The sequence below is a fragment of the Idiomarina piscisalsi genome, assembly GCF_002211765.1.
Classification (GTDB): Bacteria; Pseudomonadota; Gammaproteobacteria; order Enterobacterales; family Alteromonadaceae; genus Idiomarina; species Idiomarina piscisalsi_A.
Genome location: NZ_CP022133.1, coordinates 1,956,209 through 2,013,879, shown reverse-complemented (window position 1 = coordinate 2,013,879; position 57,671 = coordinate 1,956,209). Strand labels below are relative to the sequence as shown.

At 49.3% G+C, this 57,671-nt stretch carries 45 protein-coding genes and 1 tRNA gene (2 of these 46 running past the window's edge); 28 read left to right on the top strand and 18 right to left on the bottom strand.

Annotation, left to right across the window (positions count from 1 at the left end; translation table 11 throughout):
• On the top strand, positions 1-2,101 hold the 3' portion of the coding sequence (locus CEW91_RS09690; RefSeq protein ID WP_088768761.1) for an efflux RND transporter permease subunit. Its footprint begins 995 nt before the window's first position; the window shows 2,101 of its 3,096 coding nt (coding positions 996-3,096); the start codon falls outside the window, past its left edge; the stop codon is at positions 2,099-2,101.
• Positions 2,102-2,162: 61 nt separating this feature from the next.
• On the opposite strand, the gene CEW91_RS09685 is transcribed toward CEW91_RS09690, so the two are convergent.
• The 3 genes from CEW91_RS09685 to CEW91_RS09675 are packed head-to-tail and all read right to left on the bottom strand — an operon-like array spanning position 2,163 to position 4,723.
• Positions 2,163-2,891, bottom strand: a complete 729-nt coding sequence (locus CEW91_RS09685; protein ID WP_088768760.1) for a transporter substrate-binding domain-containing protein — start codon at positions 2,889-2,891, stop codon at positions 2,163-2,165.
• Entirely contained in the window at positions 2,892-3,347 is a 456-nt protein-coding gene (locus tag CEW91_RS09680; protein WP_088768759.1) for a tellurite resistance TerB family protein, read from the bottom strand.
• An 8-nt stretch (positions 3,348-3,355) separates the two neighbouring features.
• Entirely contained in the window at positions 3,356-4,723 is a 1,368-nt protein-coding gene (locus CEW91_RS09675; RefSeq protein ID WP_088768758.1) for a sensor histidine kinase, read from the bottom strand.
• 149 nt (positions 4,724-4,872) lie between these two features.
• Here CEW91_RS09675 and CEW91_RS09670 point away from each other — a divergent pair, with 149 nt between their 5' ends.
• A complete protein-coding gene (locus CEW91_RS09670; RefSeq protein ID WP_088768757.1) occupies positions 4,873-8,052 on the top strand; it encodes an amidohydrolase family protein in 3,180 nt (1,059 codons plus the stop codon).
• 13 nt (positions 8,053-8,065) lie between these two features.
• Here CEW91_RS09670 and CEW91_RS09665 read toward each other — a convergent pair whose 3' ends face one another.
• Positions 8,066-9,001: a LysR family transcriptional regulator gene (locus CEW91_RS09665; RefSeq protein ID WP_088768756.1), complete on the bottom strand. Its 936-nt coding sequence runs from the start codon at positions 8,999-9,001 to the stop codon at positions 8,066-8,068.
• Between the two features lie 116 nt (positions 9,002-9,117).
• On the opposite strand from CEW91_RS09665, the gene aceK reads away from it, so the two are divergent.
• Entirely contained in the window at positions 9,118-10,812 is a 1,695-nt protein-coding gene (gene aceK, locus CEW91_RS09660) for a bifunctional isocitrate dehydrogenase kinase/phosphatase (RefSeq protein WP_088768755.1), read from the top strand.
• Here aceK and aceA read toward each other — a convergent pair.
• The 4 genes from aceA to argE all read right to left on the bottom strand — a co-directional run bounded on the left by aceA (position 10,796) and on the right by argE (position 16,815).
• Positions 10,796-12,133 carry an isocitrate lyase gene (aceA, locus tag CEW91_RS09655; protein WP_088768754.1) on the bottom strand — a complete coding sequence of 446 codons (1,338 nt, stop codon included), beginning with the start codon at positions 12,131-12,133 and terminating at the stop codon, positions 10,796-10,798. The genes aceK and aceA overlap by 17 nt on opposite strands.
• Positions 12,134-12,176: 43 nt before the next feature.
• Positions 12,177-13,760: a malate synthase A gene (aceB, locus tag CEW91_RS09650; RefSeq protein ID WP_088768753.1), complete on the bottom strand. Its 1,584-nt coding sequence runs from the start codon at positions 13,758-13,760 to the stop codon at positions 12,177-12,179.
• Between the two features lie 192 nt (positions 13,761-13,952).
• Positions 13,953-15,578, bottom strand: coding sequence for a methyl-accepting chemotaxis protein (locus CEW91_RS09645; protein WP_088768752.1), 1,626 nt, complete (start codon positions 15,576-15,578; stop codon positions 13,953-13,955).
• Between the two features lie 76 nt (positions 15,579-15,654).
• Positions 15,655-16,815: an acetylornithine deacetylase gene (gene argE, locus CEW91_RS09640; protein WP_088768751.1), complete on the bottom strand. Its 1,161-nt coding sequence runs from the start codon at positions 16,813-16,815 to the stop codon at positions 15,655-15,657.
• 96 nt (positions 16,816-16,911) lie between these two features.
• Between argE and argC the strand changes: the two genes are divergently transcribed.
• From argC to argH, 5 genes are read left to right on the top strand one after another with little or no spacing between them, the layout of a single operon-like run.
• Positions 16,912-17,937, top strand: coding sequence for an N-acetyl-gamma-glutamyl-phosphate reductase (argC, locus tag CEW91_RS09635; protein WP_088768750.1), 1,026 nt, complete (start codon positions 16,912-16,914; stop codon positions 17,935-17,937).
• Entirely contained in the window at positions 17,934-18,677 is a 744-nt protein-coding gene (gene argB, locus CEW91_RS09630) for an acetylglutamate kinase (RefSeq protein ID WP_088768749.1), read from the top strand. Before argC ends, argB begins: the two co-directional genes overlap by 4 nt.
• 2 nt (positions 18,678-18,679) lie before the next feature.
• Entirely contained in the window at positions 18,680-19,630 is a 951-nt protein-coding gene (locus tag CEW91_RS09625) for an ornithine carbamoyltransferase (RefSeq protein WP_088768748.1), read from the top strand.
• The gene (locus CEW91_RS09620; protein ID WP_088768747.1) at positions 19,627-20,838 is read left to right on the top strand and encodes an argininosuccinate synthase; all 1,212 of its coding nucleotides are present in this window, start codon (positions 19,627-19,629) and stop codon (positions 20,836-20,838) included. Before CEW91_RS09625 ends, CEW91_RS09620 begins: the two co-directional genes overlap by 4 nt.
• A 3-nt stretch (positions 20,839-20,841) precedes the next feature.
• On the top strand, positions 20,842-22,704 hold the full coding sequence (gene argH / locus CEW91_RS09615) for an argininosuccinate lyase (protein WP_088768746.1): 1,863 nt from the start codon (positions 20,842-20,844) through the stop codon (positions 22,702-22,704).
• 22 nt (positions 22,705-22,726) lie between these two features.
• On the opposite strand, the gene CEW91_RS09610 is transcribed toward argH, so the two are convergent.
• Complete coding sequence (locus tag CEW91_RS09610; RefSeq protein WP_088768745.1) at positions 22,727-23,569, bottom strand: MBL fold metallo-hydrolase; 843 nt, start codon at positions 23,567-23,569, stop codon at positions 22,727-22,729.
• Positions 23,570-23,765: 196 nt separating this feature from the next.
• Here CEW91_RS09610 and CEW91_RS09605 point away from each other — a divergent pair, with 196 nt between their 5' ends.
• Positions 23,766-25,346, top strand: coding sequence for a hypothetical protein (locus CEW91_RS09605; RefSeq protein ID WP_088768744.1), 1,581 nt, complete (start codon positions 23,766-23,768; stop codon positions 25,344-25,346).
• Between the two features lie 72 nt (positions 25,347-25,418).
• Positions 25,419-28,124, top strand: a complete 2,706-nt coding sequence (locus CEW91_RS09600) for a TonB-dependent receptor domain-containing protein (RefSeq protein WP_088768743.1) — start codon at positions 25,419-25,421, stop codon at positions 28,122-28,124.
• 63 nt (positions 28,125-28,187) lie between these two features.
• Here the strand turns inward: CEW91_RS09600 and CEW91_RS09595 are convergent, their stop codons facing one another.
• Positions 28,188-29,081 carry a mechanosensitive ion channel family protein gene (locus CEW91_RS09595; RefSeq protein ID WP_232506955.1) on the bottom strand — a complete coding sequence of 298 codons (894 nt, stop codon included), beginning with the start codon at positions 29,079-29,081 and terminating at the stop codon, positions 28,188-28,190.
• A 104-nt stretch (positions 29,082-29,185) separates the two neighbouring features.
• On the opposite strand from CEW91_RS09595, the gene CEW91_RS09590 reads away from it, so the two are divergent.
• The gene (locus CEW91_RS09590) at positions 29,186-30,778 is read left to right on the top strand and encodes an ABC-F family ATPase (protein WP_088768741.1); all 1,593 of its coding nucleotides are present in this window, start codon (positions 29,186-29,188) and stop codon (positions 30,776-30,778) included.
• Here CEW91_RS09590 and CEW91_RS09585 read toward each other — a convergent pair.
• Positions 30,775-31,434: a DUF1707 SHOCT-like domain-containing protein gene (locus tag CEW91_RS09585; RefSeq protein ID WP_088768740.1), complete on the bottom strand. Its 660-nt coding sequence runs from the start codon at positions 31,432-31,434 to the stop codon at positions 30,775-30,777. The genes CEW91_RS09590 and CEW91_RS09585 overlap by 4 nt on opposite strands.
• A 193-nt stretch (positions 31,435-31,627) precedes the next feature.
• Here CEW91_RS09585 and CEW91_RS09580 point away from each other — a divergent pair, with 193 nt between their 5' ends.
• The 7 genes from CEW91_RS09580 (at position 31,628) to CEW91_RS09550 (ending at position 39,794) form a co-directional block, all read left to right on the top strand.
• Entirely contained in the window at positions 31,628-32,839 is a 1,212-nt protein-coding gene (locus tag CEW91_RS09580) for a M24 family metallopeptidase (protein ID WP_088768739.1), read from the top strand.
• Positions 32,840-33,132: 293 nt separating this feature from the next.
• Complete coding sequence (locus tag CEW91_RS09575) at positions 33,133-33,450, top strand: GreA/GreB family elongation factor (protein WP_232506954.1); 318 nt, start codon at positions 33,133-33,135, stop codon at positions 33,448-33,450.
• Between the two features lie 227 nt (positions 33,451-33,677).
• Positions 33,678-34,052, top strand: a complete 375-nt coding sequence (locus CEW91_RS09570) for a GreA/GreB family elongation factor (protein ID WP_088768737.1) — start codon at positions 33,678-33,680, stop codon at positions 34,050-34,052.
• Positions 34,053-34,134: 82 nt separating this feature from the next.
• Positions 34,135-34,458 (top strand): hypothetical protein, encoded by a 324-nt coding sequence (locus CEW91_RS09565; protein ID WP_232506953.1) that lies wholly within the window; start codon positions 34,135-34,137, stop codon positions 34,456-34,458.
• Positions 34,459-34,503: 45 nt separating this feature from the next.
• On the top strand, positions 34,504-35,751 hold the full coding sequence (locus CEW91_RS09560; protein WP_088768736.1) for a TolC family protein: 1,248 nt from the start codon (positions 34,504-34,506) through the stop codon (positions 35,749-35,751).
• On the top strand, positions 35,748-36,653 hold the full coding sequence (locus CEW91_RS09555) for an efflux RND transporter periplasmic adaptor subunit (RefSeq protein WP_088768735.1): 906 nt from the start codon (positions 35,748-35,750) through the stop codon (positions 36,651-36,653). The genes CEW91_RS09560 and CEW91_RS09555 overlap by 4 nt, the downstream gene beginning before the upstream one ends.
• Before the next feature lie 12 nt (positions 36,654-36,665).
• Positions 36,666-39,794 carry an efflux RND transporter permease subunit gene (locus CEW91_RS09550; protein WP_088768734.1) on the top strand — a complete coding sequence of 1,043 codons (3,129 nt, stop codon included), beginning with the start codon at positions 36,666-36,668 and terminating at the stop codon, positions 39,792-39,794.
• A gap of 183 nt (positions 39,795-39,977) precedes the next feature.
• Here CEW91_RS09550 and CEW91_RS09545 read toward each other — a convergent pair.
• The 4 genes from CEW91_RS09545 to CEW91_RS09530 form a co-directional block, all read right to left on the bottom strand.
• A tRNA-Phe gene (locus CEW91_RS09545) sits at positions 39,978-40,053 on the bottom strand.
• Between the two features lie 103 nt (positions 40,054-40,156).
• The gene (speA, locus tag CEW91_RS09540) at positions 40,157-42,067 is read right to left on the bottom strand and encodes a biosynthetic arginine decarboxylase (protein ID WP_088768733.1); all 1,911 of its coding nucleotides are present in this window, start codon (positions 42,065-42,067) and stop codon (positions 40,157-40,159) included.
• 3 nt (positions 42,068-42,070) lie between these two features.
• Positions 42,071-42,976, bottom strand: coding sequence for an agmatinase (gene speB, locus CEW91_RS09535; protein ID WP_232506952.1), 906 nt, complete (start codon positions 42,974-42,976; stop codon positions 42,071-42,073).
• 30 nt (positions 42,977-43,006) lie between these two features.
• Positions 43,007-44,050 (bottom strand): ATP-dependent 6-phosphofructokinase, encoded by a 1,044-nt coding sequence (locus CEW91_RS09530; RefSeq protein ID WP_088768731.1) that lies wholly within the window; start codon positions 44,048-44,050, stop codon positions 43,007-43,009.
• 71 nt (positions 44,051-44,121) lie between these two features.
• Between CEW91_RS09530 and CEW91_RS09525 the strand changes: the two genes are divergently transcribed.
• Complete coding sequence (locus tag CEW91_RS09525; RefSeq protein ID WP_088768730.1) at positions 44,122-45,192, top strand: Ldh family oxidoreductase; 1,071 nt, start codon at positions 44,122-44,124, stop codon at positions 45,190-45,192.
• On the opposite strand, the gene pdxH is transcribed toward CEW91_RS09525, so the two are convergent.
• From pdxH to CEW91_RS09510, 3 genes are read right to left on the bottom strand one after another with little or no spacing between them, the layout of a single operon-like run.
• Complete coding sequence (pdxH, locus tag CEW91_RS09520) at positions 45,173-45,811, bottom strand: pyridoxamine 5'-phosphate oxidase (protein WP_088768729.1); 639 nt, start codon at positions 45,809-45,811, stop codon at positions 45,173-45,175. The two genes, CEW91_RS09525 and pdxH, sit on opposite strands and share 20 nt — an antisense overlap.
• 31 nt (positions 45,812-45,842) lie before the next feature.
• The gene (locus tag CEW91_RS09515) at positions 45,843-47,390 is read right to left on the bottom strand and encodes a response regulator (protein WP_088768728.1); all 1,548 of its coding nucleotides are present in this window, start codon (positions 47,388-47,390) and stop codon (positions 45,843-45,845) included.
• On the bottom strand, positions 47,387-49,087 hold the full coding sequence (locus CEW91_RS09510) for an amidohydrolase (RefSeq protein ID WP_088768727.1): 1,701 nt from the start codon (positions 49,085-49,087) through the stop codon (positions 47,387-47,389). Before CEW91_RS09510 ends, CEW91_RS09515 begins: the two co-directional genes overlap by 4 nt.
• 204 nt (positions 49,088-49,291) lie before the next feature.
• Between CEW91_RS09510 and CEW91_RS09505 the strand changes: the two genes are divergently transcribed.
• The 9 genes from CEW91_RS09505 to fliH all read left to right on the top strand — a co-directional run.
• Complete coding sequence (locus tag CEW91_RS09505; RefSeq protein WP_088768726.1) at positions 49,292-49,915, top strand: LuxR C-terminal-related transcriptional regulator; 624 nt, start codon at positions 49,292-49,294, stop codon at positions 49,913-49,915.
• Between the two features lie 9 nt (positions 49,916-49,924).
• Entirely contained in the window at positions 49,925-50,452 is a 528-nt protein-coding gene (locus CEW91_RS09500; RefSeq protein ID WP_088768725.1) for a DUF1285 domain-containing protein, read from the top strand.
• Positions 50,453-50,472: 20 nt separating this feature from the next.
• Entirely contained in the window at positions 50,473-51,918 is a 1,446-nt protein-coding gene (locus tag CEW91_RS09495; RefSeq protein WP_088768724.1) for a sigma-54 dependent transcriptional regulator, read from the top strand.
• Positions 51,919-52,034: 116 nt separating this feature from the next.
• Entirely contained in the window at positions 52,035-53,042 is a 1,008-nt protein-coding gene (locus CEW91_RS09490; protein WP_088768723.1) for a sensor histidine kinase, read from the top strand.
• Positions 53,035-54,453, top strand: a complete 1,419-nt coding sequence (locus CEW91_RS09485; protein ID WP_232506951.1) for a sigma-54-dependent transcriptional regulator — start codon at positions 53,035-53,037, stop codon at positions 54,451-54,453. The genes CEW91_RS09490 and CEW91_RS09485 overlap by 8 nt, the downstream gene beginning before the upstream one ends.
• A 67-nt stretch (positions 54,454-54,520) precedes the next feature.
• The gene (fliE, locus tag CEW91_RS09480; RefSeq protein ID WP_053954033.1) at positions 54,521-54,853 is read left to right on the top strand and encodes a flagellar hook-basal body complex protein FliE; all 333 of its coding nucleotides are present in this window, start codon (positions 54,521-54,523) and stop codon (positions 54,851-54,853) included.
• A gap of 48 nt (positions 54,854-54,901) precedes the next feature.
• A complete protein-coding gene (gene fliF, locus CEW91_RS09475; RefSeq protein WP_198400905.1) occupies positions 54,902-56,599 on the top strand; it encodes a flagellar basal-body MS-ring/collar protein FliF in 1,698 nt (565 codons plus the stop codon).
• Positions 56,592-57,638: a flagellar motor switch protein FliG gene (gene fliG, locus CEW91_RS09470; protein ID WP_088768721.1), complete on the top strand. Its 1,047-nt coding sequence runs from the start codon at positions 56,592-56,594 to the stop codon at positions 57,636-57,638. The genes fliF and fliG overlap by 8 nt, the downstream gene beginning before the upstream one ends.
• Before the next feature lie 13 nt (positions 57,639-57,651).
• A protein-coding gene (gene fliH / locus CEW91_RS09465) for a flagellar assembly protein FliH (RefSeq protein ID WP_088768720.1) crosses the window boundary here: on the top strand, positions 57,652-57,671 show its 5' portion. The gene runs 739 nt beyond the window's last position; only the first 20 of its 759 coding nucleotides appear in the window; the start codon lies at positions 57,652-57,654; the stop codon falls past the right edge of the window.

Sequence of the window (57,671 nt, the reverse complement as noted above, 5' to 3'; positions counted from 1 at the left end):
CATCCGTAAGTCGGTTGCAGAAGTGGTCACGACTTTAGCGATAACCATTGCGTTGGTGGTTGGCACTTTGTGGGTGTTCATTGGTTCGTTCCGGGCCACCATTATTCCTGCTTTATCGATACCCGTGGCGTTATTTGGTGCCGTTGCCGCTATTTGGTTGATGGGCTTTTCCGTGAACATACTGACATTGCTGGCCTTGGTGTTAGCAACCGGCTTAATTGTCGATGATGCGATTGTTGTGACGGAAAACATTCAACGTCGACGTAATATGGGGCTTGGCAGCCGGGCCGCCGCAGTCATTGCAACACGTGAGGTATTTTTCGCGGTGGTTGCCACAACTGCAGTTTTGGTTGCGGTATTTGTGCCCATTGCGTTCTTGCCGTCAACCGCCGGGCGACTTTTCCGGGAGTTTGGTGGCGTGCTAGCGGCCGCAGTGGTGATTTCTTCATTCGTCGCTTTGTCATTAGTGCCGGCCTTTACCGCGCGTCTGCCAAAATCAGCAGGAAAAAGTAACGTTTTTGCCGGCATCGGTCACAAATTTAAAGGCTTTTACCGACGTACGCTGCATAAAGCATTAAATGCCAGCTGGGCCGTCGGTGTCGTGTCATTACTGGCCGCTGGCGGTGGTGTGGTGTTATTCGATCAAATTGACAGCGAGCTAATGCCTGACGAAGACCGTGGGGCTGTACGAGTCTTTGCTCGCGGACCAGACGGCGTTGGCGTCAAATTTATGGATCGACAAGCGCGTCAATTAGAAGAGATTTTATTGCAGTATAAAGAGACCGGCGACATAGAATCCATTTACACTGTCGTTGGGCAATGGGATCCAAACATTGTTTTCATCAGTGCCAACCTTAAGCCATGGGAAGAGCGCGACATTAGTCAGCAGGAAATTATTGAAAACTTGCGCGAGCCTCTGGGGCAGGTGCCTGGTGCGCCGGGTCGAGCCTTTGGCGACAACAGCTTAAACTTGCGTGGGCAAGGTGGTGGCATTGAAATGGCGATTACCGGTGAAAACTACGATGAGATTTTTAAAGTCGCGCGTGAGTTTACCGCAGAAGTTGAGCGGCGACTGCCGGAAATGGGAAACCTCAATGTCTCTTATCAGCCGACTCAGCCGCAGTTAAGGGTGAAGATTGACCGGCGCCGGGCTGCCGAGCTGGGTGTGTCCTTGAGCGACATTTCCTCAACCCTGCGAGCCGCGATAGACGGCGATGACGTAGCAGACCTAAATGTGGGGGACCAGCAGATTCCGGTGATGTTGCGCACCCGCAATAACATCATCCAGTCGCCGCAGGACATGCAGAACCTATACGTGTCCTCAAGTGACGGCGGCTTAGTGCCCATTTCCAGTGTTTCGGAAATTGTTGAAGAGGGTGTGTCTGCAGAGCTCGAACGGCAGGCGCAACGACGTGCCATAGAGATAGACGGTGATTTGCCTGAAGAGCTGCCCATGTCAGAAGCGGTAGAGAAGCTGCGCGCTGTCGCTCAGGACGTGTTGCCAGATGGTATGGGACTGGTGTTTCTTGGTGAAGCGTCAACCTTTGAGGATACTTCTCAGGAAGTGGCAATGACGTACATTCTCGCGTTCTTGATCGTTCTGTTGGTATTGGCGGCTCAGTTTGAATCGGTGAACAGTGCGGTAGTGGTGATGCTGACGGTACCTTTCGGTATTGCTGCTGCTATTTATGCGCTGTTCTTAACGGGCACGTCTATGAATATCTACTCACAGATTGGTCTGGTCATGTTGATAGGACTGCTTGCTAAAAACTCGGTATTGCTGGTGGAGTTTGCGGACCAATTGCGAGACCGTGGGCTTAGCGTTCGCAAGGCCATAGAGGAAGCTGCGCTGATACGCCTGCGCCCTATTATGATGACTCTGGTGTCGACCATTTTAGGTGGCTTGCCGTTGATACTGTCAGCTGGCGCCGGTGCCGAGGCTCGTAATTCCATTGGTTGGGTGGTATTTGGCGGTTTAGGTTTGGCAACGTTGTTTACCCTTTATCTAACACCGGTACTTTACCTTTGGTTAGCTCGCTTCACTAAGCCGCGCGCTGACGAAGCCTCACGGCTGGAAAAAGAGATGCAGGAAGCCCGGTAGCCGGCGCGTAGCCTGACGTTATTTACGTCAGGTACATCGCACCTGATGCAGCAGCATCAGGCTACTGTATGCCCCAACGGCGGCGAATGCGATCGAGTTCGCCGTTATTCTCTATTGCTTCCAGGCCTTCATTCAATTGCTCCAGTAACTCGTCATTCCCCGCTTTTACTGCAAAGCCGACAGGCACCTTAATTTCCGGCTGCCATAAAATACGTACATCAATGCCGAGCTGCTTTGCGAGATACCGGCCTACCGCTTCAGGCATAATAACAGCTTCCACTTCGCCAACGGCTAACTGACTCATGGCTTCCGTTTTTGAGGACGCTTGGTTAATGCGAATCGCTGTATGTAGGCCAATGTCCTGCAAATGCGACTCCAATACAGAGTGCCTGTCACCACTAATGCGTTTACCGACTAAGCCGCGTACCGACTCAGGGCTGCTTTCATTGTCTAAAACAAACATTGTGGTGACGCGGTTATAATAGGGAGAGGAGAAATCAAAATATTGCCGACGAATGGTGGTTTGCTCCATACCCATTGCGATATCGAGCTCACCGAAACGCAGCAAACTGACCACATTGTCCCAGTCGTATTGGTGCAGGGAGTAGTCTTTATCTAAATAGTGGAACACGGCTTTGGTGACATCCACATCAAACCCCACTATGTCGCCGTTCTCAGAGAACTGATACGGCGGGTAGCCGGTGGCTAAACCAACGTCTTCAGCGTGACTAAACGCTGAAAAGCTCAGGCTTACAATGGCCGTTAAGGTGAGTGTGGAAAGTCGTTTCATTCAGTGTCCTGTTACGGAAAGTTTCGCCTTTATGTAATCCGCATGATTGATATACAACAGGTCAGCAAGCTTGCGAAGCATTGCTTCCTCGTGCGGGTCAAGCTCATTGTCAGTGTAGGCAACGGCCCACAAAGTTTCCAATAATTGTACCTTTTCGGAATATTCCAACGCTTTTAAGGGGGCGGTAAAGTCATGCAATGAAGCCGCTTCTCTGACGGCCTCGACGGCCTTCTCAATAGCATTCTCAGCAGCGTCACCCTCTAGTTGATATTCGTTTTTCAAATCGGCTAATAAATAGTTGCGTTCTTCAGGTGACAACGTACCGTCTGCCAGGCTAATTTCAGTCATTAAAATCAGTGATAAAAAGGCGTCATCACTCAGCCCTTCAGCATGAAATTGCTTGGTTTGCTCTATTGTTGGTGCAACATTAAAAAAACTCTGTAAGGTTTTAAGCATACAACATCCTACTTCTGTAAATTGGGTAAATAAAAGGAAAACTGGGTGCCTTCCCCCGGTGTCGATTGGACGCTTATTTCGCCCTTAAGTTTCTGAGTCACTAGGTTATAAACAATAGACAGGCCCAGACCTGAGCCACCATTGTGTCGCGAGGTTGTGAAAAACGGCTCAAAAATGTCTTTCAATGTATCGCTATCAATACCTTTTCCGTTGTCGGAAAAGACAAACTGTACACCGTCTCTTTCCGGTTCTGCTGAAATCAGAATGCGATGCTCTTCGTCGGGCTCAACAAAAGCGTGCTCGTTAGTATTACTGATTAAATTCGTCACGATTTGCGCTAAAGCGCCTTGGTAAGTTCGTAAGGTGGTGGCTTCATCACAGCGAATATCAATACTGACTTTTTTCTTTTTTACCATCGGTTTCAAGCTTAAGGTGAGTGCATGCAAATAGTTTTTCAGCTCGCATTCCACCAGTTCAAAGCTGGACTGATCCACCGCTGTTTTCTTAAAGTTTTGAATGAGTGTGGCGGCGCGTTCCAGGTTATTATTGAGCAACGCGTAGGCTTCAAAGGTATCGTCAATAAACTGATTCAACTGTTTTTTCGAAATTGAACCTTCAGTAAAAGCCTGTTTAAGCTTTTTCAGCCGATGCTCACAATGCGTCACAGCTGTTACTGAAATACCCAAAGGCGTATTCACTTCATGTGCTACGCCGGCTACAAGCTTACCTAACGCGGCCATTTTTTCCGTTTCAATCAGCCGTTCTTGTGCCTGTTTGAAATTATCGAGCGCTTTGGTTAACGACTCGGTGCGCTCTTCAACCATACTTTCAAGCTGCTCGTTCTGACGAATCAGCAATTGTTCAAACTTTTCCCGCTCAGCAGCGCTCACGGCGCGCCCGTAAATATCAGCCAAAATACCGACAAAGGCGACCTCATCCGGTGTCCAGATACGATTTTGTTTGCGGGTTTCGCAGCACATGACCCCAATCATTTCCCCTTTGTGGCGCAGGGGGACATCAAGTAACCCGTAAATACCATACTCCGGCAAATATTCAGGTGCGAGCTCGGCAGTAATCGGGTTATTGCGCGCATCGTTGGCGATAATGGTGCGCTCTGTTTCAAGGACGTCAAAGTAAGACGGTAATTCAGCCTTTCTCAGTACCGGCGTTTCAGTGTCCTTACGTAACGTATCAATTAAAGCGGTCGCCACCATGCTTTGCTTGTCGGGCTGTAACTCCCAAATACTGACCCGGGTAATATCCAGACCTTTTAAGGCAGAATCGAGAATAAACTGGGAGGCACGTGCCAGGTTGCCGCCGTCTATTTCCGGCGAACGTGATACCTCCAGCAAGATATTTTCCAGTGATTCTTTCATTGTTTAGCCAGTTGTTGAACACCCGTTAACTATAACGTAATCAAACACGTTGTCTATTGAACGGAAAGAATGCGCATTTGGACGAGCTTAACTGGACTTTTTTTACAAAGGTTCATACAAAGGGGACACGTTTTAAAAGAGGCAATACCATGAAAAAGACAACACTAACCTTAGCGGTTGCATCGCTATTGAGCATTGCACCGCTGAGCATGGCAGAAGAGCAGAACAACGGTTGGGACGTATCCAACCCTCCTGGCGAGTTTAAAACCATTGATATTTCGGTCAATTCCGGCACCTGGATGAACGTCGATGTCAGCCCGAATGGCGAGTATATTGTGTTTGACTTGTTGGGTGATATTTACCGTATGCCGTTTGGCGGCGGAGAAGCTGAGAAGCTTATTGGTGGTATTGCCTGGCACATGCAGCCGGTGTATTCACCCGACGGCCGCTACATTGCCTTTACTTCCGATCAGGGCGGTGGTGACAATATCTGGTTAATGGATGCCGATGGCAGCAATGTTCGCCCGGTCACTGAAGAGACCTTTCGTTTGCTGAATAGCCCGGCCTGGAGTCCGGATGGAGAGTTCTTGGTGGCGCGTAAGCACTTTACCGCCAGCCGATCGTTGGGGGCTGGTGAAGTCTGGATGTACCATCGTACCGGAGGCTCTGGCGTTCAGTTAACCGAGCGTCCGAATGATCAAAAAGACCTGGGCGAGCCAGCCTTTTCACCTGACGGCAAATACATTTACTTCTCGCAGGACGACACACCAGGCAAAACGTTCCATTACAGTAAAGATTCATTGGAAGGCATTTATGAAATTAAGCGCTTTGAACGTGAAACCGGAGAAATTGAAACGCTGATTGCCGGTGCAGGGGGGGCAATACGCCCGACGCCATCACCGGATGGCCGTTACCTGGCTTACATTAAGCGAGAAGATTTCAGCAGTGTGTTGTACGTGCTTGACCTCAAGACCGGTGAACATAAACGCGTGTACGGTCAAATGGAACGCGACATGCAGGAGACCTGGGCGATTCATGGTGTGTACCCAACCATGGACTGGACCCCGGACAGCAAGCAACTGGTGTTCTGGGCCGGCGGGCATATTCAAAAGCTGACTATTGATGATGGCAATGCGCGCATTATTCCGTTCAAAGTAGAGACAGAGAAGAAAATTCAGCACGCCTTGAGAGCGAAGCAAAACGTCGAAGCCGATACCTTTGATGTGAAAATGCTGCGCATGGCGCAAGTCTCACCTGCTGGAGATGAAGTGGTGTATGAAGCGCTGGGGAATCTGTATCGCCGGGCGTTGCCGGATGGCAAGCCTCAGCGTTTAACCAACAGCGACGACTTTGAGCTATTCCCGGAATATTCCCGTGACGGTGAAAAACTGGTGTTTGTGCGCTGGGACGACCAGGAGCAAGCACAAGTGATCGTGCGTGACTTAAGCTCAGGTAACGAGCGTGTTTTAAACACGGGCAAGGGTAACTTCGTGGAGCCGACCTTCTCGCCTGACGGTCAACACGTGGTGTATCGTAAAATTCGTGGCGGTTACTTAATTTCGGACAAATACGGTTTAGAAACGGGTGTGTACCGTGTTGCAGTGAACGGTGAAAAAAGCCAGCCTCAGCAAATTGCCGAGCGTGGTCGTCAGCCGCAATTTGGTGCGCGTAATGACCGTGTTTATTTAATGACGCCAGCGGCAAAACCGACCTTGAGTGTGGTGAACCTGGATACGCTTGAGCAACGTGAGTTGTATCAGTCGGAGTTGGCGACTGAGTTCCGCGTCTCCCCAGACGGCAAACAACTGGCGTTTGCTGAGCGCTTCAAAGTGTTTGTCACGCCGTTGGTGGAGCGCGGCAGCGTGATCAACGTTGGTCCGGGAGACAAACAAATGCCGGTGCATCAGTTGTCAGTCCGTGCGGGTGAGAATATTTCCTGGACTGCGGATGGTCGCCAGCTTTACTGGACCTTAGGGCCAGAGCTTTATCATACGTCGGTGGCGAATGCGTTTGCGGACTTTACCGAAGCCGATTCGCTGAAAGTGGAAAACGGCCAGAATATTGGCTTTGAGCAAAAAGCGATGGTGCCGGATACAACCGTTGCTTTTGTCGGTGGTCAGGTGATTACCATGGACGGCGACACGGTTTACGAACAAGGCACCGTGGTTGTGCGTAACAACAAAATTGTTGCGGTAGGCGCAGAGGCTGACGTTACTGTGCCAAGCGGCGCTAAAGTCATTGATACCAGTGGCAAAACGGTCATGCCGGGTCTGTTCGATGCACACGCCCACGGTGGTCAGGGACAATCTGAAATTATTCCGGAGCAAAACTGGGGACAGTACGCGAACCTGGCGTTTGGGGTGACCTCGATTCATGATCCGTCGAACGATACCACTGAGTTTTTTGCGGCATCTGAGTTGCAAAAAGCCGGTAAAATAGCGGCACCTCGCTTGTTCTCAACCGGAACCATTTTGTACGGTGCGAATGGACCGGGCTATACCTCGCACGTGGATAGCCTGGAAGACGCGAAGTTTCACTTAGAGCGCCTGAAGAAAGTCGGTGCGTTTTCAGTGAAAAGTTATAACCAACCTCGCCGGAACCAGCGTCAACAGGTTGTGGAAGCCGGTCGCCAGTTAGACATGTTGGTTGTGCCGGAAGGTGGCTCGTTGTTGCAGCATAACCTAACCATGATCATGGACGGTCACACAACGGTAGAACACTCGCTGCCGGTGGCGAATATCTATGACGACATTCGTCAGTTGTGGGATGAAAGTGATGTGGCCTACACACCAACACTGGGTGTGGCTTATGGCGGTATTTGGGGTGAAAATTACTGGTACGCCGAAACCGATGTATGGAAGCACCCGAAACTGAGCAAATACGTGCCGCAGGAGTTTTTGGTGGGTAAAGCGATGCGACGTGAAAAAGCACCGCATAACCACTACAACCATTTCAACAACGCCGAGGTGGCAACCGAGCTGCAGGACCTGGGGGTCCAAGTATTGTCTGGTGCCCACGGTCAGCGTGAAGGTTTAGCGCAACACTGGGAAATTTGGATGATGGCGCAAGGTGGTATGACGCCGCTGGAAGCGTTGCGCACGTCAACCATTGATCCGGCAACCGTGTTTGGTATGGATCACGCACTGGGCTCTCTGGAAGAGGGGAAACTAGCGGATATTATCGTTATCGATGGTAACCCGCTAGAGAATATCCGGGACACGGACAAAGTGACTCATACGATGGTTAACGGTGTGCTTTATGACGCTAAGACCATGAACCGGATATTACCGGCGCCTCGCGAGCGAGACGCCTTCTTCTGGGAAGAATAAAGGTAAAAGTGACTCAGGACGCCGCCGCGGTTTCAGAAACCACCTGACGGAACCAGCGGTGTCCTGCGTCGTGTTGTAATAGTGGCGACCAAATCATCGTCAGCGTGAGTCCTGGTATATCAAAAGGCGGCGCTTTCATGACCAACTGGTCGTCGTCTTTATAAAGCTCGGCTGCCTGAGTTGGCAGTGTGGCAACCAGCCCCTGGCGAGCCAGGTACATAGCCACGTGATAATTACGTGTGAATACTTTGATGTGGCGGCGCTTACCAATTTGATCGAGCGCATCGTCAACCCAGCCTAACTTCTGAACATCGTGCGGATCCATTCCGACGCCCACCCCGAAACCGGTTTTACTGACCCAGACATGCTGTGCTTTCAGGTAATTATCGAGCGTATAATTATCAAGCAGTGGATGATCTTTTTGTATTAAGCAGGAAAACTCATCGGTCCATAAGATTTTCTGGTGAAACGACTGAGGTAACTGCTCAAAGCGGTTAATGGCTAAGTCGACTTTCCCGTTTTCAACGTCGTGAAAGCTGATATCACTGGGTGTCATAATATCCAGTGATACGTTTGGCGCCTGTTCATCGAGTTTTTCGAGCAGACGAGGCATGAGTGTTGAAGCCGCATAATCGGACGCCATAATACGGAAAACGCGGTCACTGGTCGGTGCGTCGAACTCACGCACTGGTTGTATCATTTCTTCCACTGAATAGAGCACGGTACGCAGCGACTCTTGCATATCCAACGCGCGCTGGGTTGGCTGCATGCCGTCGCTGGTGCGTACTAAAATAGGGTCATTCAACAAGTTACGTAGTCGTTTCAAACCATTACTCATGGCTGGCTGGGTAATGTTCAACTGCGCTGCGGCTCGGGTCACGTTCTTTTCACGCAGCAGAACATCCAGATAAACCAGCAGGTTCAGATCAATATCTTTAATCGTATTCATAACGGTCCAGAATCAGTGGAATATAAAAAATCTATCAGGATTATAAATAGGGTGAATGTATAACGCTAGCGTTGTTTCTGTCATTATTACCCCACAGATTTATTGGTAGAAGATAAATGAATATAACTTCAGAAACACTGGCACGTAGTATTCTCGATGGCTTTCATACGCATTACCGGCGCTTTCAGGCGCTAACGCAGGGCGCGCGGGAGCGCTTTTTGCAGCGGGACTGGACAGCGGTGGTGTCGGCGGCGGCTGAGCGTATTCATTACTACGACCATCAGGTGGGGCTTACTGCCAAAAAGGTGGAGCGCCGTGTCGGCAAAGCGCTCGACGAAGCGTTGTGGCAGGCAACGCGGCAACGATATCAGCAGTTATTGCAGTTTCATCCGCAGGCAGAGCTTGCTGAAACCTTTTACAACTCGGTGTTTTGCCGGGTATTTGACCGTGCTTATTTTCACAATGACTATATTTTTGTCGAGACAGTGCTGGCGAACCATATTCCGGTGCCGGTGGAAAATGAGTGCCACTCCTACTTCCCTGTGGTTGATGGCTTAGAAAAAACGCTCACCAGAGTGTTTGACGACATAGGCTTGGGCGGCGAGTTTGAGAATTTTGAAAACGACATTGAGCAGCTGCGGGACAAATTCTTCGAGCGCGCGACCGAGACCGACATTGAAGCCCATAACTTACGCATTGATGTGTTAAAAGCGCCGTTTTATCGCAATAAAGCGGCCTATATTGTCGGACGGGTGGTGACGGAAAATAACCATTACCCGTTTATTGTGCCGGTGCTGATTAACTCTCAGGGCAAGCTTTACGTGGATGCGTTTATTACGCGCTCGGACAGAATGGCGACAATTTTTGGTTTTGCCCGCTCTTATTTTATGGTGGAAACCGAGTCACCGTCGGCGTTGGTTCGCTTTTTAAAGGACTTAATGCCGCACAAAACGCTGGCAGAGCTTTACTCGTCAGTGGGCTTTCATAAACAAGGCAAAACCGAGTTTTATCGGGAGTTTTTGCATCATTTACGCCGTACCGACGACCAGTTAGTCGCCGCACCGGGTGTCAAAGGTATGGTTATGACGGTGTTTACGCTGCCGTCTTTTCCGTATGTGTTTAAGGTCATTAATGACCGCTTAGGCAACACCAAGGAATTTGGCCGGCAGACGGTCATTGATCGGTATCGCATGGTTAAGCGGCACGACCGGGTCGGGCGAATGGCGGATACGCTCGAGTTTGTCGACGTGGCCTTACCGTTGGATCGTATTTCGTCAGATCTACTGGATGAGTTTAAACAACGCATTGCCCATTCGATTTCTATTGAAGGCGATACGTTAGTCATTCATCAGTTGTTCGTCGAACGTCGTATGACGCCGCTTAACTTGTACTTAGAGTATGCTAATGACGCCGAAATTGATGCGGCGATGGATGAATACGGTTGGGCGCTAAAAGACATGATGGCAGCCAATATCTTCCCCGGCGACATGCTGCTGAAGAACTTCGGTGTGACCCGTCACAAACGAGTGGTGTTTTACGACTACGACGAAGTTCGCTACCTGACCGACATGAGCTTTCGAAAGCTGCCACAAAACGACTGGGAAGTGTCGATGGCGCCGGACGATGTGTTCCCTGAGCAGCTGGCGCAGTTCGCCGTACCTCAGGCGAAATACCGGGATCCACTACTGAAACGGCATCCGGAGCTGGTTGACCCAGCGTATTGGCGCCGTATACAAAAACACATCCGTGAGGGTGTCCTGACGGATGTGTTTCCTTATGAAGCTGAGCTGCGTTTTACGCGGAGGTTTTAAACTGCTCTTCTTCGGTTGAACCGGTCAGCGCGGTAACGGATGACACGCCGCCCTGAATCACATTGGTAAGCTCGTCAAAGTAGCCGGTGCCTACTTCCTGTTGGTGGGCCACAAAAGTGTAGCCTTTGTCTGCCGCTTCAAACTCCTGTTGCTGCAGTTTTACGTAGGCTGACATGTCGTTGCGTGCGTAGTCGTGCGCCAGTTCGAACATGTGGTACCACATATTGTGCACGCCCGCTAAGGTAATGAACTGGAATTTGTAACCCATAGCAGCTAATTCGCGCTGGAATTTGGCAATGGTGGCGTCGTCTAGGTTACGTTTCCAGTTAAACGACGGCGAGCAGTTATAGGCTAATAGCTTACCTGGGTATTTCGCGTGAATGGCCTCGGCAAACTGACGGGCTTCATCTAAGTCAGGCTTCGCCGTTTCACACCAGATTAAATCAGCAAATGGCGCATAGGCTAAGCCGCGTGAAATGGCCTGTTCAATGCCCGGTTTAACTCGATAGAAGCCTTCTGCTGTGCGGTCACCGGTAATGAACGGCTTGTCGTTCGGGTCGAAGTCCGAGGTTAACAGGTCAGCTGCGTTAGCGTCGGTACGTGCAACAATGAGCGTTGGCGCACCAGCAACGTCAGCGGCTAAACGCGCGGCGGACAGTTTCTGTGCGGCCTCTTGCGTAGGCACCAATACTTTTCCGCCCATGTGTCCACACTTTTTAACGGACGCCAATTGGTCTTCAAAGTGAACCCCGGCGGCACCGGCTTTTATCATGTTTTTCATCAGTTCGTAGGCGTTAAGTACGCCGCCAAAACCGGCTTCGGCGTCAGCCACAATCGGTGCAAAGTAGTCGACATAGTTGTCGTCTTCCGATGTTACGCCTTTTGACCACTGAATTTGGTCAGCTCGGGCGAACGAGTTATTAATGCGTTCAACCACGGTGGGTACTGAGTCGACCGGGTACAGTGACTGGTCCGGGTACATGCTGCACGCCGAGTTATTGTCGGCAGCAACCTGCCAACCTGACAAGTAGATAGCCTGCAAACCGGCTTTCACTTGTTGTACCGCTTGGCCGCCGGTTAAGGCACCCAGTGCATTCACATAGTCTTTGCCGAACTTTTCCTGCGCCTTGCCGTGAATCAGTTGCCAGAGTTTATTCGCCCCATTTTTGGCATAGGTGTATTCCGGTTGTACGGTGCCGCGTAAGCGAACAACGTCTTCGGCGCTGTACGGACGTTCGACGCCTTTCCAACGTGGGTCGTTGTCCCACTGTTCTTGTAATTCTTTCACTTGCTGGGCGAATGATAAATTTGTGGTTGTCATGATCGTATTCCTTGTTGTTCTTTAATAATGTTGTGAATTGAAATTAGTTGAGTTGCTCGTAGCCGGGTAGGGTCAAAAAGTCGACCAGCTCGTCGGCGGTGGTGATGTTCTCAAGCAATGCTAATGCTTGTTCAAACGGCTCGTTACTCCAGCGTTCGCTACCGACCTCTTTTTTCACGACGTCGGCTTCTTCCTGCAGAAGTTGCGTGAATAAGGCTTTGGTGACCGGCGTACCGTCAGAGAGCTTTTTGCCGTGGCGGATCCATTGCCAAATAGAGGTGCGGGAAATTTCTGCCGTGGCGGCGTCTTCCATCAGCCCATAAATGGGTACGCAGCCCTTGCCATTTAACCAGGCTGCAATGTATTGCAGAGACACACGAATGTTGGTGCGCATGCCGGTTTCGGTGCGCTCGCCGTCACATGGCTGAAGTAATAACGCCTGGTCAATACCATTGTCGTCTTCGCGCAGTACATGCAGCTGATTATCGCCTTCAATACCGTCCACGAAGATCTCACGAACGGTGTCGGCAAGACCGGGGTGAGCTATCCAGGTACCGTCGTGCCCGTTGTCACGCTCCAGGGTTTTGTCAGCATGAACCTTAGCCAAAATCTTTTCGTTTTCAGCGGGATCTTTGCTGGGAATAAAGGCCGCCATGCCGCCCATAGCCAATGCGCCCCGTTGATGACAGGTTTTCACCAATAACCGCGAATAAGCGTTTAAGAACGGTTTGTCCATGCTGACGACTTGGCGGTCAGGTAAGACACGATCGGCGTGCGCTTTCAGGGTTTTGATGTAGCTAAAAATGTAGTCCCAACGACCACAGTTTAGTGCGGCAATGTGGTCTTTTAAGGCGTGCAGAATCTCGTGCATCTGAAATACCGCTGGCAGCGTTTCAATAAGCACGGTGGCTCGAATGGTGCTGGTCTTTAAGTTGAACGTCTTCTCCGTGAAATGAAAGACGTCGGCCCACCATTTCGCTTCATCACTGTGCTCGAGTTTCGGCAGGTAGTAATACACGCCAGAGCCCTGCTGCAGGCGTTGCTGGTAGTTCAGTAAAAAGTACAAAGCAAAATCCATCAAGGCGCCGGGAATCGCCTGACCATTGCGCTGCACGTGTTTCTCCGGTAGGTGCAACCCACGAACCCGGGCAATAAGCAGCGCCGGGTTCTCGCCGACTTTGTAATGTTTGCCGCTGCTGGGGTCGGTGTAAGTCATGCCGCCAATATTAGCGTCGCGCAAGTTAATTTGGCCGTTCACCATGCCGTCCCAGGTGGGCGACTGTGAGTCTTCAAAGTCGGCCATGTAGCAGTCGACGTTTGCGTTTAGTGCATTAATGACCATTTTGCGGTCGACGGGTCCGGTGATTTCCAGGCGGCGTTTCTTTAAATCTTTCGGCAGTTCGGCAATTTTCCAATGGCCTTCGCGAATGTCCTGGGTGTTTGCGTCAAAATCGGGAAGAGCGCCACCGTCATAATAGGCCTGACGTTGCTGGCGCTTTTCCAATAGCTCGTTTAAACGAGGCTGAAACGTATCCACCAGCTCGGCAAGAAATTCTTGATGCTCATCGTTGAATAACGTTTTCGCATTGTTATCAAGCGGCTGACTGAATTGAAATAGGTTGTTCATTTTTGAATCCGTTGTTACTGAGTTGTTAACACGGATTCAGAATAGGCGCCGGTCGCACCATTAGTCTAATTTATGCAGTAAATTAACAGTATTCACAAAAGTTATTTTAAGGTTGGGATAGGGTGTGTCTAAAATTCAAGCGGGGTGAGTGTAAGAAAGGGCATAAGCCCTCTCTTACATTATCGGTGGTTGCTAAACTCGGAAACGTTTAACCAATTCGCTCAAATCAACTGCCAGGCGCGAGAGCTCGTCACTTGAGGCATTGGTCTGCTCGGCGCCCGATGCGGTTGAGTTAGACAGGTCGCGAATACTGACCAGGTTCTTATCAACGTCACGAGCCACATTGGCCTGCTCTTCAGCGGCGCTGGCAATGGAGGTGTTATGGTTGTTGATTTCGCTGACAGCGGTTGCAATAAGTTGCAATGCTTCGCCCGCTTCACGAGCCACATCGAGAGTGCGAGTCGCCCGTTCCATGCTTTTCTCCATGGTTGATACAGAGCGGTCGCTGGATTCATTAATGGCCTTAACCATGTCCTCAATTTCAACGGTCGACTGCTGAGTCTTGTGAGCCAAAGAGCGTACTTCGTCGGCAACCACCGCGAAACCACGACCAGATTCACCCGCGCGCGCGGCTTCAATAGCTGCGTTTAGTGCCAGTAGGTTGGTTTGCTCAGCAATACCGCGAATAACTTCCAGTACTTTGGTAATGCTGGTGACTTTCTCTGCAAGTTCAGTCACGTTACTTGACGAGTCACCAATTTCTTGTGACAACTCTTCAATGGCTCTGACGGTTTGGCGTACTCTATCGTCACCTTGTTGTGCCTGACGGTTGGCTTCTTCAGACGCTTCCGACGCATTTTGTGCATCCTGAGCCACGGTTTCGACAGCGGTAGTCAACTCGTTAACCGCAGTCGCTGCCTGTTCAAGTTCTTCCGTTTGCTGCTGAATGGTGCGTGTTGAATCTTGTGTCACCGAGCTCAATTCTTCAGAAGTTGACGCCAGCTGTTCGGAAGACTCAGAAATAGTACTGATGGATTCGCGCAATTCATCACGAGTTTTAATCAATTGTCTCAGTAACTGAGCCGGTTCATCGTTGCCGACAACGTCTATGGTTTGAGTTAAGTCGCGAGAAGCGATGACTTTTGCAAAATCCACAGCGGCGGATATTGGGCTGACGACACTTTTGGTCATCATAATAGCAAAGAAAATGAGTAACGAGACGACCGCAATAATCGCAATGATGACAGCGATGTTGGCACTGTCATACACACTGGTTGCATTATCGCCGGCATCGCTAATTAACGCCATTTCGCGCTGCTGAAGTTGGTTTAGTTTCGCTGATATTTCTGTGCTTAACGGAATTAATGAGTTTTCACGTAGGGATGCAATAACATCAGGAAGTTTTGCATTAACTAACTCTAAAAACTGCTTGTTAAGCTGCCAATATTTTTTATCAAGCGCTTTGTACTCGTTAAACAGTTTTCGTGCTTCAGGGTCTTCAATGAGGGAACTGTATTCCTCCTGGGCTTCTTTTAAACTGGCCGAAGCTGAATCTAATCTATCTAAGTAGCGTTGCAGACGGTCTGGGTCGTTTAAATAAGTGTAAACGTTAGCCGAGTATATGTTGACGTAGAGAAACTCGTTATTTAGTGCATTGACTTTTTCCACTGCAGGCACTTGCTTGTCGGTAATAACATGCATGCGATCGGCAATGGCGCCCATTCTATTGAGAGCAAATAGCCCAAGAATGATAACGAATACGCCGATTAGACCGAATGCCCCAATGGCTCTGGTACCTATAGAAAACTGTCGTAACATGTGATGATCCTTTTACTAACGTTTAAACGACCTGGCATTAATCTAAATCAATGATTCTGCTTGTTTGTATCGGCAGCTAGTTGGAAAAACAATAGCTTTTTAATAACTTTTTTAGCTTTTCTTGAGTGGGTTCAATGGTTTCGGTTAATAAGTACTCATCGGGTTGGTGAGCCTGCTTAATTGAACCGGGACCCATAACTAAGGTTTCGCAACCTAACTCTTGCAGAAAAGGCGCTTCGGTGCAGTAATTTACGGCCCGTGCTTGTGACTGTGAGACTTTTTCAGCGAGTTGCACGAGTGCTGAGTTGTGCGTTTGCTCAAATGCCGGGATCGGGTGGTGCAGAGATATCAATTCGATTGAGCCAGGGTAGCGGGTTTGAATACTTTCCGTGGCTTTGTGCAAATGCGCGTAGAGTTCATCGACAGACAGTCCGGGGAGTGGGCGCACGTCTAAGTGCAGCTCACAGCAGCCGCAAATACGATTGGCGTTGTCGCCCCCGTGAATGTGCCCGAAGTTCATCGTCGGCTGTGGCACAGTGAAGCTTGAATTTGAATATTTATGCTTAAACTCTTCTTTTAATTTCATGAGTGAAGAAATGACTTCGTGCATCAGCTCTATCGCGTTAATACCCAGTGCCGGATCGGAGCTATGGCCGGAGCGCCCGGTAATACGAATGACCTCACTCATGTGCCCTTTGTGGGCGTACACGGGTCGCATATCGGTAGGTTCGCCAATGACACAGTAGTCGGGTTTTAGGTTAGAAAAACGGCTGACCTCACGGGCGCCGTTCATGGTGGTTTCCTCGTCGGCGGTAGCCAGAACCATAATGGGTTTGCTTTGTTGGCTGATATCGAGTTCACTTAAAGCTTGCATGACAAAAGCGAAAAAACCTTTCATATCGATGCTGCCAAGCCCATACCAGCGGTTATCTTTTTCGGTTAACGTAAAGGGATCAAAGTGCCAGCGGCTGGCATCATAAGGCACCGTGTCGGTATGACCGGACAGCAATAATCCGCCACTGCCGGCGCCGCGCCGCGCCAGTAAATTGTACTTTCCCTGCTGACTTTCCAGCTCGTTAATTTCACACTCAAAGCCCAGTAATTCCAGCCACTCAGCCAATAAGTCAATGACCTTCTTGTTGCTGGTATCCCATTTAGGAACGGTCGCGCTAATGGATGGCAGCGCAATAAGCTGCTGATACATGGAAAAAAAAGACGGTAAAGCCTGAGCAGTCATAAACAGGATCCTTAATATAATTATTCAGTATTATTGCATAAATATATTTATTCGGTTATTGTGCATTTTTAATCAAAAAACAGCAATGGTTTATTAATGCCGTATCAAACACCTCCTTCTCAATCAGTCGCCATTATCGGAGCCAGTGGGTATGTCGGCGCCGAGCTCACTCGGCTGGTTAATCAGCACTCTGCGTTAGTGCTTATCGGCTGTTATGTGTCTGAGCATAGCAGCGATGCCGGCAAGTTGCTGGGTGATTTGCATCCGCAGTATGCGCATTGTTTGAGTATGCCGTTGCAGCCTTTATCGAGCGCTGCTAAAGCGGCGATTATTGAACAAGCGGACACGGTATTTTTATGCACGGATCACGCTGTCAGTGTCGCGTTAGCCCCAGAGTTTTTGCAGGCCGGTCTCAAGGTTATGGATTTGTCTGGTGGCTTTCGGCTGCACGACGTAAACCAGTATTCCGACTTCTACGGCTTTGAACATAAACACACGGACTGGCTAGGCAGAGCGGTGTATGGTCTGGCCGAATGGCACGCCGCGGATATTGTGACCGCCCAGCTGGTTGCGGTGCCGGGCTGTTATCCAACCGCTGCATTAATGGCGTTGCTTCCGCTAAAACAAAAAGCGTTGCTGACCGACGAAAAAGTGATTGTAAATGCCGTTTCGGGTGTAACCGGCGCGGGCCGTAAAGCATCACTTAATACTCATGGTGCAGAGCTGTCATTGCAGGCTTACGGGCTATTCAATCATCGGCACACGCCAGAAATAGCTCAGCAGTTACAACAAAATGTGCTTTTTACACCGCACCTGGCGAACTTCCCCAGAGGCATACTGGCGACCATCTATGCGAATCTTCACGAGCAAGTCACCGACACCGAAATAGAAGGCGCGTATCAGTGCTATGCCGGGCAACCGCTGGTTCGGGTAAAAGCGCAAAATCGGCCAGCGATAAAAAACGTTGAGCACCAGCCGTTTGTCGATATTGGTTGGCATCGACAGGGGAATCAACTGATTGTGCTGTCGGCGATTGATAACTTATTGAAGGGCGCGGCGAGCCAAGCCATTCAGTGCATCAACCTGCAACTGGGACTGCCGGTTGAGGAGGGCTTGCTATGAAGGTGGTTAAACTCGGTGGCAGCCTGCTGGAACAACCAGAAAAGCTAAATGCGCTGTTTCAGTCGCTGAAACAACACGAGGATGAAATCGTGTTGGTTCACGGTGGCGGTTCGCTGGTCCAACAGTGGCTGAGCACCGCTGGTTTGCACAGTGAAAAACAAAGCGGCTTACGGGTCAGTCCGGAGCCGCACATGTCCTATATAGTGGGTGGCTTGGCAGGCGCGGCCAACAAAATCTTAATGAAACAGGCGATTGCCTCAGGCTTAAAACCGATTGGACTGACGCTTTATGAAGCGGGGGTTAACTGTGTTCGACAGTCTGAAAGCTTAGGTCAGGTTGGTCTTTGCCAGGTTTCAAGTACGGAGCCGGTGCCTGCGTTGTTGGCCGACTTACTGATGCATGGTTACCTACCTATTATCAGCTCTATCGGCTTTGGCGAAAACGGCGAGTGGTTCAATGTCAATGCGGATGATGCCGCTGTGGCCGTCGCTGCCACCTACAATGCTGATTTGCTGTTAATAACCGACGTTGAAGCAGTTCTGGACGGCAGTGGAAGCCCTTTAAGCCATCTCAATTCAGAGTCTATTCAGCAACTGACCCAGGCGGGAGTGATTAAAGACGGCATGGAGGTAAAAGTGCGCGGGGCGCTGAGCGCCGCAAAACGCTTACGACGATGTGTGCGAATTGGCAGTTGGAATGTAATGAATAACCCCTTTTCAGGCACACAGATTAGTGAGTAAGTATGATGAAACATTGTTTATCCGGGCTGGAGCTTTCTCCGGCTGACACATTGCAATTATTGGCTTTAGCGCAAGCGCAAAAAGCTTTCCCCGAAAAATACCAACACGCACTGGCCGGTAAAAGTGTGGTCACCTTATTTGAAAAGCCTAGCCTCCGTACGCGGCTGTCTTTTGACATTGGCCTGCAAAAACTGGGCGGTCATGCTGTCTACCTGAATGAGCAGGGGCAGGGCATGGGCGTGCGCGAAACGGTGGCGGATTACGCGCGCAATCTCTCTTGCTGGGCGGATGCGATTGTCGCCCGGGTGATGTCGCATCGTACCTTAGAAGAATTAGCGCAGCACGCTTCCGTTCCTGTTGTGAACAGTCTGTGCGACAAGTTTCATCCTTGTCAGGCGTTGGCGGACTTTCTGACGCTGCAGGAGCAGTACGGCAAGGTTAAAGGGCTAAAACTGGTGTATTTAGGTGACGGTAATAATGTCTCGCATTCACTGATGCTAACCGCTGCCACAGTAGGTGCCGACTGCACCGTTATTTGTCCGAAAGGCTATGAGCCCAATGCGGATTTGGTGAAGAAAGCACAAGCGCTTGCAGCTCAAAGCGGCGCCCATATTGTGATGACGCACGATATTACTGCGGTGGCAGATGCCGATGCGCTCTACACCGACACCTGGGTATCCATGGGGGATGATCAACCTCTGGATGCAGTTCGTGAGATTTTCTACCCCTATCAAATTAACGCGCCGCTGGTTGAGCAAAGTGGCGCCACTTCGGTGTTGCACTGCCAGCCCGCGCATCGCGGCTATGAAATCACGTCCGATGTTATGGACGGTCCACTGTCCCGCTGTTTCCAGCAAGCCGAGAACCGGCTTTACGCACAAAATGCGTTATTAACCTTGTTATTAAACCCAACGGCAGCAGTACTGCCAGAATCTATGGAGAAAGCCTCATGAGTCACGTAAAAAAAGTTGTTTTGGCCTATTCTGGCGGTCTGGACACATCGGCCATTGTGCCCTGGTTAAAAGAGAATTATGGCTGCGAAGTTGTGGCGTTTGTGGCTGATGTAGGACAGGGCGCCGAAGAGCTGGAAGGCGTGGAAGAAAAAGCCAAAGCGTCCGGTGCGTCCGAGTGCCACGTGGTTGATTTAAAAGATGAGTTTGTGAAGCGCTACGTGTACCCAACACTCAAGACCGGGGCTATTTACGAAGGCACTTATTTATTGGGCACGGCTATGGCGCGTCCGATTATTGCCAAAGCTCAGGTTGAAGTGGCTCGTAAAGTGGGTGCGGATGCGCTGGCGCACGGTTGTACCGGTAAAGGGAATGATCAGGTACGTTTTGAGTCCTGCTACGCGGCGTTAGCACCTGACTTACAAGTGATAGCTCCGTGGCGTGAATGGGAGTTAAGCAGTCGGGAGTCTCTGTTGGATTATCTGGCAGAGCGGAATATTCCGTGCTCGGCGTCAGCGACCAAAATTTACAGCCGGGATGCCAACGCCTGGCACATTTCGCACGAAGGCGGCGAGCTGGAAGACCCCTGGTGTGAGCCTACGGATAAAGTCTGGACCATGACGACATCGCCAGAGCAAGCGCCGGATAAACCGGAATATGTTTCTGTTACGGTCGAAAATGGCGACATCACGGCGGTGAATGACAAGGCACTGTCGCCTTTCGAATGCCTGAATGTGTTGAATGACATTGCCGCTAAGCATGGTGTCGGGCGGGTGGATATTGTCGAAAACCGTTTAGTGGGCATGAAAAGCCGTGGTTGTTACGAAACTCCCGGTGGTACGGTGATGATGGCTGCGTTACAGGCGATTGATGAGCTGGTATTGGATAAAACCAGCCGCAGCTGGAAAGCGCAATTGAGCGAACAGTTTGCACAGCTGTTGTACGACGGCCGCTGGTTTACCCCATTGCAGCAGTCGGTCATGAGCGCGGCACAATCACTGTGTTCGACCGCCAGCGGCGACGTGGTGCTGAAGCTCTATAAAGGCTCAGTGACTGCGGTTCAGAAACGTTCTCCGAATAGCTTATACAGCGAAGACTTTGCGACTTTTGGTGCGGACGAAGTCTATAACCAGGCGCACGCCGAAGGTTTTATTCGGTTGTTCTCTCTTCCCAGCCGGATAGCGGCGTTACAGAAGCAGCAAAAGAGGTAGATTATGGCGCTATGGGGTGGACGTTTTGCGGCAGGGCCCGATGCCGCGTTTCAGCAGTTTAATGACTCGCTGCCGTTTGACTATGTGCTGGCGGAGCAGGATATCACCGGCTCTAAAGCCTGGGCGAATGCGTTGCACAAGGTTGGCGTGTTAAACCATGATGAATGTCTGCAGTTACAGCAGGCATTGAATGAACTGCTCAGTGAGGTGCGCGAAGACCCTGCGGCAGTTGCTGTTGGTGGCGATGAGGACATTCACTCTTTTGTTGAGGCTGCACTGATAGCTAAAGTGGGTGATTTAGCCAAAAAGCTGCATACCGGGCGCAGCCGGAATGATCAGGTAGCGACCGATTTACGTTTGTGGTGCCGCGAGCAAGCAGGAGTTCTGCAGCAGTCACTGAAGCAGACTCAGCAGGCATTACTGAACCTAGCGCAACGTGAAAAAGACACCGTGATACCGGGCTATACGCACCTCCAACGGGCGCAACCGGTATTGCTGGCGCACTGGTGCTTAGCTTATGTAGAAATGCTGCAGCGCGATAGTGAGCGCTTACAAGACGCTACTGGTCGGCTCAATAAAAGCCCCTTAGGTTGCGGTGCACTGGCAGGTACGGCGTATGCGGTCGACCGCGAAGCTATTGCCAGCGAGCTGGGTTTTAGTGAAGCAACGCGTAACAGTCTGGATTCAGTATCTGACCGTGACTTTGTGGTGGAGCTGTTAAGCACCGCGTCGTTGTCGATGCTGCATTTGTCGCGCTTAGCGGAAGACCTAATTTTCTATAACTCCGGGGAGGCCGGTTTCATCGAGCTGGCCGATAATGTGACGTCGGGATCGTCACTGATGCCGCAGAAGAAAAACCCGGACGCGCTGGAGTTGGTGCGCGGTAAAAGCGGCCGGGTGGTGGGTTCATTAACCGGCTTAATGATGACCTTAAAAGCGCTGCCATTGGCCTACAACAAAGACATGCAGGAAGATAAAGAAGGCTTGTTCGATGCCTTTACCACCTGGCAGGCGTCACTGGCGATGGTGACCTCGACCCTGAATGGTCTGACGGTTAATCATGAGGCTTGTCGTAAGGCTGCGCAAGGCGGTTATGCCAATGCGACTGAGCTCGCGGACTATATGGTATCCAAAGGCATTCCTTTCCGGCAGGCGCATCACAACGTCGGCGAGCTGGTGCAACAGGCTATTCAGGCTCAAAAACCATTAGAGGATATGCCGCTGGAGGCGTTTCAGGCGGTGGTCCCGGTTATTGAGCAGGACGTTTATGATTGGCTGACGCTGGATGCTCTGCTGGAAAAACGTTGTGCCCTGGGCGGTACGTCGCCGGAGCGGGTGAATGAAGCGTTAAAAGCGGCGCAGCAGCAACAGCAGATCCAGGTGCGTGACGCGAACTTAAGTGATATTGGCGCTATTTTAGACTTAGTTCAGCACTGGGCTGGAGCGGGCGAGAATCTGCCGCGGGCAAAAGACGATATCGTGCACTCGATTAATGAATTTGCGGTGACGGAAGTTGACGGTAAGGTGATGGGCTGTGCGTCGTTGTATATCTACACCACAGGTTTAGCGGAAATTCGCTCGTTAGGAGTCAACCCGAAAACCGAGGTGCGTGGTCAGGGGCGTATGTTGGTGGCTTACTTATTGAAAAAAGCTCGTTTGTTGCAGCTAAACCGAGTGATAGTACTGACCCGGGTGCCGGATTTTTTTGAGCAGCGGGGCTTTAACCATTGCTCGAAAGACACCTTACCGGAAAAGGTCATGAAGGACTGTGAGATTTGCCCAAGGCTGGCCAACTGCGACGAGCTGGCCATGGAGTATCACCTTGAGCAGCCGAACGAACAGTTAATTTTCCGTTCGGTTTGTTAGTCAGGTTACGGTTACTTAAAACTTAGTAGAGCGTTGCAATCCAGCGCTCTTCGTTAATAAAGGACCAACTCCAGTCAGCCCACTTGTCACTGAGGCCTTTCGCCTGCACTTCTTCAAGGCTCATGCCATTCTGCTTCATGGCGTCTACTTCGGCTTTGGTCTCTTTTATCATCGACAAGAAGCTTTCATAGTCAGCTTTGTCAGCCAGGGGACCGTGGCCGGGAATAATCACCGTTTCATCGGTAATACGGTCTAATAACTGCTCGACATTAGCAATGTAACCGTCCACGTCGCCACCGCTTTTCAGATCAATAAACGGGAAGCGTTTATTGAAGAATAAGTCGCCCGGGTGCAAAACATTCGCGTCTTCAAACCATACGGCACTGTCACCGTCGGTATGTCCGGCAGGCAAGTGAAACACGTAAATGGTGTCGTCGTTAAAGTGAAACGTAATGCCCGAGTCAAAAGTGATCGCCGGCAGACCCATTGCTTCGAAATTGTCGTCATTGCTTAGGCGTTCGCGCACATGATCGTGTGCGAAAATTGTCGAACCCTGATTACTGGCAAACCACATGTTCGAGCCGACATGGTCGCCGTGGAAGTGAGTGTTCAGAATGTATTTCACGTCTTCGCCGCTGAGTTCTTTGACCTTATCGGCGATGCGCTCTGACATTTGCGTATATTGGTCGTCGATCATAAACACGCCGTCACTGCCGGAAGACATCAGAATATTGCCGCCGGCACCGGTCAGCATATAGATATTGTCCGCCACTTCATTATGTTCAATGGTGACGTCTTCGAAACGATCGGCTGTGGCTGGCAGCGCAAACACCGCCAGTAAACCGCTTACTAAAAGCTTACGCATAACTATTCCTCGTTGATGTGTTATTACTGATATAGGTTACTTATTCAACAAGTGCAAAGATCATCACCACGCGTTTTGGTTACCAAATCGTGAACATTTTGTGACACTTTTGTGTTGTCACAATCCTGTCATGCAAGCGTCCTAATCTGCTCCCGACTTAAATCACAACATGACACGAAGAAGTCGGGAGAACCCAATGAAATTCAATACCTTATTTAAGATATCTGCAGTGACCACAGCACTTCTATTAGCCGGTTGCGGTGGCGATATTAACGTGACGCCAACCGTGAATAATGGTGGTGGCTCGAATGCCGGCGGTGATACCGGGGGCGGTGACAGCGGTTCATCTAATCCATGTGCAACCTACGCAGACGTTCAGGGTGAATACGATGGTCAGGACTGCTCCTACGATACTGACTTTGCCAGTGCAACGATAGAAATTACGGAAGACATTACGTTTGATGAGTTGCCTGACGGCGGTGTGCACGTGTTTGAAGGCGCTTTGCAGATTGGTGAAGACTGTGACACCACGACGGGTTGTGAGATTAATCAAAACGGTCCGGTGATGACGGTTGAACCGGGAGCGATTTTAGCATTCACCTCTGGCGAAGCCATTATTCAGATTGCCCGCGGTGCGCAACTGAATGCTATTGGTACATTTGATAAACCGATTAAATTTACCTCGGCAAATGAATTTGACCGTTTAAACGTTTCTGGCGATGCGCCACGTTACGCAGACTGGGGTGGTATCATCATTAACGGTAACGGCATTACCAATGAGTGTACGGATGCTGAACGTGATGGCGGTACTTGTAACCGTGAGTCGGAAGGTATTGTCAGCTTCTACGGTGGTAACGACAACACGGACGACAGCGGCTCAATGAAGTACGCTCAAATTTGGTACGCAGGCTCAGGCCCTCGTGACGGCGGTGATGGCGACGACTTGAACTCACTAACGCTGAACGCAGTAGGTTCTGGCTCTTCTTACGAATTTATCCACATTCACCAGGGGTTCGATGACGGTATTGAGTTCTTCGGTGGTGCTGCTGATTTAAGAAACATTGTCGTTACAGATACTCAGGACGATTCGCTGGATATGGACGCTGGCTGGCAGGGACGTGCGCAATTCGTTTTTATTAAACATGGCACTGTGACGGTAGACGGCCAGACCAACTACATGGGGAACGGCGGCTTTGAGGCTGACGGTGAGAAAAACAATGGACCGGACTACTCGCAAGCACCGGCTTCTGCCCCAACCATTGCTAACGTGACCATTATTACCACTGACGGCACGTCTGTGCGCGACAACGACCCGTCAATTGCGACGAAGTTTGACGATAACTTCCAGGGTCAAATGTACAACGTTCTGAAAATTAAAGAAAACGGTACGGCAGATGACGGCTGTGTCTTCTTTACGTCAGACGGCGAAGCGGGCGTTGATAACGGCGAGCTCGACTTCTACAGCTCAGTACTAGCTTGTACTAATAACTTTGTTAGCACGGGTGACAATACGTTCGCTGATGGTGAGACCTACACTCAGTGGTACCAAAACGGCAGCGCGAACGAAATTCTGGACGGTTCAGCAACGGTACTGAACGATGACGGTATTTCAACTGACATGTCGTCATCTATCACGATTACGGCAAATGACTTAACCGGACTGAATGACGACTTCTTTACTGCGGTTGACTTCATCGGTGCATTGTCGAACGACGACACCAGCTCTGAATGGTATCAGTGGGTAGACAACGCAGTAACCGCCTCTGAGCAGGACTAAGTTGAGTTGCAGGTTAATGAATAGGCGCACACAGGTTGCGCCTATTTTCCGATTTTAGTGTAGGAGTTGGTTATGAAAAATCACTACAAACTCAAGCCTGTAGCACTGGCGGTTGGATTAGGTCTTGTCGCCACCAGTCCGGTAACCTTGGCTCAGCAAGCTGAAGACGCTGACATCGAGCGTGAATCGACCATTGAAGAGGTGGTGACTACCGGCAGTCGCTTGCAGGGAAGTGCTGCTGCGGTGGTTGAAGAGCGTAAAAATCAGGCTTTTGTGGCGGACATCTTAGGCGCTGAGCAGCTATCCCGCTCTGGTGACAGTGACGCTGCCTCAGCGTTGCGTCGCGTTACCGGTTTGACGTTGGTTGACGGCAAATTCATCTATGTTCGCGGCTTAGGTGAACGCTATTCGAGTGCCCGTATTAACGGTGCCAGTATTCCCAGCCCGGACTTAACCCGCAATGTGGTGCCACTGGATATTATTCCGTCGACCATTATCGAAAGCATGGCGGTACAAAAGGTGTTTTCACCGTCAATGCCGGCTGCTTTTGGTGGCGGTAACATCGACATTCGCACACGCTCTCTGCCAAATGATTTTGTTTTTAGCGTAGAAGCGGGTGTGGGTTTCAACAGCAATGCCGACGAAGGTTACACCTATAACCGTAACGACGCGGGTATTCCCGAAGGTATTCAAAACGCCATTGGTCGTTACGAAGGTGATTTTAGCTTACGTAATATCATTAATACGGATGGCTTAACCGGTAACGGCACCAGTGCCGGTGATCAGGCGCGCGCCATTAATGCGTCGTTAGCGAAGCAGTTGCCGCGTAACATGGTACTTAAGAAAGAGTCGTTAGATCCTAATTTTGATTTAAAAGCTACCTTGGGTAACAGCTTTGATGAGTCTTGGTTTGGAGGTACTTTCGGTGTCTTAGCGGCCGCTTCTTACGACAATGACTGGGATGCATCAGAGCGTCGTAACGCCGTCATCAGTAATAACGCGGAAGCAGGCTGTTCAACCTCGCTGGAAACCGCCGAGGATGTGTCGAATTCGTGTTACAACACCTTGTCGGAAACCACGGTAACCACAGAAACGGAACGCCTGAATGGTTTCTTCACGGCGGGTTATCAGCTCGATACTCACAATGTTAGCTACACCAAAATTTATCTGGAAGACTCAGAGGACGAGTCCGAGTTCGGTATTAAGCAAAGCCCCAACGGCAGTAACTTAAAAACCATCGCCGGAACCGGCATTGCTAACCGCGAGCATGAATTCAAGTATGAAGAGCGTGTTCTGAATGTCGATCAACTCCGTGGGCAACACACCTTCATGGATTACTGGGGGGTTGGCTTTGACTGGCAGTATACAGAGTCAAAAGCGGAAACGGACATTCCAACCGAGGTGTCGTATCGCTTTGATGACATTTATAACACCGACGGAAGCTTCTCCGAAACTCGGGTCACCGGTGATGACAACCGGGCGATTTTCCAGTTCGTTGACATGGAAGACAATGTGAAGTCTTACGGCGGTAATTTCTCGTTACCAATTATGTTGTCTGGTATTGAGCTGGAATTGAAAGCCGGTTACGATTTTATGGACAAGGCTCGCTATTACAGTACCAGTCGCTTCAGCCTGGATAACGCCTCGGGTTCACGCCTGTCGGTACTGGACGACTTAGACAATGTGTTGGGTGTTACGGGCTATTTGACGGATGAAGTCATCGACGAAAACGATTTTCGTATTACCTTCCGTGAGCCGGGGGCACCTAACGCTGATGACTATTTAGCGGCGCAGAAGATAGACGCGTACTACGGCGAGTTTGATGTGATATTCGACAATACTTGGCGCGTCAGCGGCGGTCTTCGCTACGAAGACTTTAAACAGGTGTCGTTGGCGACCTCGAGCTTGATTTTTGACGAGCAGGACTTGAATAACTATTTCAATCCTCAGCGCGTTGTCGATAGTTCGATTTCGGAAGACGATGTTTATACTGCCTTGTCATTAACCTACATGGCGAACGACAATTATCAGCTTCGCTTTGGTTATGGTGAAACGGTTGTCCGTCCGGATCTGCGTGAAACCGTACCGGTGGCTTACTACGACCCGGTGACTGACATTCGTACTTTTGGTACGGCTGGTCTGCAAAGCAGTGACTTAAAAAACTACGATGCACGCTTTGAATACTATGCCGATAACGGGGACAACTATACGGTTGCTGCGTTTTATAAGGACATTTCGAACCCGATTGAGTCAGTACTTCGTGTCGGCGATGAAGACTACACCTTAACGTATGTGAACGGTGAGTCGGCGGAAGTGTACGGCGTTGAGTTTGAGTGGTTGCACGACTTAGGCTACTTGGCGAACGGCTTCTTCACTTCCGGTAACTTAACCTGGAGTGATTCCGAAGCGTCGATTGATCCGGCGTTGGCGGGTAACTTAACCAACCCGACTAAGCGCATGACGGGTCACTCAGAATACGTTGCGAACTTCCAGTTGAACTATGACTCAGCAAACGGCGAGCACTCAACCTCGTTGGTGTATAACGTCTTTGGTGAGCGCATTCTGGCAGCTGGTGTCGGTGGTCGTGATGACGCTTATGAACAACCGTTCCACTCCCTGGATCTGGTTTACAACTACTATCCGAACTTCAACTCAAAGATTGGCTTAAAAGTGAAAAACTTGCTGGGTGAAGATCAGGAAGTGAACCAATCGGGCATTTTAGTCCGTAGTAAAGAAGTAGGAACAGTTGTTAGCTTGAGTTACAGCTACGAGTTTTAAGCGAAGTAATCCCTGGTTGTTATTGTTGTAATTGAACGCCACCTCATCTGAGGTGGCGTTTTTTTATGCGTCCGATTTGGTCATTTTGATTTCCAACGGCTTTAACGTATCCAAATGCACGTCGCGCTGTGGGAAGGCAATAACAATGTCGTTTGTATTTAACAAACCATTAATCTTAAATCGTACATCAGACTGAATTCGACGAATATCCATAGGCTGGTGGACGCTGGTCCAAAAATAGACGTTAAAGACCAGGGAGCTCTCACCAAAGTCTTCAAAAATGACCTCAACGGGATAGTCTTTGGATACTTGCTCGTGTTCGTCTGCTGCTTGCAACAAGAGTTCGCGCACTTTTTCAACGGGCGAGCCATAGGCAACACCAACTGTCACAACAGAGCGAATATCTGCGGAAACCAGTGTCCAGTTAACAACGCGCTGCTCCAAAAAGTAACTATTAGGAACCAACACGTGGACACCGTCGTAACGACGAATACGCACGCACCGATTGCCTATTTCTTCTACCCGACCGCGTTCCTTTTCTAACTCGACAATGTCGCCAATGCGAATAGGGCGCTCAGCGATTAAAATCATGCCCGAAATGAGGTTGTTGAGCAGGTTTTGTGCGCCGAAACCCACACCAATGGCTAATGCACCGCCAAGTACGGCAAATATGGTAATTGGAATACCCGCAACGGGAAGAGCAATGAGAACGATAAGGACATAGGCCAGAACGGAAAATAATTTGCGAAACGCAAAAACGGTATTCTGCGATGCATTGCCGGAGCTAAGTGCTCGCTTGACGAGTCGGGATCCAACCCAGCGAATAACAATAACACCAACAATGATAAGCGTTAGCGCAATAACGACCTGACTGAGGTGAATTTGAGCCTCTCCAGATTTCCAAAGCTCGGTATTCCAAATTTTACCAATATTCGTCGAAAGGTCTGTCCAGGACATTTGCATCATCAATTACCTATTTGTGAATCTTTCTTTGTAATTTACGGGAAAAACGCGTACATTGCGCGCTCATTTTTTACTCCCTCATCCTGGATATAGATTACGTGATTTCTGCTGCAAATATCACCATGCAATTTGGTGCGAAGCCTCTTTTCGAAAATATTTCTGTTAAATTCGGCAATGGCAACCGTTATGGTCTTATTGGCGCTAATGGCTGCGGCAAGTCGACCTTTATGCGCATTCTAAGCGGAGAGCAAGAGCCATCCGCCGGTAACGTGTCGTTAGAGCCCAACACCCGCATTGGTAAATTGCGTCAGGACCAGTTTGCCTATGAAGATTACAGCGTGGTCGATGCCGTTATTATGGGGCATGAAGAGCTGTGGGCGGTAAAAGAAGAGCGTGACCGTATTTACAGCAGCGGTGAGATGAGTGAAGAAGACGGCATGCGAGTTGCCGACTTAGAAACCGAATTTGCCGAGATGGACGGTTACACCGCCGAGTCTCGCGCCGGCGAATTGCTGTTAGGCTTAGGTATACCGGTCGAGCAGCACTTTGGCTTGATGTCGGCACTGGCGCCGGGTGTCAAAATTCGGGTGTTACTGGCGCAGGTGCTGTTTTCTGAGCCGGATATTATGCTGCTGGATGAGCCGACCAACAACCTGGACATTAACACCATTCGTTGGTTAGAAGAGGTGCTGGCGGAAAAGCAAAGCACCATGATCATTATCTCGCACGACCGTCACTTTCTGAACACGGTTTGTACGCACATGGCCGATATCGATTACGGCGAGCTACGTGTGTATCCGGGCAACTATGATGAATACATGTTTGCCGCCACTCAGGCGCGTGAACAGCTGATGAACGACAACGCCAAGAAGAAAGAGAAGATTGCGGAGCTGCAGAGCTTTGTGAGCCGCTTCTCGGCGAATGCCTCGAAGGCCAAGCAGGCAACTTCGCGTCAGCGGCAAATGGAAAAGATTCAGCTGGAAGAAGTGAAAGCATCCAGCCGAGTGAATCCGTATATTCGGTTCACGCAGGAGAAGAAGCTCTATCGTCTGGCGCTAGAAACCGACAATGTGCGTAAGAGCTTTGGTGAGCAAGCGGTGCTAAAAGGCTTGAGTACTTCAATAGAAGTGGGTGAAAAAGTGGCGATTATTGGCGCTAACGGTATTGGCAAAACGACTTTACTGAAGTGTCTGATGGGCGACTATACGCCGGAATCCGGCAGTATCAAATGGTCAGAAAATGCCAATATTGGTTATTACGCTCAGGACCACGCTCACCTGTTCAAACAGGAAATGACGGTGTACGAGTGGATGTATCAGTGGAAGCAACCGAGTGATGACGAGCAGTCGATACGCGGTGTTCTGGGACGGATGCTATTTTCTGCGGATGATATTCAAAAGCCTGTATCTATTTTGTCCGGTGGTGAGAAAGGCCGCATGATATTTGGCAAACTCATTTTGCAAAAGCCTAATATTCTGGTGATGGACGAACCAACGAACCACTTAGACATGGAGTCGATAGAGTCGCTGAACCTGGCGCTGGAACAGTTTGAAGGTACTTTGCTGTTTGTCAGCCATGACCGCGAGTTCGTATCGTCATTAGCGACCCGTATTATTGAAATTACCGACAAAGGCTTACGTGACTTTGCCGGCAGTTATGACGAGTATTTGGCACAGCTGGCTGCTGCTTAGTAGAAGTTCTTTGAGTTAAAGGTTTCTTTCAGGCTGTTTGCAAAAGCCACGAATTTCTCTTTAATGGTGCGTTTGACTTTTACCTCAACCGAACCGAGCACGTGAAAGCCTTCAATGCGAATATGGGGAACTTGCTTCAGGTTTCCCATGGATGGGGCTTTGTTTTCAGTGGAGCCAAGAATATTAAATACGTTGGTGCTTATCATGATTTCTTCAGGCACGTAAATTTCGAGACTTGAAAGCATCCCGACCACTTTGATCGTCACATCGGGGTGTTGGAATACGGCATCCGTAAAGTCGAGTTCGACAGAGCCCAGAAAATCATACACCGTTATTTCACGCGGAACGGTCCACACACCTGTTCGCTCATTGGATGACAAAATAGAGACGACATTTTCCGTTGGCTGGGCGCGTCCTTCACCATAGTGTGGCGAGAATTTTTGTTCTTTCATGCTGTCGTACGACGTGTCAGGCTTCAGCTCAAGGTCTTCTACTAGCGCAGCAAGTTGACTATGCTCGGTTGCGTCCATCGCCGCATCGAGACGGCGCTCAAACGCTTCTGAGGAAAGTTCCCCGTGACCGTAGTTCATGACCAGTTGGTCAATAGTTTCCTCACGAACCTTGTCTAAAGGTCGATCTTCGAATTTCACACTCATAATGCGTCCTTATTGTTCTTGTCTTTTTATTATGAGTCATAGTGCAAGAGTTAAGCCAAAAACAAAACCTATATAAATCAGTGTTTTAAAAATTAAATCCTAAAGCTGACTATTATATTTCGCCATTATTTAGCAGAATCGGCCATCTACTTGAATCTCGTTGTTCATACGAAATGACATTTTAGGAGGCAGAATGACCCACGGTGTAGGCATTACCGATGCAAAGACCGCCCTCGACGCATTAGAAGATATGACACTGAATGTTCAGCCCATTACATTAGAAGAGTATCAGGCGAGAGTCGACAAAGCCCAGACATTGATGCGAGCCAAGGGTATCGATGCAATGTATTTAAACGCGGGTACTAATTTAGAGTATTTTACCGGTTTAAAATGGTACCCAAGTGAGCGCCTGGTGGGCGCAATTGTGCCTGTCGAAGGCGCGGTTACATTAATAGCGCCTGCGTTTGAGATTGGGTCATTAACGCAGGCGATGAAACTGCCAATGGAGACCTTGCTGTGGGACGAACACGAATCACCCTACGATTATTTTATTGAGTTTCTGAAAGAGAATGAATTGACCAAGGGTAAACTCGCGCTGGACGAATCATCGTCTTATAGCATTGTTTCAAACCTTGAGGAGCGCTATCCGGCAGCGCAAATGTGCGACGCAAAAGTAATTACCGCTGAGTGTCGCATGCATAAGTCAAACGCTGAGCTCGCACTCATACAAACCGCAATGGATATGACCATGGCGGTGCATCGTGCGACCGGGGCAATGCTACAGGAAGGGGTAACGGCCTCAGAGGTGCGGGCGTTTATTGACGAGGCTCATCACAAAGTGGGCGCAAGTGGCTCTTTCTTCTGTATTGTGTTGTTTGGTCAGGGCACCAGTTATCCGCATGGCGTCAGTCATGAGCAAAAATTGGAAAAAAATGACTGGGTATTAATTGATACCGGTTGTAAGTTACATGGCTACCATTCTGACATTACCCGCACGTACCCATTCGGTGAGGCTAACGCTGAACAAAAGACATTCTGGCAATACGAGCGACAGCTTCAGCAAGCCGCATTTGATGCCGCGCACAATGGAAATACCTGCGAGTCGGTGGATGATGCGGTACGAGAGACGCTCGCTAAGCTTGGTTTAAAAGCCGATTATCAGTTACCCGGTGTCCCTCATCGAACCGGTCATGGTATTGGCATGGATTTACATGAATGGCCTTATCTGGTGGGCGGTGATAGAACCGTATTGGCACCGGGAATGTGCTTTAGCAACGAGCCGATGGTCATAAAACCAGATACTTTTGGGGTTCGTTTAGAAGATCACTTCTATATGACGGACGACGGTCCGGTGTGGTTTACCGAGCCGTCGCGTGCAATGGATGATCCGTTTAACCTTTTGTAAGCCTGGTTTTACCCGCTTGCTTTAAATTTTTAACGGGCTATGATGTTCTCAAGTTGTTTTGAGGACATCATGTTTAAGTATAACTACTCAATACAGAGTACCGCTCTCACCTTTCCAAATTAAGCCGAACGCAGCTCATGCGTTCGGCTGTTCTTCTATTGTTGTAATTCCACAGTTATTTATTCATTAGTTCGGTTGGAGATAAAGCCGTGCTTATGCGCATGTTTAGGCCCTGTAAGGGGTCAGTATGTTTAGGTAATCCCATTTTTCAAAACGCGGGGCAAAGAGTGTTAATGGACCCCATTGAGCTGAGTCTACTGCTGGAAAGGCTTGAATTTAGCCAAAAGAATAGCTCACGACTATTGGGGCGAATAACGGTTGGCTCCTCTGTAACCATTAAAAATAGAGAGACCCGGGAAAAGTTGACCGTCACTTTAGTGCCACCGGAACTGGCAGAGCCCGAAGAGCAGATGATTTCCTTTATATCGCCTTTAGGATCGGCGTTGTTGGGGCTCAAATTAGGGGATGTTGCGGTGACTGAATTTGGCAGAAGAACTGACAAGTGGGGCGTTATTTCTGTAAACCAAAGAAAAGTCATTACAGACCTTTAAACACTCATGCCTTAAGGAGGGTAGAGCCTTGGAGTAACTTAGTTGTGCAATAGCTTAAGTCATTTTAGATATTGAACAGATAAGGTGAATCCAATGAGTAAAGAGAAAGAAAAGAAGAAACCTCAGATGACGTTAAAAGAGAAACGTAAACAAAAGAAGAAAAAGAAGCTTAATGATGAGTAACGAATAAGGGGCTCTTCGGAGCCCTTTTTTAATGGAGAAGAAATATGGAAACAAAACCAAAAATAACGATATCAACATTTGATATGACAGTGATTGAAAATAGTCTGGAAGAAACCCGCTTGCCGCCGGAATTTTTAGACGAACTGGAAGCCGAGTTGGCGCGTGCCGAAGTGCTGGAACCTGCCGCTGTGCCAGAGAATGTGGCGTGCTTGAATAAACAAGTTACCTTTAAGGTACTTGAAACGGGCAAAGTGTTTACAAAAACGCTGACAGCCCCTGAACAAGTGGATAAATACGACGACAGTCTATCGGTCTTCGCACCACTTGGCGCCGCGCTTATCGGTTTGTCTGTAGGGCAGTCTATTCAATGGAAAACCAACCGTGGCCTGCAGTCCGTTGAAATTATTCATGTGGCGTAACCTGATGCTATTGCTTCAGGTGTGATATTCCAGCGCGGTTCTGCGCTGGTCTTTTGGAAAAGTATTCGATAAAGTGCTCACCATGAAACTATCTTGGTTGCTTATCACCGTCGTATTGATACACAGTTTTTTTACCTGTGCGTCGGCGGCTGGGCACGTGGAAGACCTCCATCACCAAAGCGTAGATATTGTCTTTGACGCAGACCGTGCTGCCGAACATCAACAGACCAACGACGCGCAACCAGAAATAGAGCACGAGCATCAATTTCATGCCCATATAAGCTGTATTACTGGCTACGGAGTGTTTGTTTCCGTAACACCAGTCATCGTGGCTTCTAATTCAAAATCTTCAACATTTGGTCAAAGCCTGACGCATCAACCACCGGTGCCTCCACCAAACGCGTAACCGTTAACTTTAATTCCTAAATCTTTAAGTTAATGGAGAAGCTACATGAAGTACTTAAGCTTTGTGGCGGTCTTATGTCTTGGCGTTCTATTGTCAGAGGCACATGCTGCTGCAACCGAGTTAACGCTGGAAGAAGCGTTACAGAAAACATTAGAAAACAACCCTGAATTACTTGAATACGATTATAAAATACGTGCTGCCGCCGCGATGGTTGAACAGGCTGAGTTTTCACGCAACCCGACCTTGTCAGCCGAAGTTGAGAACTTTGCGGGCTCTGGTGAGTTTGGGGGGATCAATAACGCTCAGCTGACGGTGTCTTTTTCTCAGCTTATTGAGCTAGGGGATAAAAGGCAGTTGCGAGTGGATGCTGCCACGGCGAATGAAAAAGCTCAGCAAGCGGAATATGAGTACCGCCGAGTTGAAGTTTTAGCTGAAGCGACACAACGTTTCTATGAAGTTTTGAAGTTACAGCAGTTGGCGCTCATCAGTGCTCGCCAGGTAAAGCGAACTGCGCGCCTACTCACAATAGCGAAAGAGCGGGTATCAGCCGGAGCGGTGCCGAAATCTGAGGTTATCCGCATTCAGCTAGAATTAGAGCGCCAATACGCTTTTTCTGATGAGTTAAAGGGTAAGTTCAAGCAGCAGAAAGCCGAGTTGGCATCGATGTGGGCTGGCGACATCGACTTTGACTTGGTGTCAGGACGTTTCGTTTTCCCGTTGGCGTTACCTGCAAGGGGGGAAGTGCTCACGGCCGTTAATCAGGCTCCGGAATACTTGCGGTTGCTAGACTCTGAGCAGCTTTTGCAAGCTCAAGCGAATGCGTTAAAGGCAGATTCTGTTGCGGATGTGACTGTTGGTATCGGTGCCCGTTATAACAACCAATTAAATGATGCCGGTTTTACCGTTCAGGCCTCAATGCCATTGCAGTTAAGCAATCCTAATGTGGGCCGTATTAAGCAACGGCGTATATTGCATCAATCGAACCTCGCACAACAGAAGCAGGTTCGACAACAACTGAAATCTGTGGCGCTTTCTTTAGTGCATAGCTTACATACTCACCAAGACTACCTGCAAAAGGTGACACAGCGCCTACTACCATTATCTGAACAGCTATTGGAACAAACTCGGCAGGGTTACGCGCGAGGTAGGCATTCCTTGCTTCAGGTGCTAGATGCCCAGACAGAGCTCGCCAAACTTGAGTATGAAAAATTATCCCGAGCGCATGCGATCTACAGCGACATAATCCAACTTGAACGCATGACAGGACAACCATTTTTAGGAGTACAACCATGAAACTTAAGCAGTCAGTGATTGCGATAATCAGTATCGCTATTTTTTCAATGTCTGCGGCTGCTTCGCAAGAGCAACATTCAGAACACGAAGCACCTCATACAAATTTGAGCGATGTAGCCATAAAAAATGCTGAAATAACCATGACCACAGCTGGGTCGCAGGAGATTAACGTAAAGCAAACTCTATTTGGTGTTATTGCCCCCAATAACAATAACATCGTGCATGTCGGCGCCAAGTATAAAGGCCTTGTCACTTCGCTACCGGTGAATATCGGTGATGTGGTGAAATCAGGGCAAACTCTTGCGGTGGTTGAGAATGTTACTACCGGCACGGCGTTTGCGGTGAAAAGTCCAATTAACGGCGAAGTCACCGAGCGATATACCAATATCGGCGAAGTGGTAGAGCAAAAGCCTTTATTTGAAATCTTGGATTCTTCATCGGTTTGGGTGGAGCTTTCAGCGTTTCCGGAAGACATTGAGTCTCTGCGAGAGAATCAAACGGCCTTCGTTTACGACCTGCATCATCACAAGACCGTTGAAGGTGTTGTGTCTTATATATCTCCTAAAATGAGCGGCGGACATATCGCACGGGCGCGTGTGCAACTGCCGAATGAATCGGGCCACTGGCGGCCAGGCATGCACGTTAAAGCTGACGCAGTTACCGACATTTTTACCGCAAGCTTAGCAGTCGATAACGAAGCGATTCAGCGCTTAGAAGATAAACCGGTGGTGTTTGTTCAGGAAGGTAACCGTTTTGAAGCCCGTAGCCTTAAGTTAGGCCGCACGGATGGCGAATTTACCGAGGTTTTATCAGGCCTGGAAGGCGGCGAACGTTATGTCGTTGAGAATAGCTATTTGATCAAAGCTGACATTCTCAAACAAGGTGCTGGCCACAGTCACTAGGGAGATTCAACAATGATAGATGCACTCATTCGCTTTGCGGTTGAGCGTCGGTGGCTGGTGCTCGCAGCAACCCTTTTAGTTGCTGCCGCTGGTATCTACAGTACGCTAAAGCTGCCCATAGACGCCGTGCCCGATATTACCAATGTTCAGGTACAGATAAATTCAGAAGCGCCAGGCTATTCACCTTTAGAAACGGAACAACGAATTTCGTATCCGGTAGAAACAGCGATGGCGGGCTTACCCAAACTGGATTATACGCGCTCGATCTCACGGTATGGACTGTCGCAGGTGACCGTAGTATTCGAAGAAGGTACCGATATTTACTGGGCTAGACAGCAAATCAGTGAGCGATTACAAAAGGTCAGAGGTGAAGTACCACAAGGCATAGAGCCTAATATGGGGCCTATTGCGTCTGGTCTGGGCGAGATCGTGAATTACGTGGTGCGTGCTGAAGAGGGGGCGACTAACGCCAATGGCAAGCCTTATACGCCAGAGCAGTTACGTACCATTCAAGACTGGATCATTAAACCACAGCTGGTCAAAGTGCCGGGCGTGACGGAAATTAATAGCGTTGGTGGTTACGAAAAACAATACCAGGTAGCACCAATCCCGGGCCGCATGCTGGCTTACAAAGTGACTATGCAGGACTTGTTCAAAGCGTTAGAGCTGAACAACAGGAATGCGGGGGCTGGTTACATTGAGAAAAATGGTGAACAGTGGCTTGTACGCTCGCCCGGTCAGCTCAAAACGCTTGATGAGATTCGAAATGTGGTTATAACCAAGCGTGACGATGCGCCAGTGCGCGTCAGCGATGTTGCTGAGGTCAAACTGGGAGAGCAACTACGTACTGGTGCGGCAACCTCGGGCGAGAGTGAGGTGGTATTAGGCACCGCCATGATGTTGATTGGTGAGAACAGTCGTATTGTTGCCCAGAATGTTGCAGATAAAATTGACGAAGTGCAACGAAGCCTACCAGACGGAGTGGTGATTGAAACGGTGTATAACCGTACTTCTCTCGTTGATAAAACCATTGCAACGGTCGAGAAAAACTTGTTTGAAGGGGCGGTACTGGTCATTGTTGTCCTGTTTATACTACTCGGGAATGTCCGGGCAGCGCTAATTACAGCCTGTGTCATTCCGTTGAGTATGCTATTTGCTGTTAGCGGTATGGTTGCCAACAAAGTGTCCGGTAACCTGATGAGCCTGGGGGCAATTGACTTTGGCATTATTGTCGATGGTGCGGTTATAGTGGTTGAAAACGTGTTGCGACGGCTTGGAAATGCACAGCAACGCTTAGGCCGGACGCTGACCACTAAAGAGCGTTTAATTGAAGTCACTCATAGTACTCGTGAGGTATTTAACCCTGCGGTATTTGGGGTGCTTATTATTATGCTGGTGTACTTGCCAATATTCGCCCTAAGTGGGGTTGAAGGAAAGATGTTCCACCCGATGGCTTTCACAGTGGTAGCGGCATTGCTAGGGGCGCTTATTTTCTCGGTGACTTTTGTACCCGCGGCTATTGCAATATTTGTGCGTGGCAACATTCAGCACGGTGAAAACCGCATCATGCGGGCGGCTCGCAAAGTGTATCAGCCGGTTTTACGGCAGACACTGAAGCTTCCGGAGGTCATTATTTTGATTGGCTTTGGCCTATTTGTGGTGTCCATGTTTCAGGCCAGTCGCATGGGAACTGAGTTCTTACCTCAACTGGATGAAGGCGATATTGCAATGCATGCGCTGCGTATTCCGGGGACAGGACTGCAACAATCCATCGACATGCAAAAAGACGTAGAGTCTGTGGTCTCGCAGTTTGATGAAGTAAAATTGGTGTTCTCGAAAATTGGTACCCCGGATGTTGCGACTGACCCGATGCCACCGAGCGTCGCGGATACTTTTATTATTTTAAAGGAGCGCAAGGACTGGCCAAACCCAGAGAAACCCAAAGAGCAATTGGTTGTGGAAATACGAACCGCTGTGCAAGAGTTGCCCGGTAATAAGTACGAGCTTACGCAGCCTATTGAAATGCGTTTTAACGAACTTATCGCTGGTGTGAGAGCCGATTTGGGGGTTCGTATCTATGGTGACGACTTGCAGACATTAAAGCAGCTCGGCGATTCAGCTGCATCCGTCATCCGAAAAGTTGATGGTGCCGCCGATGTTCGCGTCGAACAAATGACGGGCTTATCAACGCTTTCTGTCCATCCTAAACGTGATCATTTGGCCCTGCTTGGCTTAACGGTGGCGGACGTACAAAGCGCAATACAAGCCGCAGTTGGCGGTGTTCAGGCTGGAATTATTTACGAAGGTGATAAGCGGTTTAAGCTTATGGTGCGTCTGAATGACGGTTGGCGCGACAGCATTGAACAGCTGAAGTCGATGCCGGTGGATGTTTCTGCGGATAATCCGGAGCTGCAGTACGTGCCATTAGGCGAGATCGCTGAGTTGAGCTTAAAAAGTGGACCAAACCAAATTAACCGGGAGAGTGGCAAGCGCAATGTCATTGTGAGTGCAAATGTCGAAGATCGGGATTTAGGATCGTTTGTTGCTGATGTGCAAAACGCGATAAACGCTGAGGTTAACTTGCCGGCTGGTTACTGGGTCAATTATGGCGGAACTTTTGAACAGCTGCAGTCAGCGTCGCAACGGCTCAGTCTGGTTGTTCCGTTGGCATTATTACTGATTATCGGTTTGCTATACAGTGCCTTTAACTCGATCAGTAGCGCCTTAGTGATCTTCACTGGTGTACCGCTGGCGTTAACCGGTGGAATATTTGCGCTGGCGCTGCGTGATATGCCGTTATCTATTTCAGCAGCGGTTGGCTTCATTGCGCTATCCGGTGTGGCTGTCTTAAACGGCGTGGTGATGCTGACGTTTATACGGCAGCTATTACGTGACGGGCTCCCCCTGAGAGATGCGGTGTTTGAAGGTGCGCAACAACGGTTAAGACCTGTACTGATGACTGCTCTCGTAGCTAGCTTGGGCTTTGTTCCGATGGCGTTTAATAGCGGTGTGGGTGCCGAAGTGCAGCGGCCGTTAGCGACAGTGGTTATTGGCGGTATTGTATCGTCAACATTGCTGACATTGGTGGTACTGCCAGCGCTTTATTATTTAGTGCAGCGCTTTAAAAAAATAGAGAGTTAGATCATTGAGCGCAGTTAGAGCACGCTTTTATGAGCGATCTTTAACTGCCTCAACTCACGCGAACGTCGCCTTGGCTTTGGAAGGCGGTAACGTCAGGTTATAGGCCTGTGTTACTAAGCGTGTTACATCCGTTACTCAGAAACGAAAAAGCCCCGCACTAAGTGCAGGGCTTTAGGAATAAGTTGGTGCCCGGAGGCGGAATCGAACCACCGACACGAGGATTTTCAATCCTCTGCTCTACCGACTGAGCTATCCGGGCAACGGCGTGTATTAAACGTTTTTTTCGGTTTCGAGTCAACCGCTTTTCGTGCCTTTTTTACTGTTTGCTCAGTAATTGCACATTAAGCGGTTGTTTTGGTGAATTATTCAACGCTTAAGTAGGTGCTGCCGGCCAAACACTTCTCGTAAAAGTTTGTCCAGCGAACACCAGCTCTTGGTGCCAGGCCACCATTTCGAACCTGGCGGTCAATTTGCTTCTTCACCGCTTTGGCCATGTATTCTGTATTGTACTGCATGGTTTGTAGTACTTTTTCAGCCGACGTACCCGGTACTACTTCCTCAATGTAGAAGTCACCGCGCTCGTCATCGTGACAATACACGTGCACTTCTGTCAGTCGGCCGAAGAGGTTGTGCATGTCGCCCATCACGTCCTGATACGCACCCGTTAAGAATAGCCCGACATGATAATCTTCGCCCTTACGCAACGAATGCATGGGAATGTTATCGCTTATTTCAGTGCCTTCAATGTATTTGCCCAGCTTACCGTCACTGTCACACGTAATGTCGGCTATAGAGCAACGCACTTCCGGCTTCTCGTTTAAGCGCGAAATAGGCACTATTGGCAATACCTGACCAATGGCCCAGGTGTCTGCGGCTGACTGGAAAATAGAGAAGTTACACAGGTACTGGCTGGCGAGCATATCTTCAAGCTCTTCCAGCTCTTGAATAACATAGGCATCTTTGTCGAGGGACTGATGAATGTCTGCCAGTATTTGCCAATACATGGTATCCAATTTCGCCATTTCCTGTAACGACAAAATGCCCAATTTAAAGGCTTCATAAGCATTCTGTTTATAGCCAGCGGCGTCGTTGTAACGCTCTTGAGGGTGGAACTGGTCACCTGACTGGTGCAGCTCGCGCATATTTTTCACCAAAATATGCTCGTCCTCGCTGGGGCTGACATCGAAATTGGTGCTAGCTGGCTTTATTTCACCGACAATATTGGTGACGACACAGCTATGGTGCGCCGTCATTGCACGGCCACTCTCGCTGACTAAGTTTGGATGCGGTACTTCTTCTAAGTCACACACCTGTTTTACGCCCCAAACCACGTCAGCTACGTATTCTTCGGTTGAGTAGTTGCGAGAAGAGTCGCTGGTGGTACTGGTACCGTCGTAGTCAATGCCCAAACCACCGCCAATATCTAAGTACTCGAGCGGTACGCCTTCCTGAATAAGCTTAGCGTACAAACGAGCGCCTTCGCTGACGGCCTCTTTAATTTTACGAATGTCTGACAGCTGGCTGCCAATGTGAAAGTGCAGAAGCTTGGCACAATGCAGCATGTCTTCCTGGCGTAAGCGTTCAACCACATTCAGTATTTCAGCAATGCTTAAACCAAATTTAGCACGGTCACCACTGGAGCCAGCCCATTTACCGGCGCTTTTCACCATCATTTTTGAGCGCAGACCAATCATAGGCTCAACGCCTAATTCTTTGGCCAGCGGAATCAGCATTTCGAGTTCGCTGTATTTTTCAATGACAATGATCATCTTACGGCGTAACTGACGGCCAAGCAGTGCCAGCGTCAGGTAGTCTTTGTCTTTGTAGCCGTTCAGTATGGTCAGCGCGTCGGGGTTTTCATTGTAAGCCATAACGGCCATGAGCTCTGGCTTAGAACCCGCTTCCAGCCCGTAATTGTACGGTTCGCCAGCGTCCATGATTTCTTCAACCACTTCGCGCATTTGGTTGACTTTAATCGGGAACACACCGCAATACTTGCCGTTATAATCGGCGTCCTGAATTTGCTGCGCGAAGGTCTCGTTAATAATTTCGACTTGCGAGCGCAAAATGTCGTGAAAACGAATCACCGCCGGCAGCTCAATGCCTTCTGACTTTATTTCTTCAACCACTTCCTGCATATCAATGGCCAAATCAGGCAGGCGATGATTCGGGCGAATTTGAATGTTGCCGTTGTCGCCAATCGAAAAATAACCTGCGCCCCAACGGTTAACGCCATACAATTCTTCTGCTTGATCAATATTCCAGTCTGACATCAATTAGGCTCCTGCGCGCTCTAAAGCAAGTAACAGCTCGCGCACCACTTTGGCCGCGAATACATTGGAGTTGCCGGTAGGGTCTATCGGCGGTGAAAGCTCAACAGCGTCGGCGCCGACGAAGTTTTTCTGGCGCAGAATTTTCATTAAGCTGACAAACGAGTGAAAGTCTTCGCCGCCGGGCTCTGGTGTACCGGTTCCCGGGAAAAATGATGGGTCAAAGTAGTCCAAATCTAACGTCAAATAGACCGGTCTGTCTGCCGCAATAGCATTAACACTTTCTAAGAACTCCTGACGCGATTTACGAATGGTTTTGTGCTCTTTCATCCACTGATATTCGTCCCGCGTACCAGAACGAATACCGTACTGGATAAGCTCATGACCAGGACCGAAATGATCAACCGAGCGGCGAATGATCGACGCGTGTGAATAGTGGTAGCCTAGAAACCCATCGCGCAAGTCAGCGTGAGCGTCTAGATGCAACAGCACTAAATCTGGGTATTGCTTCAAATATTTCACAATAGGCGCGTAAGAAATTGAATGCTCACCACCTAACGTCAGTAGCTTAATGTTTTCTTTGGCTAAATCGACGTCGTCAAAAATCTGGTTAAAATCACTCAGCGCATGATGCCACTGTTTTTCTTCGTCATCGTCAAAGCCCAGCCGCAAATTACCTAAATCATAAAAGGTATGGTCTTCAAGGTCAGCATCTAAATAGGGTGAGTAAGACTCGATGTCTTCAGAAACCGAACGCAGACCATCCGGCCCCTCTTTGGTGCCTTTGCGAAAACAGGCGGTGCCGTCAAAGCCAAATCCTAAAATATGTGTGTGATCCGAGTGTAATTCGGTACTGTGCTCAGCACCAAAAAACGGACGGATAGGATCGTTCAACGATACGGGTAGTGACATTGCGGGCATGCGCTTTAGTGACCTCTCTTTCTAGTCGTCAGTTTGTGTCGATTTCTGCCGATTCTTTTTAATCGGGTTAAACAGGCTTTGCTGAATATTAATGAGCTCTTCGCTCAGCTTTTTACGTTTTGTCCAGGTTTCAGACAGCGGTGTAGCGCTTAGTTCGTTAGCACTAACCCCTGCCATAACACCGGTCTGATTTTGGCGGACTAATTCTACCGCATGAACGCCCAAACGTGTTGCTAAAATTCTGTCCATAGCCGTTGGGCGGCCACCTCGTTGCACGTGTCCTAATAAACACGGCCGACACGGTAAGTTAAGACGATCTTCCAGCTGTTCTGCAAGTCGAACGGCACCACCCGGCCACTGGTTTTCACACAGTACCATCACGTAACTGGAATCACCGCGGACGCGTTGCACCGATTCAATGTGCTTTACCAGCGCTTCGACCGTTAATGGTTTGTCTTTTTGCAGTTCCGGCAGAATCATGCGCTCTGCACCGCATGCCATGGCACTGCTGATACCAATATAGCCGGCGTTACGACCCATGACTTCCACAATGAAGACGCGATCCATGGCTTCTGCGGTATCACGAATTTTATCCAATGCGTCCATAGCGGTTTCAACCGCCGTGTCATATCCAATAGTGTGATCGGTGCCATAGAGATCATTATCGATGGTGCCGGGAACACCGATAATCGGACCGTTCCAAAATTTCGCTAAATGGTCGGCGCCACGGAACGAACCGTCACCGCCAATAACAATAAAAGCGTCAATTTGGTGCGCGTCTAAATTGGTTGCTGCTTCGCGCCCACCCTCATCGGATTTAAAACGTTCACTACGGGCGCTTTTAATAATGGTGCCCGAGTACTGCATAATATGTTCGACGTCTTCTCTGTCTAAGCGCACAAAGTCGTTATTGAGTACGCCTTCGTAACCATGTCGAAAACCTATCACCTCAATGCCGTAATTTTCCGCAGCTAATACCACCGCACGAATGGCCGCGTTCATCCCTGGCGCATCACCGCCGCTGGTAATCAATGCAATTCTGTTTATTGTGTTATCAGATGACACAATCTGTACTCCTTGATAATGTCTTATGCGTAGCTTAAACGACCTGCTAGCCGTCACCAAGAGGAAATTTCATGAACACCGACGTGTCACGTTTTGATTATTCTGAATTAGCGCAATGGGCGCAGTCGTGCTTAACCAATTGTGGGGCATCGGGCGAGGTAGCTCGCCATGTGGCGTACTATCTTCTGGAGGGAGATTTACTGGGGTTTAGTACACACGGTTTAATTCGTTTGCTGAATAATTGCCAATGGTTAAAAGACGGTAAAAGCTTGCCAAAAGGGCAACCGCTGGTATTGAGTGAACGCGCCGCTGTTGCGAATTGGGACGCTCAGTTTTTGCCGGGACCCTACGTGGTGCCGCAAGCGGTCAATGCGGCGTGCGAAATGGCCAAACAAGCGGGTACGGGAACGGTGGTGTTGCGACGTAGCCAACATGTGGCGTCTCTGGCTGCCTATTTAACCATTGCCACTGACAAAGGCATGGTGGTGAATTTAATGTGCTCGACTCCGGGTCAGAGGGCGGTTGCGCCGTTCGGCGGGAAAGAAGCGGTGTTTTCGCCGAACCCTTTTGCGGTGGGTGTACCCAGCTCAAAAGAGCCGATGCTGTTTGATATCAGCTTTTCAATGACGGCGGCCGGTAAAGTGCGCCAGGCAAAAGCCAATGGCGAAAAATTACCTTACAAAGCGTTAATAAAGCCGAACGGCGATTGGACAGATGACCCGCTTAGCTTCTTTGAGTCGCCTGGCAGCGCTATTGCCCCTCTGGGAGGCGAGCAATTAGGGTATAAAGGCTATGGATTAACCTTGTTCAGTGAAATCTGGTCCATGGCGCTGGCGCAATACGGTCGTGTGCAGGGCGCTGAGGACGGTGACGCGAATACGGTATGGGTTCAGGTGATTGACCCGGAAGCCTTTGGGGAGAAAGGCGAGTTCCTGAAGCAGGTTGACAGTTTATTAGATGATGCACGCAACAGTGCTCCGGCTGACCCTGAGTTACCGGTTCGCGTGCCGGGCGAGGCTGCTCTTGCCCGTAAGCGCGAGCAGCTCAAAAAGGGAGTGGTTTACACCCCTTCGACACTGAAAGTATTAAAGCGTTGCGCCGAATTTTGTGAGGTCGAATTGCCTACGGCTGCAAACGGGTAATTCGCCAATGGTCACCGTCGCGGGTGTACTGATAGCGATCGTGAAGGCGGTGTTTGCCGCCTTGCCAAAACTCGAAAGTGTCGGGAATAACGCGATAGCCTCCCCAATGACGTGGGCGCGGCACGTCGGTATCAGCGTATTCTTTCAGTAACGCCTGATAATGGCTTTCTAATACATCGCGGCTATCAACCGGGCGACTTTGTTGAGAGGCAAGGGCGGCTACCTGACTTTCTTTCGGACGCGAATGAAAGTACGCATCGTTTTCTTCGTCACTTAATTCAACGGTCTGTCCGATAATGCTGATTTGTCGCTCAAGTGCAAGCCAGGCGAAATGCAACGAAACCTGATTGTTATTGCGAATATCGTCGCCTTTATGGCTATTCTTATTGGTGTAAAAGCAAAAGCCTTGCTCGTTATAGCCTTTTAGCAGAACAATGCGTTGGCTCGGTACGCCATCAGCATTGACCGTTGCCACAGTCATTGCCGTTGGATCCGTCAATACGCCGCTATCAATGGCGTGCTTCATCCAGTGTTCAAATTGCTCTACCGGGCTGGCAAATAATTGCTCGCGGTGCAAACTGCCTAAACCGTATTCACGGCGCATGGCCTGTAAATCCATAGTGGTTCCTCTATTAACACCTTGTTAATGCTTACGGGTTGTCTTGATAACGCTTACGAATTTTTTCCATTGCATCCAAATTGTCGAGCATAAGTCCGACTAATTCCGGATCAAAAAACACGCCGCTGTGTTTGAGTAAATAGTCAGCTGCCGCTTCGGCTTCCTGAGCTTCACGATAACTGCGCTGCGTGCGAAGCGCGTCATAGTGGCTGGTAATGGCCAAAATACGAGCGTTAACATTAATATCTGCGCCTTGTTTTTGACTCGGAAAACCTGAGCCGTCCCAGCGTTCATGAATATCCTGTGCAATACCAGCCGCTATTTTCGCAACAGCGGTATCTGTTTGCTGCAAGTAGTCGTGCCCTTGTATGACTTTTTGCATGATCTCTTCGTAATCATGAATACTAAGTGCGTCGGCACGCTGAGCCAATTCGAGCTGCACCGACACCTTACCAATATCATAGACCGACGCGGCTTGCTTTAATGCCTGGGCCTGTTCATCATCGCGACCGGCCGCAATCGCCAGTTGCCCGGCCATTTCAGCTGAACGTTTGACGTGGTGACTGACTTCATCAATAGAGCGCTTCTCAATGGCTTCGCCTACGCTGTAAAGCAATTCACGTTGAGCCTCCCGTTCGCTCTCTGTGGCTTGCAGGTTATCAATGGCAATGGAGCTATTATTCACAAATAGCCCCAGCAGGTTTTGATCCAGCTCAGACAAGTCACGGACACCGCGAATAAACAGTAAATACTGACGCGAGCTACTGGTTTTATAAAGCCCATAATAGTTACCGTCGACAATACGGAACTCAACGTTTTTAGCACTTTGCTGCATAGGGCGCACAATATCCCAGTCAATTTCGCTGTTAACAGGGTCGCCCACGGCCTGTTCAAAGTCACCCGTGCCGCCAATGATTTCGAACGGCTCGTTGGTGTCTGAACTGGCCGTGAGTGCATCAATGCGGCAATACATAGCGTCGTCGCTATGCGTAATTAATGCGACCAGCTGCTCCAAAATTCCCTGACATAACCCCTGCATTGAACGGGCTGAGAACACCTCTGCCGACGCATTAATGACTTTTTCTAATCCGCGCTTGTTGCGTTCGATGGCGTTTAAGTCGCGGTAGGCGCGTAAGCATGAGTACATTAACGTGACGAGCTTACGGTAGGTCAGCTCGGTTTTCTCTTTGTAGTCGTCAATATCAAAACGGGCAATGACATCTTCTTCTGGCGCCTGACCCGGCTGACCGGTGCGAAGCACTATGCGTATTAAACGGTTTTTCAACTCCTCGCGTACCCATTTGGCTACGTCGAGTCCCGCGTGATCCGTCTCCATAACGACGTCCAGGAGCATCATGGCAATGTCGCGATTTTTATTTAAAAAGGCGATAGCGTCTTTGCCGGAATAGACCGAGTGAAACTGCAGCGGGCGACCGTCCAGGCGGAATTCACTTAAAGCCATTTTGGTAATGGTGTGAATCTCCTCATCGTCATCAACAATGAGAATATGATAGGGCTCGACGGCTTCTTCGCTGACTGATTCGACTTCGTCTTCTGCGAATAGAAAGTCATCACTCATTCGTCATTGTCTCCTTTCGAATAAACGCGTTCACCGGCCACGTAAGTCGCTTCTACATCGGTACGCCAAATGTCTTTTGCACCCACGGCAAAAGGATCCTGGTCAACAAGAATAAAGTCAGCCCATTTGCCCGGCTCTAAAGACCCCAGCTCTTGTTCTTGCCACGCTGCGTAAGCCGCATCGATGGTGAATGAACGTAATGCCTGTGCCCGGCTCATGCTCTCATTGGCGTACCAGCCGCCTTCCGGCATGTTTGAGCGATCTTGGCGGGTCACCGCTGCATGTAAACCATAAAATGGATTCGCCAGTTCAACCGGAAAGTCAGAGCCAGAGGCCACGATAGTGCCTTGTTGTAAAAACGTTTGCCAAGCATAAGCACCCTCCATGCGATCTTTACCTAAGCGGTCTTCTGCCATGTTTTTATCACTGGTGGCATGAGTCGGTTGCATAGAGGCAACTAAGTTCAGGTCTTTAAACCGGTGCAGGTCGTCAGGATGCACGATTTGAGAATGCTCAATACGGTTCCTTAAATTACGACCACCGATTGTCTCGTAAGCTTGTTGTATATTATTCAACACAACGCGGTTAGCCCGGTCACCAATCGCATGCGTATTTACCTGGAATCCGTGTGGGATAATCAAGCGGTACAACGACATCATCTGCTCTTGTGATGTGACCATCAGGCCATGGTTGCCGTGGTCGTCACTGTAATCTTCTATCAGTGCGGCACCACGGCTGCCAAGCGCGCCATCGGCGTATATTTTAACACTGCGGATAGTCAGCTTATCGTCGTCTGTCTGATAGGGACCCTCAGCCAACAGTTGCGGCAATTTGGGCTCTGTTGCCGCCAGCATACCGTAAATACGTAACGGCATGAGTTCCTGATTATGTAACCCTTTATACACCGACACTTCGTCGGCACTGATACCGGCGTCATGAACCGACGTGATGCCGCGCTCAACCAAATGTTCGAAAGCGAGTTGGAAAGCGTTGCGTTGCTGCTCAAAGCTGGCTTCCGGTATGACCTTTTCAACGAGCTGCATGGCATTATCGATTAAAACACCGGTTGGCTGACCGTTTTCATCTTTGACGATTTCGCCACCATCAGGAGACACGGTGTCTTTATCAATACCGGCTAAACGCAGTGCTTCTGAATTAGCCCAACCGGCGTGACCGTCAACGCGGGTGAGCCAAACGGGGCGTTCGTTAACCAGCTCGTCAAGGTCGCTGGCGCGCGGAAAACGTTTTTCTTCCCAGTTTTCTTGATTCCAACTGCGGCCGGTTATCCAGGGGAGAGACGGCTGTGTGTCTGCATAGCGTTTAACACGTTGAGCCGCGTCCTTCACTGATGTGCTGTCGCGTAAGTCCACCTGTAATAAGCTGTTCCCTAAACCCAAAACGTGTCCGTGTGCATCAATCAGGCCGGGGAGAACGGTTTTGCCTTGCAAGTTGATAATATCGTCGGTGTTTGAATAGCGTTCGTTGAGTTCGTCACCGCCAATGGCCTTAATCTTACCGTTATCTATCAACATGGACGAAAATTGCTGTAATACCGCATTTTCGCCGGCAGGGCTGGTTAGCGTATACCCATTGGCGTTGGTGTATAACGTATCGGCAACCGCTGTTGTGCTTAAAAGCATACTGGTAATGGAAGCGGTGGCAATGGATGTTAATGAAAAACGACGTGATAAAGACATACTCACAACACTCTTTTATTTTTTAAGTAAAGTCACACTATAGCGTTTTTTAGCGCGAATAAACCAGACAGCGGAATAAACTTTTTGTTAACTAAATTAACAACTCATCTTGGATAGACAACATCACCAACCAAAATACTTGCTGTCTGTTATATTTTAGGTATGCTAAAAGTTAATTTTAGAACGGGTAATTTGGACGTCGGAATGAAGATTCTCATTATAGACCCTGAGTTTTTTATGCGTGCAGGGCTCATACAGCTTTTAACGAACTATGCGAATCAGCCTTCGATTTATGAAGCCGACTCGTTTGAAGTGGCTGAAAGCTACCTATCTGCCGATAAGTACGACCTCATTTTCTTAGATATGGACTTGCCAGACGCGGAAATCCGTCCGGCGCTGCAGAAAATCAAAAAAGAAGCGCCGATGGCACACTTGGTTGTCTTTACCCGCCCGCGTTCTATTTCAGAAGTTCGGCAGGTGCTTGCTGCCGGGGTACGTAGTTACTTACCTAAAGACAGTACGGCCGAACAGGCGAAATTAGCGGTTCGTGCGTTACTAAATGGTGACCGTTATATCCCGGACGACCCATACCTGAACGAGCCTCGCGATAAATCCAGCGGTGCCGAGGGCTTTTTGTCACCACGTCAGCTGGAAATTATGCAGCTGTTAGCACAAGGTTTGTCGAACAAAGAAATAGCTAATATTCTGGGGATTACTGAGGGCACCATCCGCGTGCACTTGTCGGCAATATTTAAAGCCATAAAAGTGTCTAATCGCACGGAAGCGACACTTTGGTACTTACTACGTCAAAAGAAGCTGGTTGACTGATAACGTCGTATGTCGTTAAACCGCCTCATCGCAGAGCTGGAAAAGCATCAACACGCCCCTACTGAGCAGTGGAATCCGCCGTATTGTGGAGAAATTCCAATACGAATTGATGGCGAAGGGCGTTGGTATTATCAGGACAGTGAAATTCAGCGGCAGGCACTGGTAAAACTTTTTGCCTCTGTACTCGTAAGAGAAGGTGACGATTATCTTCTTGTCACACCGGCTGAAAAAGTGAAAATTACCGTCGATGATGTCCCTTTTTTGGTGGTCGATTGGGTACAACGTACAGAAGATGGCGAAAGCCTCTTGCTGTTAACAACCAATATCGGTGATACTCTTGTTTTGAGTTCTGAACATCCGTTACAAATTAAAGAGGGTGTTCCTTACGTTATGATGCCAAGAGAGCTCGAAGCCAAAGTGCATCGAAATGTATTTTATCAGTGGGTATCGATTGCACAGACTCGAGAAGTTGATGGAAAAGAGCAGTGGTTTCTTTCCAGTGCGGGCGAGACCTTTGTATTGGGCTATGTGAACTAGGACGTTGCGGTAATTCGTCTATGGTAAAAACAAGAACAGTTTATCTGGTTGAGCAACATCCCGCTCGCAGGCAGCACTTTGAGACAGTTCTGACCTTTATTGGCGAGTCTGTAAAAGTTGTTGAGCCCGAGCAGTTACTGAGCTTAAGTCCAGCCGAGGCTTTATGCGTGATAGCCGGTACAGGTGTTGATAATCTACGGGACTTGGCCAGTAATGCGCCGCACTTACCCTTTATTTGTGCTGCTAGTGAACATGAAAGTGCTTTAGAAAAAGCCAATGTTCTGGGGCCTTTAGACGACTCCTTTGACTATTCCAGCCTGTCTAATCTGTTGCATTACTGTCAGGCTTATCATCAGCAAATGCCCGGCCGTAAAGCGAATAAACAACATCCGAAGCGCTCTCATTTAGAACAAACTCTCATTGGCCAGGGGCGTGCGATGAAGCACGTACGGCAACTTATAGAGCAAGTCGCGGGAACCGATGCCAACGTCCTGATTCTGGGCGAGTCGGGGACGGGTAAAGAAGTCGTGGCTAGAGGTGTTCATGACTTGTCAGAGCGGCATAAAGGTCCGTTCGTCCCCGTAAATTGCGGTGCAATTCCCGGGGACCTGTTAGAAAGTGAATTATTTGGCCATGAGAAAGGTGCCTTTACCGGAGCGATAGGCGCTCGAAAGGGACGTTTTGAGTTGGCGCAAGGCGGCACTCTGTTTCTGGATGAAATTGGTGATATGCCAATGCCAATGCAGGTAAAGTTACTGCGGGTATTGCAAGAGCGAACATTTGAGCGAGTGGGTGGCAGTAAAAGTATCGCTGCCGACGTTCGTGTGGTAGCCGCCACCCACCGTGAGCTCGAACAAATGATTATCGACGGCAAATTCCGGGAAGACTTGTATTACCGCTTGAATGTATTCCCGATTGAAATGCCCGCCCTGCGCGAGCGTCAGGAAGACGTACCACTATTGATGCAGGAGCTGACGCAGCGCTTTAAAAAGGAGCGGGGCGTTGGCGTGCGTTTTACTGAGCGAGCGCTTGAGTCATTGTCTTACCACCGCTGGCCGGGAAATGTTCGGGAACTGACCAACTTAATTGAGCGGTTAACCATTATGCATCCTGACAGTCTGGTTGATGTGTCAGACTTGCCCCCTAAGTATCAACATATTGATCACAGTAGCCCCACGCCGGACTATCCCGAAGAAATGCTGGAACGCGAAGCGCTGAATGCCATTTTCTCTGATTCGGAAGACGATGAAGAGCTTGAGGAATCGGGAGCTTCTTCCGTTGACTCAGAATTACCTGATGACGGTGTGAACTTAAAAGATATGCTCAGCGAAATTGAAACGGGAATGATAGCCCAGGCGCTCGAAAAGTCTGACTGGGTGGTTGCTAAGGCGGCCGATCTGCTGAGTATGCGCCGTACGACGCTGGTTGAAAAGATGAAAAAATACGGCATTCAAAAAGACGACTAACCGCGTCCGTCGACTTTTTGACAGTGTAACTTATTGAAAATAAAAGGTAATTTACTGGCATCTATTTTGCATTACTACGCTTAATTAAAACGTAGTATGACGTGGGAGATGTCAGTATGGCGACCTACCATCAAATTATTGATGCAATGCCCAATGCCGTGATTTTGCTGAACAGTCACGGTGTTGTGGATTACTGCAATGACAACGCGCAATCATTACTCGAACATTCCTTAAAAGGTGAAGTCTGGCGTGATCTCGTCGCGACACTGTTCGCTCCCAAAGCCGATGACTGGCACGAAGTGTCCTTAAAAAGTGGACGGCGCGTTCGTATCGATACCTCTGAGGTGAATGAAAAGCCGGGGCAGCTGATTGTTTTGACGGACTTGACCGAAACCCGTCAGCTGCAACAACGTATTTCTCACTTACAACGTTTATCGTCAATGGGGAAAATGGTGGCGTCCTTAGCGCATCAAATACGTACGCCGTTGTCCGCAGCCATTCTCTACGCACAAAATTTGTCACAAGGCATGATATCACCGGTAAAACAGCAGCGCTTTTCCCATAAATTGTTGTCCAGGCTTCATAATTTAGAGCAGCAGGTCAACGATATGTTGCTGTTTGCAAAAAGCGGTGAGAAACCGGTTTTGGAAGAACTGACGACCCAAAGTTTGTTGACCACGGTAGCGTCCAACGTTGAATCTTATGCGACTCAGCATCACGTCACGATTAATATGCCTGATGAGATGAATGGTGCGATCTTAAAAGGTAATAAAACCGCGTTAACGGGTGCATTACAAAATTTGATTAATAATGCGATTGACGCCAGTCAGCAGGGGCAGGAAGTACTGGTGAAAACGCACCTTGAAAGCAGTCACTGGTGTGTGTCTGTTATTGATGCGGGCGCCGGCATTGAAAAAGACAAGCAATCACAAATATTCACGCCATTTTTTACCGGTAAGTCAAACGGCACCGGGTTGGGATTAGCTGTGGTTCAAACCGTTTTGCGAGCCCATAACGGTCGCATTGATTGGGAAAGCGAGCCAGGCAAAGGCAGTCGGTTTACCCTGTCTATTCCGGTGCACAGTGTCCAGGAACCGTCGCTAGAAGAGGTACGTTATGGCTAACAGTGAAATGACAACCGCGCGCACGGTACTGGTGGTTGAAGACGATGTTTCATTGCGTGAAGCAATCATCGACACGCTTGAGCTTGCCGATTGCCAATGTTTGGAAGCCGCAAATGGTGAAGAGGCACTGGTTGCACTGAAAGAGACGAAAGTATCTCTGGTGATTAGTGACGTACAAATGCCTGGCGTTGATGGCTTACAATTGCTACGTAGCATGAACCGGCAGCAGTACGATATTCCGGTCATCATGATGACGGCATTCGCGAAAGTGGATGATGCGGTTATTGCTATGCGAGAAGGAGCCGTCGATTATTTGACGAAGCCATTTTCCATCGAAAAGCTGCAAACGCTTGTGCAACGTTATTTACCGGACGGCGCGATTGATGATGTCAGTCCGGTGGCTGAAGAAGCAGCGAGTCAGCAAGTATTTGCAATGGCAAAGCGAGTGGCTGACAGTGACGCCAGCGTGATGATTACCGGACCGAGCGGCACCGGTAAAGAAGTGCTGGCGCGTTATATCCATAAACACTCAGGCAGAGCGCAAGCGCCGTTCGTGGCAATAAACTGTGCAGCAATACCTGAAAACATGCTGGAATCAATGTTGTTCGGCTACGAAAAAGGTGCATTTACCGGCGCTACGCAGTCTCAACCGGGTAAGTTTGAATTAGCGCAGGGCGGCACAATTTTATTGGATGAAATCACCGAAATGCCGCTGCATTTGCAGGCGAAGCTATTGCGGGTTTTGCAGGAGAAGCAGGTAGAGCGCTTAGGCTCTCGGAAAACCATTCAGTTAGATGTCCGAATTCTTGCAACCTCAAACCGAGATTTACAGCAGGCTGTGGCACAAGGGGCGTTCCGTGAAGATTTAATGTATCGACTGAACGTATTTCCTCTGCATTGGTTATCTTTGGCCGAGCGACCTGCCGATATTCTGCCGCTGGCAGAAAACCTGTTGCATCGACACAAGCAGCGTTCGGGTATAAAAACGCCGGTGTCCTTTAGTGAGCAGGCAAAACTCCGCTTAACTGAATATCACTGGCCAGGTAACGTTCGGGAATTGGAAAACGTTGTACAGCGGGCTTTGGTCTTGCACCGAAACGAAGTGATTGAACCCGACGATTTGATGTTGCAGTTGAACCAACAGTCGAGCGCACCCGTGAGTAATGAGACTGTCTTTCCTGAGCAAGTCAGTCACTCTGAAAAAAGTAATGAAGAGCAGACTGTGCGTGCTACCGACACAGCGGATAAGCTGGATGATTCATTGTTCCATCAAGAGTACCGAATTATCAAAGACGCGCTTCAGCGTCATCAGGGCAAACGCAAACCCGTGGCTGATGAACTGGGCATTAGTCCACGCACATTACGCTATAAATTAGCGAAGATCCGCGAACAGGGCCTCTCCATAAATTAAAGTTGGCATTCCACTTGCATAATACCTCTTAAGAATTGTAAACGATGATTTTTTGACGGGGTGAATTATGAAAGTGGAAGCCAACGCACTCTACCAGCAGATGCAGGCGATGTCTGCTCAGGCGTCTCAAAGCGACAAGGCAACCAATGTAAATGCCCTTCCGGGGAATACGGCTAACGCTGACTTTTCGAATATGCTGAAAAGCGCTATCGATAATGTTAACGAGCTGCAGCAAACCTCGGGCGATTTAAAAACTCGTATGGAGCTTGGCGATCCCAATGTCACGTTGGAACAAACCATGATAGCCAGTCAAAAATCAAGCATTGCCTTTGAGGCAACCGTTCAGGTGCGCAACAAAATAGTCGATGCGTACAAAGAAATCATGTCAATGCCGGTATAAACCGCAGTAGCACTGGAGATTTGAATTGTGGCTGAATCAACCGATTTAATGGTGCAGGACAATGCACTTCCGGACTCTCCGGATACAGGCGCTTCTGGCGAGGGCAATGAAAAATCCGGCATTATGGATATGCTGGGTAACTTTGACATGCTGCGTCAGGTTATTGTGGTATTGGCTTTGGCTATCTGCGTTGCTATTGCCGTCTTTATTATGTTGTGGGCGCAAGAGCCGACCTACCGTCCTTTGGGTAAGTTAGAAACTGAAGAACTGGTGAGCACGCTAGACTATATGGATGCCAACGGCATTGAGTATAAAGTGAATGGCAACACTATTTCAGTGCCAGAAGAGAAATACGACGCGATTAAACTGGAGCTGACGCGTGCCGGGGTTAACTACGGTAACGCTGAATCTGATGGCTCGGAGATTTTAATGAGCGAGCCGGGCTTTGGTGTCAGTCAGCGCCTGGAAAGAGAACGACTGATTCATTCACGTGAAGTGCAACTGGCACGCGCCATTGAAGAAATGAAAAAGGTGTCGGCTGCGCGTGTGCTTTTGGCCGTACCGAAGCAGAATGTGTTTGCCCGTCGTGAAAAGCAGCCCAAAGCATCGGTGATGCTTAACGTTCGGGGCGGTACCGCATTAAGTGAAGAAGAAGTCGCTTCGATTGTCGATATGGTGGCGTCTTCTGTGACTGGGTTAAGCACAGAGCAGGTAACCGTCACAGACCAGGCGGGTCGCCTATTAAACTCCGGTTCTCAAAGTGCGTTAGCGGCAAAAAGTTCGCGCGAGTATCAAATTGAACAAAAGCGCGAGGCCGAGTATTTAGAAAAAATTGACAGCATTTTGATTCCGATATTGGGCTATGACAATTACACGGCGCAAGTTGATGTCACGATGGACTTCACTCAGCGCGAATCAACTCAGCGCCAGTTTAACCCTGATATGCCGGCTATTCGTAGCGAAATGACCGTAGAAAACCGCTCTACGGGTAGCCCGATTGGCGGTATTCCTGGTGCGTTAACGAACCAGCCGCCATTGGAATCTGACATTCCTGAAGAAGCAGGACCGGGTAGCGCTGGCGGTACGGTTAATGGCAGTACTCATCGCGAGGCCACGCGCAACTATGAATTGGACAACTCGATTACTCACACCAGAAATCAGACTGGCACTATTGAGCGGTTGAGCGTTTCGGTTGCGGTGAATCATGCACAAACTACCGGCGAAAATGGCGAAGCTCAGCAGCAGCCGCGAAGTGCAGAAGAACTCGCCAATATTCGTCGCTTGTTGCAAGGTGGTTTAGGCTTTGACATCAACCGTGGTGACGCACTGGAAGTGGTGTCCGTACCTTTTGCTCAATTGCCGCAGCTCGGTGATGGTGAAACGCCGTTGTGGGAAGAACCGTGGTTCTGGCGTGCTTTCCGCTTGGTCATGGGCGCGTTAGTCATCATGGTCTTGATATTAGCGGTCGTTCGTCCGATGCTTAAGAAACTGATGAATCCGGAAGCCGATGTTGAGGACGATGCAGAAGCGCTATTTGAAGGCGAGGAAGCAATGGGCGATGAAACCATTGATCTGTTATCCTCACAGTTTGATGAGAGTGCAGTTGGGTTTGGTGCAGACGGCAGCCTGCAGTTACCGGACTTGCATAAAGATGAAGACTTGTTGAAAGCGGTTCGTGCGTTAGTTGCTAATGAACCAGAACTGTCTTCGCAAGTTGTCAAAGCATGGTTGAACGAAGATGCCTGATCAAGATATGAGAACCAAACGCGGCAAGGTTGAGTTCGATGTGAACTCCCTTGAGGGCGTTGAAAAAGCGGCAATATTATTGCTGAGTCTGTCTGAGGAAGACGCGGCACAAATTCTGAAACACCTCGAGCCTAAGCAGGTACAGAAGGTGGGTATGGCCATGGCAAGTCTGGAAGATTTTAACCAGGACAAAGTCAACGCCGTTCACCATTTGTTCCTGGAAGAAATTCAGAAGTTCACCAATATCGGCTTCAAGAGTGAAGAGTTTGTGCGTAAAGCACTAACGTCAGCGCTGGGTGAAGACAAAGCCGGTAACCTGATTGAACAAATCGTCATGGGTGGTGGCTCGAAAGGTCTGGACTCGCTGAAGTGGATGGACTCAAAACAAGTAGCGACCATTATTCGCAATGAGCACCCGCAAATTCAGACCATTGTTCTGTCTTATCTGGATCCGGAGCAGAGTGCCGAGATTATGGCGCAGTTCCCGGAGAAAGTGCGCCTGGACTTAATGATGCGTATCGCCAACTTAGAAGAAGTTCAGCCAGCCGCACTGCAAGAGTTGAACGAGATTATGGAGAAGCAGTTTGCAGGTCAGGCCGGTGCTCAGGCAGCGAAGATGGGCGGCTTGAAAGCAGCGGCGAATATCATGAACTACCTGGATACCAACATCGAAGGTCAGTTGATGGACTCTATCCGCGAGCAGGACGAAGAAATGAGTCAGAACATTCAGGACTTGATGTTTGTGTTCGAGAACCTGGTGGATGTCGACGACCGTGGTATTCAGACCTTGTTGCGTGAAGTTGAAGGCGAAACCTTGCAAAAAGCCATGAAAGGCGCCGACGAGGCGGTTCAGGAGAAAATCTTCAAGAACATGTCAAAACGTGCTGGCGATATGCTGCGTGACGACCTTGAAGCCATGGGACCGATACGTATTAGTGATGTGGAAGCGGCGCAGAAAGACATTCTGGCGGCGGCACGTCGATTAGCTGACGCAGGCGAAATCATGCTTGGCGGTGGCGGCGGTGAAGAATTCTTATAAGGATTAAGGCTGTATGAGCGACAACCGCGACGA

Excerpts from the sequence above, each read along its gene's own strand:
- CEW91_RS09510 (WP_088768727.1), bottom strand. The coding sequence starts at position 49,087 with ATGTCTTTATCACGTCGTTTTTCATTAACATCCATTGCCACCGCTTCC.
- CEW91_RS09555 (WP_088768735.1), top strand. The coding sequence starts at position 35,748 with ATGAAACTTAAGCAGTCAGTGATTGCGATAATCAGTATCGCTATTTTT.
- pdxH (WP_088768729.1), bottom strand. The coding sequence starts at position 45,811 with ATGGATTTACAGGCCATGCGCCGTGAATACGGTTTAGGCAGTTTGCAC.
- argB (WP_088768749.1), top strand. The coding sequence starts at position 17,934 with ATGAAGGTGGTTAAACTCGGTGGCAGCCTGCTGGAACAACCAGAAAAG.
- CEW91_RS09570 (WP_088768737.1), top strand. The coding sequence starts at position 33,678 with ATGGAAACAAAACCAAAAATAACGATATCAACATTTGATATGACAGTG.
- aceK (WP_088768755.1), top strand. The coding sequence starts at position 9,118 with ATGAATATAACTTCAGAAACACTGGCACGTAGTATTCTCGATGGCTTT.
- speB (WP_232506952.1), bottom strand. The coding sequence starts at position 42,976 with ATGTCACTACCCGTATCGTTGAACGATCCTATCCGTCCGTTTTTTGGT.
- argE (WP_088768751.1), bottom strand. The coding sequence starts at position 16,815 with ATGACTGCTCAGGCTTTACCGTCTTTTTTTTCCATGTATCAGCAGCTT.
- CEW91_RS09575 (WP_232506954.1), top strand. The coding sequence starts at position 33,133 with ATGGACCCCATTGAGCTGAGTCTACTGCTGGAAAGGCTTGAATTTAGC.
- CEW91_RS09490 (WP_088768723.1), top strand. The coding sequence starts at position 52,035 with ATGGCGACCTACCATCAAATTATTGATGCAATGCCCAATGCCGTGATT.
- CEW91_RS09550 (WP_088768734.1), top strand. The coding sequence starts at position 36,666 with ATGATAGATGCACTCATTCGCTTTGCGGTTGAGCGTCGGTGGCTGGTG.
- CEW91_RS09620 (WP_088768747.1), top strand. The coding sequence starts at position 19,627 with ATGAGTCACGTAAAAAAAGTTGTTTTGGCCTATTCTGGCGGTCTGGAC.
- CEW91_RS09665 (WP_088768756.1), bottom strand. The coding sequence starts at position 9,001 with ATGAATACGATTAAAGATATTGATCTGAACCTGCTGGTTTATCTGGAT.
- CEW91_RS09485 (WP_232506951.1), top strand. The coding sequence starts at position 53,035 with ATGGCTAACAGTGAAATGACAACCGCGCGCACGGTACTGGTGGTTGAA.
- CEW91_RS09500 (WP_088768725.1), top strand. The coding sequence starts at position 49,925 with ATGTCGTTAAACCGCCTCATCGCAGAGCTGGAAAAGCATCAACACGCC.
- fliG (WP_088768721.1), top strand. The coding sequence starts at position 56,592 with ATGCCTGATCAAGATATGAGAACCAAACGCGGCAAGGTTGAGTTCGAT.
- argH (WP_088768746.1), top strand. The coding sequence starts at position 20,842 with ATGGCGCTATGGGGTGGACGTTTTGCGGCAGGGCCCGATGCCGCGTTT.
- CEW91_RS09560 (WP_088768736.1), top strand. The coding sequence starts at position 34,504 with ATGAAGTACTTAAGCTTTGTGGCGGTCTTATGTCTTGGCGTTCTATTG.
- CEW91_RS09680 (WP_088768759.1), bottom strand. The coding sequence starts at position 3,347 with ATGCTTAAAACCTTACAGAGTTTTTTTAATGTTGCACCAACAATAGAG.
- CEW91_RS09515 (WP_088768728.1), bottom strand. The coding sequence starts at position 47,390 with ATGAGTGATGACTTTCTATTCGCAGAAGACGAAGTCGAATCAGTCAGC.
- CEW91_RS09670 (WP_088768757.1), top strand. The coding sequence starts at position 4,873 with ATGAAAAAGACAACACTAACCTTAGCGGTTGCATCGCTATTGAGCATT.
- aceA (WP_088768754.1), bottom strand. The coding sequence starts at position 12,133 with ATGACAACCACAAATTTATCATTCGCCCAGCAAGTGAAAGAATTACAA.
- CEW91_RS09645 (WP_088768752.1), bottom strand. The coding sequence starts at position 15,578 with ATGTTACGACAGTTTTCTATAGGTACCAGAGCCATTGGGGCATTCGGT.
- CEW91_RS09605 (WP_088768744.1), top strand. The coding sequence starts at position 23,766 with ATGAAATTCAATACCTTATTTAAGATATCTGCAGTGACCACAGCACTT.
- fliE (WP_053954033.1), top strand. The coding sequence starts at position 54,521 with ATGAAAGTGGAAGCCAACGCACTCTACCAGCAGATGCAGGCGATGTCT.
- CEW91_RS09610 (WP_088768745.1), bottom strand. The coding sequence starts at position 23,569 with ATGCGTAAGCTTTTAGTAAGCGGTTTACTGGCGGTGTTTGCGCTGCCA.
- CEW91_RS09580 (WP_088768739.1), top strand. The coding sequence starts at position 31,628 with ATGACCCACGGTGTAGGCATTACCGATGCAAAGACCGCCCTCGACGCA.
- CEW91_RS09625 (WP_088768748.1), top strand. The coding sequence starts at position 18,680 with ATGATGAAACATTGTTTATCCGGGCTGGAGCTTTCTCCGGCTGACACA.
- CEW91_RS09675 (WP_088768758.1), bottom strand. The coding sequence starts at position 4,723 with ATGAAAGAATCACTGGAAAATATCTTGCTGGAGGTATCACGTTCGCCG.
- CEW91_RS09565 (WP_232506953.1), top strand. The coding sequence starts at position 34,135 with ATGAAACTATCTTGGTTGCTTATCACCGTCGTATTGATACACAGTTTT.
- CEW91_RS09505 (WP_088768726.1), top strand. The coding sequence starts at position 49,292 with ATGAAGATTCTCATTATAGACCCTGAGTTTTTTATGCGTGCAGGGCTC.
- fliF (WP_198400905.1), top strand. The coding sequence starts at position 54,902 with ATGGTGCAGGACAATGCACTTCCGGACTCTCCGGATACAGGCGCTTCT.
- CEW91_RS09685 (WP_088768760.1), bottom strand. The coding sequence starts at position 2,891 with ATGAAACGACTTTCCACACTCACCTTAACGGCCATTGTAAGCCTGAGC.
- CEW91_RS09595 (WP_232506955.1), bottom strand. The coding sequence starts at position 29,081 with ATGTCCTGGACAGACCTTTCGACGAATATTGGTAAAATTTGGAATACC.
- aceB (WP_088768753.1), bottom strand. The coding sequence starts at position 13,760 with ATGAACAACCTATTTCAATTCAGTCAGCCGCTTGATAACAATGCGAAA.
- speA (WP_088768733.1), bottom strand. The coding sequence starts at position 42,067 with ATGTCAGACTGGAATATTGATCAAGCAGAAGAATTGTATGGCGTTAAC.
- CEW91_RS09600 (WP_088768743.1), top strand. The coding sequence starts at position 25,419 with ATGAAAAATCACTACAAACTCAAGCCTGTAGCACTGGCGGTTGGATTA.
- argC (WP_088768750.1), top strand. The coding sequence starts at position 16,912 with ATGCCGTATCAAACACCTCCTTCTCAATCAGTCGCCATTATCGGAGCC.
- CEW91_RS09525 (WP_088768730.1), top strand. The coding sequence starts at position 44,122 with ATGAACACCGACGTGTCACGTTTTGATTATTCTGAATTAGCGCAATGG.
- CEW91_RS09585 (WP_088768740.1), bottom strand. The coding sequence starts at position 31,434 with ATGAGTGTGAAATTCGAAGATCGACCTTTAGACAAGGTTCGTGAGGAA.
- CEW91_RS09495 (WP_088768724.1), top strand. The coding sequence starts at position 50,473 with ATGGTAAAAACAAGAACAGTTTATCTGGTTGAGCAACATCCCGCTCGC.